General features: G+C 73.8%; 50 protein-coding genes (2 of these 50 cut by a window edge). 11 read left to right on the top strand and 39 right to left on the bottom strand.

The features are described from left to right. The 8 genes from HGA03_RS14525 to infC form a co-directional block, all read right to left on the bottom strand. Positions 1 to 2,054: the start of an ExeM/NucH family extracellular endonuclease gene (locus tag HGA03_RS14525; RefSeq protein ID WP_168631003.1), read on the bottom strand. 2,107 nt of this gene lie to the left of the window's left edge; the window shows 2,054 of its 4,161 coding nt (coding positions 1-2,054); it begins with the start codon at positions 2,052 to 2,054; its stop codon lies off the left edge, out of view. 684 nt (positions 2,055 to 2,738) lie between these two features. After that, positions 2,739 to 5,285: a phenylalanine--tRNA ligase subunit beta gene (pheT, locus tag HGA03_RS14520; protein WP_168631002.1), complete on the bottom strand. Its 2,547-nt coding sequence runs from the start codon at positions 5,283 to 5,285 to the stop codon at positions 2,739 to 2,741. Further along, positions 5,285 to 6,349 (bottom strand): phenylalanine--tRNA ligase subunit alpha, encoded by a 1,065-nt coding sequence (gene pheS / locus HGA03_RS14515; RefSeq protein WP_168631001.1) that lies wholly within the window; start codon positions 6,347 to 6,349, stop codon positions 5,285 to 5,287. Before pheS ends, pheT begins: the two co-directional genes overlap by 1 nt. 169 nt (positions 6,350 to 6,518) lie before the next feature. After that, positions 6,519 to 7,118, bottom strand: coding sequence for an RNA 2',3'-cyclic phosphodiesterase (thpR, locus tag HGA03_RS14510; RefSeq protein WP_168631000.1), 600 nt, complete (start codon positions 7,116 to 7,118; stop codon positions 6,519 to 6,521). A gap of 43 nt (positions 7,119 to 7,161) precedes the next feature. Beyond that, entirely contained in the window at positions 7,162 to 8,052 is an 891-nt protein-coding gene (locus tag HGA03_RS14505) for a TrmH family RNA methyltransferase (RefSeq protein WP_239073760.1), read from the bottom strand. 89 nt (positions 8,053 to 8,141) lie between these two features. Continuing rightward, positions 8,142 to 8,528 carry a 50S ribosomal protein L20 gene (gene rplT / locus HGA03_RS14500; protein WP_168630999.1) on the bottom strand — a complete coding sequence of 129 codons (387 nt, stop codon included), beginning with the start codon at positions 8,526 to 8,528 and terminating at the stop codon, positions 8,142 to 8,144. Between the two features lie 58 nt (positions 8,529 to 8,586). Next, entirely contained in the window at positions 8,587 to 8,781 is a 195-nt protein-coding gene (gene rpmI, locus HGA03_RS14495; protein WP_168630998.1) for a 50S ribosomal protein L35, read from the bottom strand. Positions 8,782 to 8,879: 98 nt separating this feature from the next. Then, positions 8,880 to 9,935 (bottom strand): translation initiation factor IF-3, encoded by a 1,056-nt coding sequence (gene infC, locus HGA03_RS14490; RefSeq protein WP_373307725.1) that lies wholly within the window; start codon positions 9,933 to 9,935, stop codon positions 8,880 to 8,882. 292 nt (positions 9,936 to 10,227) lie between these two features. On the opposite strand from infC, the gene HGA03_RS14485 reads away from it, so the two are divergent. From HGA03_RS14485 to HGA03_RS14475, 3 genes are all read left to right on the top strand, one after another. Then, positions 10,228 to 10,695 carry a Fur family transcriptional regulator gene (locus HGA03_RS14485; RefSeq protein ID WP_168630997.1) on the top strand — a complete coding sequence of 156 codons (468 nt, stop codon included), beginning with the start codon at positions 10,228 to 10,230 and terminating at the stop codon, positions 10,693 to 10,695. Between the two features lie 179 nt (positions 10,696 to 10,874). Next, positions 10,875 to 12,371 (top strand): catalase, encoded by a 1,497-nt coding sequence (locus HGA03_RS14480; protein WP_168630996.1) that lies wholly within the window; start codon positions 10,875 to 10,877, stop codon positions 12,369 to 12,371. A gap of 96 nt (positions 12,372 to 12,467) precedes the next feature. After that, entirely contained in the window at positions 12,468 to 12,824 is a 357-nt protein-coding gene (locus HGA03_RS14475) for a DUF1844 domain-containing protein (protein ID WP_168630995.1), read from the top strand. Here HGA03_RS14475 and HGA03_RS14470 read toward each other — a convergent pair. Further along, positions 12,817 to 14,052: an MFS transporter gene (locus tag HGA03_RS14470; protein ID WP_239073762.1), complete on the bottom strand. Its 1,236-nt coding sequence runs from the start codon at positions 14,050 to 14,052 to the stop codon at positions 12,817 to 12,819. The genes HGA03_RS14475 and HGA03_RS14470 overlap by 8 nt on opposite strands. Positions 14,053 to 14,092: 40 nt before the next feature. Between HGA03_RS14470 and HGA03_RS14465 the strand changes: the two genes are divergently transcribed. The 3 genes from HGA03_RS14465 (at position 14,093) to HGA03_RS19105 (ending at position 16,048) form a co-directional block, all read left to right on the top strand. Further along, entirely contained in the window at positions 14,093 to 14,695 is a 603-nt protein-coding gene (locus HGA03_RS14465) for a hypothetical protein (protein ID WP_239073764.1), read from the top strand. Continuing rightward, positions 14,692 to 15,429 (top strand): S1C family serine protease, encoded by a 738-nt coding sequence (locus HGA03_RS14460; RefSeq protein WP_168630993.1) that lies wholly within the window; start codon positions 14,692 to 14,694, stop codon positions 15,427 to 15,429. The genes HGA03_RS14465 and HGA03_RS14460 overlap by 4 nt, the downstream gene beginning before the upstream one ends. A gap of 64 nt (positions 15,430 to 15,493) precedes the next feature. Beyond that, positions 15,494 to 16,048 (top strand): hypothetical protein, encoded by a 555-nt coding sequence (locus HGA03_RS19105; protein WP_168630992.1) that lies wholly within the window; start codon positions 15,494 to 15,496, stop codon positions 16,046 to 16,048. A 9-nt stretch (positions 16,049 to 16,057) separates the two neighbouring features. Here the strand turns inward: HGA03_RS19105 and HGA03_RS14450 are convergent, their stop codons facing one another. The 6 genes from HGA03_RS14450 to HGA03_RS14425 all read right to left on the bottom strand — a co-directional run bounded on the left by HGA03_RS14450 (position 16,058) and on the right by HGA03_RS14425 (position 20,644). Further along, complete coding sequence (locus HGA03_RS14450) at positions 16,058 to 16,876, bottom strand: SseB family protein (RefSeq protein WP_168630991.1); 819 nt, start codon at positions 16,874 to 16,876, stop codon at positions 16,058 to 16,060. Beyond that, positions 16,873 to 17,616 carry a bifunctional 1-(5-phosphoribosyl)-5-((5-phosphoribosylamino)methylideneamino)imidazole-4-carboxamide isomerase/phosphoribosylanthranilate isomerase PriA gene (priA, locus tag HGA03_RS14445; protein ID WP_168630990.1) on the bottom strand — a complete coding sequence of 248 codons (744 nt, stop codon included), beginning with the start codon at positions 17,614 to 17,616 and terminating at the stop codon, positions 16,873 to 16,875. The genes HGA03_RS14450 and priA overlap by 4 nt, the downstream gene beginning before the upstream one ends. A gap of 41 nt (positions 17,617 to 17,657) precedes the next feature. Next, on the bottom strand, positions 17,658 to 18,302 hold the full coding sequence (gene hisH, locus HGA03_RS14440; RefSeq protein ID WP_168630989.1) for an imidazole glycerol phosphate synthase subunit HisH: 645 nt from the start codon (positions 18,300 to 18,302) through the stop codon (positions 17,658 to 17,660). A 109-nt stretch (positions 18,303 to 18,411) separates the two neighbouring features. Then, positions 18,412 to 18,912, bottom strand: a complete 501-nt coding sequence (locus tag HGA03_RS14435) for a hypothetical protein (RefSeq protein WP_168630988.1) — start codon at positions 18,910 to 18,912, stop codon at positions 18,412 to 18,414. Further along, entirely contained in the window at positions 18,909 to 19,511 is a 603-nt protein-coding gene (hisB, locus tag HGA03_RS14430) for an imidazoleglycerol-phosphate dehydratase HisB (RefSeq protein ID WP_203767734.1), read from the bottom strand. The genes HGA03_RS14435 and hisB overlap by 4 nt, the downstream gene beginning before the upstream one ends. Then, positions 19,508 to 20,644, bottom strand: a complete 1,137-nt coding sequence (locus HGA03_RS14425; protein ID WP_168630986.1) for a histidinol-phosphate transaminase — start codon at positions 20,642 to 20,644, stop codon at positions 19,508 to 19,510. The genes hisB and HGA03_RS14425 overlap by 4 nt, the downstream gene beginning before the upstream one ends. Positions 20,645 to 20,795: 151 nt before the next feature. Here HGA03_RS14425 and HGA03_RS14420 point away from each other — a divergent pair, with 151 nt between their 5' ends. Then, positions 20,796 to 22,958, top strand: coding sequence for a RecQ family ATP-dependent DNA helicase (locus HGA03_RS14420; protein ID WP_168630985.1), 2,163 nt, complete (start codon positions 20,796 to 20,798; stop codon positions 22,956 to 22,958). 261 nt (positions 22,959 to 23,219) lie between these two features. On the opposite strand, the gene hisD is transcribed toward HGA03_RS14420, so the two are convergent. Further along, positions 23,220 to 24,533 carry a histidinol dehydrogenase gene (gene hisD, locus HGA03_RS14415; protein WP_168630984.1) on the bottom strand — a complete coding sequence of 438 codons (1,314 nt, stop codon included), beginning with the start codon at positions 24,531 to 24,533 and terminating at the stop codon, positions 23,220 to 23,222. A gap of 67 nt (positions 24,534 to 24,600) precedes the next feature. On the opposite strand from hisD, the gene HGA03_RS14410 reads away from it, so the two are divergent. Beyond that, complete coding sequence (locus tag HGA03_RS14410) at positions 24,601 to 24,828, top strand: RNA-binding S4 domain-containing protein (RefSeq protein ID WP_168630983.1); 228 nt, start codon at positions 24,601 to 24,603, stop codon at positions 24,826 to 24,828. A gap of 847 nt (positions 24,829 to 25,675) precedes the next feature. Here the strand turns inward: HGA03_RS14410 and dnaE are convergent. The 20 genes from dnaE to mraZ form a co-directional block, all read right to left on the bottom strand. Beyond that, positions 25,676 to 29,245, bottom strand: coding sequence for a DNA polymerase III subunit alpha (dnaE, locus tag HGA03_RS14405; RefSeq protein ID WP_168630982.1), 3,570 nt, complete (start codon positions 29,243 to 29,245; stop codon positions 25,676 to 25,678). Positions 29,246 to 29,295: 50 nt separating this feature from the next. After that, positions 29,296 to 30,231 carry an RluA family pseudouridine synthase gene (locus HGA03_RS14400; RefSeq protein WP_168630981.1) on the bottom strand — a complete coding sequence of 312 codons (936 nt, stop codon included), beginning with the start codon at positions 30,229 to 30,231 and terminating at the stop codon, positions 29,296 to 29,298. Beyond that, positions 30,224 to 30,925, bottom strand: coding sequence for a signal peptidase II (lspA, locus tag HGA03_RS14395; protein WP_168630980.1), 702 nt, complete (start codon positions 30,923 to 30,925; stop codon positions 30,224 to 30,226). Before lspA ends, HGA03_RS14400 begins: the two co-directional genes overlap by 8 nt. A 31-nt stretch (positions 30,926 to 30,956) precedes the next feature. Further along, a complete protein-coding gene (locus HGA03_RS14390) occupies positions 30,957 to 31,409 on the bottom strand; it encodes a TraR/DksA family transcriptional regulator (RefSeq protein ID WP_168630979.1) in 453 nt (150 codons plus the stop codon). Between the two features lie 115 nt (positions 31,410 to 31,524). Beyond that, a complete protein-coding gene (locus HGA03_RS14385; protein ID WP_168630978.1) occupies positions 31,525 to 32,196 on the bottom strand; it encodes a DivIVA domain-containing protein in 672 nt (223 codons plus the stop codon). A gap of 151 nt (positions 32,197 to 32,347) precedes the next feature. Beyond that, positions 32,348 to 32,644 (bottom strand): YggT family protein, encoded by a 297-nt coding sequence (locus HGA03_RS14380; protein WP_168630977.1) that lies wholly within the window; start codon positions 32,642 to 32,644, stop codon positions 32,348 to 32,350. Positions 32,645 to 32,647: 3 nt separating this feature from the next. Next, positions 32,648 to 33,127, bottom strand: coding sequence for a cell division protein SepF (locus HGA03_RS14375; RefSeq protein WP_168630976.1), 480 nt, complete (start codon positions 33,125 to 33,127; stop codon positions 32,648 to 32,650). A gap of 107 nt (positions 33,128 to 33,234) precedes the next feature. Further along, positions 33,235 to 33,978: a peptidoglycan editing factor PgeF gene (gene pgeF, locus HGA03_RS14370; protein WP_239073541.1), complete on the bottom strand. Its 744-nt coding sequence runs from the start codon at positions 33,976 to 33,978 to the stop codon at positions 33,235 to 33,237. After that, on the bottom strand, positions 33,975 to 35,219 hold the full coding sequence (ftsZ, locus tag HGA03_RS14365) for a cell division protein FtsZ (RefSeq protein WP_168630975.1): 1,245 nt from the start codon (positions 35,217 to 35,219) through the stop codon (positions 33,975 to 33,977). Before ftsZ ends, pgeF begins: the two co-directional genes overlap by 4 nt. Before the next feature lie 164 nt (positions 35,220 to 35,383). Then, positions 35,384 to 36,778 carry a cell division protein FtsQ/DivIB gene (locus HGA03_RS14360; protein WP_203767369.1) on the bottom strand — a complete coding sequence of 465 codons (1,395 nt, stop codon included), beginning with the start codon at positions 36,776 to 36,778 and terminating at the stop codon, positions 35,384 to 35,386. A 4-nt stretch (positions 36,779 to 36,782) separates the two neighbouring features. Then, positions 36,783 to 39,692, bottom strand: coding sequence for a UDP-N-acetylmuramate--L-alanine ligase (gene murC, locus HGA03_RS19635; protein ID WP_308439754.1), 2,910 nt, complete (start codon positions 39,690 to 39,692; stop codon positions 36,783 to 36,785). Continuing rightward, a complete protein-coding gene (gene ftsW / locus HGA03_RS14350) occupies positions 39,689 to 40,960 on the bottom strand; it encodes a putative lipid II flippase FtsW (protein ID WP_168630974.1) in 1,272 nt (423 codons plus the stop codon). The genes murC and ftsW overlap by 4 nt, the downstream gene beginning before the upstream one ends. Positions 40,961 to 40,971: 11 nt before the next feature. Further along, complete coding sequence (gene murD, locus HGA03_RS14345; RefSeq protein ID WP_210732531.1) at positions 40,972 to 42,393, bottom strand: UDP-N-acetylmuramoyl-L-alanine--D-glutamate ligase; 1,422 nt, start codon at positions 42,391 to 42,393, stop codon at positions 40,972 to 40,974. Further along, on the bottom strand, positions 42,390 to 43,466 hold the full coding sequence (mraY, locus tag HGA03_RS14340) for a phospho-N-acetylmuramoyl-pentapeptide-transferase (RefSeq protein ID WP_168630972.1): 1,077 nt from the start codon (positions 43,464 to 43,466) through the stop codon (positions 42,390 to 42,392). Before mraY ends, murD begins: the two co-directional genes overlap by 4 nt. Next, positions 43,463 to 44,890, bottom strand: coding sequence for a UDP-N-acetylmuramoyl-tripeptide--D-alanyl-D-alanine ligase (locus tag HGA03_RS14335; RefSeq protein ID WP_168630971.1), 1,428 nt, complete (start codon positions 44,888 to 44,890; stop codon positions 43,463 to 43,465). Before HGA03_RS14335 ends, mraY begins: the two co-directional genes overlap by 4 nt. After that, entirely contained in the window at positions 44,887 to 46,452 is a 1,566-nt protein-coding gene (locus HGA03_RS14330) for a UDP-N-acetylmuramoyl-L-alanyl-D-glutamate--2,6-diaminopimelate ligase (protein ID WP_168630970.1), read from the bottom strand. Before HGA03_RS14330 ends, HGA03_RS14335 begins: the two co-directional genes overlap by 4 nt. Before the next feature lie 53 nt (positions 46,453 to 46,505). Continuing rightward, a complete protein-coding gene (locus HGA03_RS14325) occupies positions 46,506 to 48,338 on the bottom strand; it encodes a peptidoglycan D,D-transpeptidase FtsI family protein (RefSeq protein WP_239073542.1) in 1,833 nt (610 codons plus the stop codon). Beyond that, positions 48,335 to 48,730: a cell division protein FtsL gene (ftsL, locus tag HGA03_RS14320; RefSeq protein WP_168630969.1), complete on the bottom strand. Its 396-nt coding sequence runs from the start codon at positions 48,728 to 48,730 to the stop codon at positions 48,335 to 48,337. Before ftsL ends, HGA03_RS14325 begins: the two co-directional genes overlap by 4 nt. Then, positions 48,727 to 49,725 carry a 16S rRNA (cytosine(1402)-N(4))-methyltransferase RsmH gene (gene rsmH / locus HGA03_RS14315; protein WP_168630968.1) on the bottom strand — a complete coding sequence of 333 codons (999 nt, stop codon included), beginning with the start codon at positions 49,723 to 49,725 and terminating at the stop codon, positions 48,727 to 48,729. The genes ftsL and rsmH overlap by 4 nt, the downstream gene beginning before the upstream one ends. A 185-nt stretch (positions 49,726 to 49,910) precedes the next feature. Then, positions 49,911 to 50,369 (bottom strand): division/cell wall cluster transcriptional repressor MraZ, encoded by a 459-nt coding sequence (mraZ, locus tag HGA03_RS14310; protein ID WP_168631023.1) that lies wholly within the window; start codon positions 50,367 to 50,369, stop codon positions 49,911 to 49,913. 400 nt (positions 50,370 to 50,769) lie between these two features. Here mraZ and HGA03_RS14305 point away from each other — a divergent pair, with 400 nt between their 5' ends. Genes HGA03_RS14305 through HGA03_RS14295 form a run of 3 tightly spaced genes read left to right on the top strand, consistent with a single transcriptional unit; the run spans position 50,770 to position 55,264 of the window. Then, positions 50,770 to 51,789, top strand: a complete 1,020-nt coding sequence (locus HGA03_RS14305; protein ID WP_168630967.1) for an AAA family ATPase — start codon at positions 50,770 to 50,772, stop codon at positions 51,787 to 51,789. Beyond that, positions 51,789 to 52,964, top strand: a complete 1,176-nt coding sequence (locus HGA03_RS14300; RefSeq protein WP_168630966.1) for a DUF58 domain-containing protein — start codon at positions 51,789 to 51,791, stop codon at positions 52,962 to 52,964. Before HGA03_RS14305 ends, HGA03_RS14300 begins: the two co-directional genes overlap by 1 nt. Beyond that, positions 52,961 to 55,264 carry a transglutaminase TgpA family protein gene (locus HGA03_RS14295; protein WP_168630965.1) on the top strand — a complete coding sequence of 768 codons (2,304 nt, stop codon included), beginning with the start codon at positions 52,961 to 52,963 and terminating at the stop codon, positions 55,262 to 55,264. The genes HGA03_RS14300 and HGA03_RS14295 overlap by 4 nt, the downstream gene beginning before the upstream one ends. 81 nt (positions 55,265 to 55,345) lie before the next feature. Here HGA03_RS14295 and HGA03_RS14290 read toward each other — a convergent pair whose 3' ends face one another. The 3 genes from HGA03_RS14290 to HGA03_RS14280 form a co-directional block, all read right to left on the bottom strand. Further along, positions 55,346 to 55,735, bottom strand: coding sequence for a DUF3040 domain-containing protein (locus HGA03_RS14290; protein WP_168630964.1), 390 nt, complete (start codon positions 55,733 to 55,735; stop codon positions 55,346 to 55,348). A 78-nt stretch (positions 55,736 to 55,813) separates the two neighbouring features. Then, positions 55,814 to 57,265, bottom strand: a complete 1,452-nt coding sequence (locus tag HGA03_RS14285) for a DNA polymerase IV (RefSeq protein WP_168630963.1) — start codon at positions 57,263 to 57,265, stop codon at positions 55,814 to 55,816. A gap of 3 nt (positions 57,266 to 57,268) precedes the next feature. After that, positions 57,269 to 57,671: the 3' portion of an SAV_6107 family HEPN domain-containing protein gene (locus HGA03_RS14280; protein WP_168630962.1), read on the bottom strand. The gene runs 53 nt beyond the window's last position; 403 of the gene's 456 nt are visible here — the last part of the coding sequence; its start codon lies off the right edge, out of view — the gene reads right to left on this strand; it ends in the stop codon at positions 57,269 to 57,271.

The following is a 57,671-nucleotide window of genomic DNA, read 5'->3' as shown; positions in this document are numbered from 1 at the left end:
AGGAACACCGGGTTCTCCGCCGCCGCGCGCTCGGACTCCACCGTTCCGGCGAAGGCGACGGTGTTGGCGTCGATCCGGCCGTGGAAGTCGTTGATGTTCAGCAGGGTCAGGTCCACCGGTCCGGTCGGCCCGGTCTCCCCCGCGGACAGCCCGACGATCACCGGGTCGTGGTCCGAGGACCGGTAGGCGTCCGGGGCGTAGAACAGCGTGCCGTGGTAGTTGTACCGGCTGTACTCCAGGGCGATGGACTCACCGGAGTTGATGTTCCAGATGTCCGCCCCGGTGGCCCGGTCCAGCGCCGCCTGGTTCAGCAGCACGTGGTCCAGCGAACCGGACAGGCCGGAGAACGAGTAGCTGTACTCCCCCTCGGCCAGCGTGCTGCCCGCGTCGGTGTAGCCCGCGTCGTACAGCACCTGCAGCGGGTCCTCGGCGGTGTAGGAGTTGAAGTCGCCGACCAGTGCGACCGCCTCGGCGTCGCCCTGCACGGACGGGATCCAGTCCCGCAGCGCCTGTGCCTGGCGGACCCGGGACTCGGTGGACGCCCCCTGGCCGTCACCGGTGTCGGCGTCGCCCGGCCACGGACCGGCGGAGCCCTTGGACTTGAAGTGGTTCACCGCGACGAACAGCTGCTCGCCGCCGCCGGCCGGGGCGAACACCTGACCGATCGGCTCGCGGGCGTTGCCGAAGGCCTGGTCGTCGCCGGACTGGTCGCCCAGCGCCCGGGACTCGCCGACCGTCTCGACCGCGGCGGTGCGGTAGATCAGCGCGTTGGTGATCACGTCCTGCGTGCTCGGGTCGGGCAACTCGGCGGAGCGCGGCACGAACGCCCAGGTCTGCTCGCCGGTGGCGGCGTTCAGCGCGTCGACCAGGGTGCTCACCGCGTGGTCGTCGGCGGAGTTCTCGATCTCCATCAGGCCCACGATGTCCGCGTCCAGGGCGTTGATCGCCGCGACGATCTTGTCTTGCTGGCGCTGCAGGTCCTCGGCGTCCCAGGCACCGCGCGGGGCGCAGCCGTCCTTGACCGTCACGCCGTTGCCGGCCCGGTCGGTGTAGGCGACGCAGCCCGCGGTGGTGGCGCCCAGGGTGGTGAAGTAGTTCAGCACGTTGAACGACGCCACCGACAGGTCACCGCCCACCGGGTCCGGGGCGTCGGTGCGGGTGTTGCCGAAGCGCACGTCCGCGGCACCGGCGGAGGTCGGGTTGAGCTTCCACAGGCTGTTGCGGAAGTCGACGATCACCGGGGAGTCCACCACCACCGGCGCACCGACCCGGACCGGCTCGGTCAGCGACACGTAGGGCGGCGTCAGGGCCTGGTTCGCCGCGGACAGGAAGTTGGTGGTCGCACCGTCGTCCAGGGTGACCTGACGGGCGGCGTTGTCGGCGACGACCGCGGCGGCCTCGGCGGACCCCGGCACCGCGACCTCGGTGGGCTGGATCAGCGGCGTGGTGCCGGTGGCCAGGCCGACCTCGCCGTACTGGTTGGTGCTGTAGGTGTTGCTCACCGTGAGGTCGCCGGTGGGCAGGTAGAGCATCGACTCCAGCGTCTCCCGGGTGGCGTCGTCGGCCGGCCACGGAGCGCTAATCGGGGTGACCGGCGCGGCGGTCGTGGCGTCGAGCTGTTCGACCCCGGCGGCGGCGTTCACCGTGAGCTCGGTCAGCCCCTGGTACTCCGAGACGGCGCCGGTGACCCGGACGTAGTCGCCGATCTCCACACTCGACACCGTGTTCGGCGAGTACACGAACACCGCATCCGAGGCGGTGCGGCCGGACAGCTCGCCGCCGGTGCCGGGGGTCTGGATCACGTAGCCGCGGAAGCCACCGGTCGGGTAGGCGGCGGTCACCAGGCCGGAGGTGGTCACGGTCTGGCCGTTGAGCGGGGAGGTGTCGCCGGTGCCCTGCACCTGGGCGATGGTCGCCGTGTCGGCGGTGGTGGTGGCCAGCGGGACGGTCACGGCGGCGGCGCTGCCGACCGGGATCATCACCAGGGCCGAGAGGGCGGCGAGGGCCGCCCCGGTTCTGCGGTTGCGCGCCGCTGCTCTCACCGAGATCTCCATTCGTCGGTCACAGGGCCGTGTCACGGAGGTCACACAGCCGCCGACCAGTATTGGCGGAATGTCCGATTCGGCCAACTATCGGTGGGTAACGACCTGGTGAACACCTCCCAGGAGTCGCCGGACGCGGCAGGAATCCGCGGAAGTCGCCCCGGCCCGGCGGGTTCGGATGGGTCCGCAGGTGAGACAAGTCGTCTCATTCCGCCCCCGGACGGCGCGTCCGGGCCCTCTCGGCCCCGCGCCCCGGCCGCCCACCTCGGGCCCGCGCCCCGGCCGAGTTCGTCACCGCCGCCGCCAGATCGGCACCCCGGCCACCGCACTCGGCGCGGGACTCCCGCACTCGGCGCCCGACCACCGCGCTGCTGCCGGACCCCGCACTGCCGCCCGACTCCGGACTGCCGCCCGACCCCGGAATACCGCCGGACCCCGCACCCCGGGAGCGCCGTCCCTCCCGACCTCGGGCCCGCGGCCCCGCCGAGTTCGTTACCGCCGTCGCCACGTCGGCACCCCGGCCACCGCACTCGGCGCGGGACTCCCGCATTCGGCACAGGCCCTCGAACAGGCGCGCACTCCCGCACGGGCCCCGACCCCCCGCACTCGGCGCCGCACCCCACTCGCGCGCGGCGGGGCCGGGTGCGCGAACGGGGGCCACACCCCTAGGTGCGACCCCCGTTCGGGTGACGAGCGCTACGCCCGGAGCGTGGCACCGAACCGGCGACCGGCCTCGGCCACCACCGCCTCGCGCACCCCGGCGGTCTCCTCCGCGGTCAGCGTGCGGTCGGCCGCGCGCAGCCGAAGCGCGAAGGCGAGCGACCGCTTGCCCTCGCCCAGCTGCTCACCGGTGTACACGTCGAACAGCCGGGCGCTCTCCAGCACCGGGCCGGCCGGGGAGGCGTCCGCACCGGTCCGCACCGCGTCCAGCACCTCGGCCACCGGCACGGTCGCGTCCACCACCAGGGCGACATCCTCCTTGGCCGCCGGGTAGGTCGACACCTCCACCGCGACCACCGGGGCGGTCGGGGCGGCGGCCAGCAGCAGGTCCAGGTCCAGCTCGAAGGCCACCGGGCGCCCCGGCAGGCCCAGCTGCCCGGCCACCTTCGGGTGCAGCTCGCCGGCCCAGCCCACGACGGCACCCTGCGCGGTCTCCACCCGGACGCACCGGCCGGGGTGGAACGGTGCCCGCTCCCGGTCCGCGACCAGGCGCACCGGCACCCCGAGCACCCCGGCGATGTCCTGCACCGCCTCGACCGCGTCCGAGGGGTCGGCCAGCCGGACATCGGGCTCCCGCCAGCCCAGGGCGACCCCGGCCACCCGGCGCGGCTGGTGCGGCACCGCGGCATCCATCGCCTCCAGCACCTCGGCGGCCGGCCGCTCACCCAGCGGCGGCACCGGTGCGGGCGGCAGACCGGGCTCCGGCAGCGTGACCGCGCCGACCTCGTAGATCGCCAGGCCGTCGGTCGCCGACGATCCGCGGGCGACATTGCGCCGGGCGGTGTCCAGCAGGGTGACCAGCAGCGAGGTGCGCAGGTACGGCTGCTCCTCGGACAGCGGGTTCGCCAGTCGCAGCAGCGTGCGCCGCTCGTCGTCGGCCGCCAGGCCCAGGGCGTCGAGCTGGGCGGTGCCGACGAACGGGTAGGACAGCGTCTCCACCCAGCCCCGGCCGGCCAGCAGCGCGGAGACCGCACGGCGACGGAGCTGGTCGTCGGTCAGGCCGGCACCCGCCGGGGCGGTGGGCACGATCGACGGGATCCGGTCGTAACCGTGCAGCCGGGCGACCTCCTCCACCAGGTCCACCGGCTCGGTCAGGTCGGGCCGCCAGCTCGGGACGGTCACCGCGACACTGGCCTCGGCCCCGGTGCCGGCGATCTCCCCCACCGTGCAGCCGATCTGCCGCAGCAGCCCGGTCACGGTGGCGGCGTCCAGCTCCAGGCCGATCAACCGGGCCGGCAGAGCGAGCGGCAGGTGCAGCACCGGCGACGGCAGCGGGTGACCGACATCGGTGCGGGCCTGGTCTGCGACCCCGCCACCGTGCTCGACCAGCAGCTCGACCACCCGGTCGACCGCCACCGGCGCCAACTGCGGATCGACGCCGCGCTCGAACCGCTTGGCGGCCTCCGAGGACAGCTTGTGCCGCCGTGAGGTCCGGGCCACCGACACCGGGTCGAAGTGCGCCCCCTCGATCAGCAGGTCGGTGGTCGACCCGGAGACCTCGCTGTCGGCGCCGCCCATCACGCCGGCCAGCCCGAGCACCCGGGCGCCGTCGGTGATCAGCAGGTCCTCGGCGTCCAGCGCGCGGTCCTGGCCGTCCAGGGTGGTCAGCCGCTCGCCGGCCCGGGCACGCCGGACCACGATCGGACCGTCCAGGGTGGCCAGGTCGTAGGCGTGCAGCGGCTGGCCCAGGTCGAGCATCACGTAGTTGGTCACGTCGACCGCCAGGCCGATCGGCCGCATCCCGGCCTCGGTGAGCCGGCGCTGCATCCAGGTCGGCGACGGCTGGTCCGCCGCCACGCCCCGCACCACCCGGGCGACGAACCGGTCCGCCCCGGGCACGCCGTGGATCGGGGCGTCGTCCCGCAGCTCCACCGGGTACCCGCCCTCGGACGGCAGCTCCGCCACCGGGACCAGGCCCGGGTCGGTGAACCGGGCACCGGTGGCGTGCGAGTACTCCCGGGCCACCCCGCGCATCGCGAAGCAGTACCCCCGGTCCGGGGTCACGTTGATCTCCAGGACCTCCTCGCCCAGCCCGAGCAGCTCGCGCGCGTCGGTCCCCGGGGCAGCGTCGATCCCGATCCGGGACAGCACGATGATGCCGTCGTGGTCCTCGCCGAGGCCGAGCTCGCGGGCCGAGCAGATCATCCCGTCCGAGATGTGGCCGTAGGTCTTGCGGGAGGCGATCGGGAACGGTCCGGGCAGCACCGCACCCGGCAGCGCGACCACCACCCGGTCGCCGACGTCGAAGTTCTGCGCGCCGCAGACGATGCCGCGCGGGCCGCCGTCCACCCCGTGCTCCGGGCCGACGTCGACCTGGCACCAGTTGATCGTCTTGCCGTTCTTCTGCGGCTCGGGCACCCGAGAGACCACCTCGCCGACCACCAGCGGGCCGGTGACCTGGGCGGGGTGGATCGTCTCCTCCTCCAGGCCGACCCGGACCAGATCGGCCGCCAGGGTCTCCGCGGTGATGCCCGCGGGCAGCTCGACGTGCTCGCCGAGCCAGGTCAGGGGAATGCGAGGCATCAGATCACCGCCCGGAACTGGGTGGAGAAGCGCACGTCGCCCTCCACCATGTCGTGCATGTCCGCGATCGAGTGCCGGAACATGAGCGTGCGCTCGATGCCCATCCCGAAGGCGAAACCGGAGTAGACGTCGGGGTCGATCCCCGCGGCGCGCAGCACATTCGGGTGGACCATGCCGCAGCCGCCCCACTCGATCCAGCCGGGGCCACCCTTCTTCTGCGGGAACCACAGGTCCATCTCGGCACTGGGCTCGGTGAACGGGAAGAAGGACGGGCGCAGCCGGGTCCGGGCCTCCGGGCCGAAGATCGCCTGCGCGAAGTGGTCCAGGGTGCCCTTGAGGTGCGCCATGGTCAGGCCCTTGTCGACCGCCAGGCCCTCGACCTGGTGGAAGACCGGGGTGTGCGTGGCGTCCAGCTCGTCGGTGCGGTAGACCCGGCCCGGGCAGACCACGTACACCGGCACCCCGCGCTCCAGCAGGCTGCGGGCCTGCACCGGCGAGGTGTGCGTGCGCAGCACCAGGTGCGGGTCCTGGCCGGCCTGGTCGCCGACCCCCTGCACGAAGAAGGTGTCCTGCATCTGCCGTGCCGGGTGGTCCGGGCCGAAGTTCAGCGCGTCGAAGTTGAACCACTCCGCCTCGACCTCGGGCCCCTCGGCGACCTCCCACCCCATCGCCACGAACACGTCCGCGATCCGCTCCTGCAGGCTGGACAGCGGGTGCCGGGCACCGGCGGGGTGCCGGTCGACGGGGCCGGTCAGGTCGACGGTCTCGGCGACCAGGATCCGGGCGTCGCGCTCGGCCTCGAGCTCGGCGGTCCGGGCGGCGAGCGCCTGGTTCACCCGGCCGCGGGCTTGGCCGAGGGTCTTGCCGGCGGTGGCCTTGTCGGCGGGCGCCAACCCACCGATCGCCCGGTTCGCCAGCGCGAGCGGGCTGCGCTCACCGGTGTGCGCGGTGCGCACGGCCTTGAGGGCATCGAGGTCGTCGGCGGCGGCCACGGCGGCCAGCGCGTCAGCGACGGCGGAGTCGACGCCGGCGGCATCGAGCGGGGACAGAGGTGTCTCGGACATCCGGACCTTCCATACGGGGTCGCGGCGACGCCAGAACACTGCTGACGTGCCGGTGGACGAGTCTAGTCGCGCCCGCTCCCCGGTCCGTGGACTGTCCGTGCGTCAGCCGTGGATCCCGGGAACGGGCCCGGGAAATCGGCGCGCGACGGTCGTCATGCCGGTCATCCTGTCACAGCGGCCACTGCGCACACACCGAATACAGCGGACCACCGGCCCGGCCCGCGCCCGGCTCCGACCGGGCCAGCACCAGGGAACCCACCGGCCACACCGGCCCGCGGTACACCGACAGCGCATGCACCAGCTCGTCGGCCGGACCGGGCTCGTGCCGCCCACGCCGGCTCCGGCCGTGCTCCTCGCGCACCCGGCCGAGAGTGACGTGCGGCCGGGACCGCACCCGGTGATCGCCGGCGATGCCGACCGACTCCCCCGCCGCCCGGGTGGCCGCCACCAGCCGGTGCACGGACTCCAGGTCGCCGCCGACCCCGGCCCAGAGCGTGCGGTGCGCGAACACCCCGGCCCCGCGCAGTTCCAGGTCGAAGGGTGGCTCGCTCACCCGGCCGAGTTCCTCGGCCAGCGCGGCGGCCTGTCCCTCCCCGACGTCGCCATAGAACGCCAGGGTCAGGTGCCAGCACTCGGCGGCGATCCAGCGGATGCCGGACGGGCCCAGGCCGGGTGAGGTCTCGGGGTCGACCCCGACGCTGGTGCGCAGGGCGTGGGCCAGGTGGGCCCGGACGTCGGGGGTGGGCCAGAGGGCGGCGAAGAGGCGCATGAGGGGCGGCTGGGGGTCGGGGACGAGGGACGGGATCGGGCGGCTACCGGTGGGCGCGGGAGCTGGCGTAGAGGCAGACGGCGGCGGCGGTGGCCAGGTTCAGCGACTCGGCATGGCCCCGCAGCGGCACCCGGACCACCGCGTCGGCGGCGTCCCGGTCCTCGGCGGGCAGGCCCCACGCCTCGTTGCCGAACAGCCAGGTGGTCGGGCGGCGCAGATCGACCCGGCCGGGCTCACCCCGCACCGCGGCATCCTGCAGGTCGTCCAGATCGTGCGTCCCCGCGCCGTCCGCGGCGAGCACCTGCGACCCGGCGGCCCGCAATGCCGCGACCGCGTCCGGCACGGACAGTCCGTGCACCACCGGCAGGTGGAACAGCGACCCGGCGGTGGACCGGACCACCTTGGGGTTGGTCACCTCGACCGCGTCGCCGGCGACCACCACGGCGTCCGCCCCGGCGGCGTCGGCGACCCGGATCACGGTGCCGAGGTTGCCCGGGTCCCGCACCCGCGCGAGCAGGGCGATCAGCCGCGGGCCGGTGGCGAGCACGGCGGGCAGGGCGTCGGCGTCCAGCGGGCCGACCGTGCCGCCGTTGCCGGCCCGGGCGGCGTCCGGCGGGGTGGCGACCGCGAGCACGCCCTGCGCGTCCGGGGACATCGCCGCCAGCACCTCGGGGGTGCCCAGGTGCCGGAACAGTCCGGCCGCGTCCTGCACGATCTCCGGGTACCGGGCGGCCGCGTCGGGGGTGAGATAGACATCCCGCACCCGCTCCGGCGACCAGCGCACCAGTTCCCGGACGGCCTGCGGCCCCTCCACCAGGTACTGCCCTGCCCGGCGCCGGGTCGCGCGCTGCGCCAGGCCGCGCACGGTCCGCACCCGGTCGGCCTGCGGGTTGGTCAGCGTGGGCACGGTCGGGTCGAAGTCGGTGCGGGACACCGCCCCATCATCCCGTACCACCGCCCGGACACACGACGACCCCCGCCGGACCGGGGTCCGACAGGGGTCGTGGCGTGCGGAGTGCCTGCTCAGGCAGCGGCGCGCGGCGCGTTCACGTCCGCGGGCAGCGCCTTCTTGGCGACCTCGACCAGCGCGTTGAACGCCGGGGCGTCGTTGACGGCCAGGTCGGCCAGGACGCGACGGTCCACCTCGACACCGGCGAGCTTGAGGCCCTGGATCAGGCGGTTGTAGGTCAGACCCTGCTCGCGGGACGCAGCGTTGATCCGCTGAATCCACAGCTTGCGGAAGTCGCCCTTGCGGACCTTGCGGTCGCGGTAGGCGTACACCAGGGAGTGGGTGACCTGCTCCTTGGCCTTGCGGTACAGGCGGGACCGCTGACCGCGGTAGCCGCTGGCGCGCTCCAGGGTCGACCGGCGCTTCTTCTGGGCGTTGACTGCCCGCTTCACGCGTGCCACGTGATGCTCCTTGCTTGTCTAGGGCTCGGGTGTGCCGCGACCGTGAGGCCGCACGGCATCAGCGACCGAGCAGCTTCTTGATCTTGGGGGCGTCAGCCGCGGAAACGACCTGGTCCTGGGCGAGGCGGCGGGTGCGCCGGCTCGACTTGTGCTCGAGGTAGTGGCGAGCGTTGGTCTGCTCGCGCATGAGCTTGCCGCTACCCGTCACCCGGAAGCGCTTCTTGGCACCGGAGTGCGTCTTGTTCTTCGGCATGGCTGCCGCTCTCTCCTTGTCTCGTGTCCCGCACCCGGAGGCGTGGAACGCGGCCTGACGGGTCCGGTGGGAACCGCAGGGTGTGCTGGTGGTCCGGCTCAGCTCGTGGCCGACCGGCCGCGGGGGGCCGGACGGGCCGCGGGCTTGGGCGCGGGCCGCGGGGTGGGCTTCGGGGCGCCGCCCTCCGCGTCGGCCGGGGCCGGTGCGGTGGGGGTCGCCGCGGGCTTGGCAGCGGCCGGCTTGGCGGTCGCAGCGGGCTTCGCAGCAGCGGCAGGCTTCGCCGCGGCGGCGGGCTTCGCGGCGGTGCCGGGCCGGGCAGCGGCCGGCTTCGCGGCGGCAGCCGGCGTGGCAGCAGCGGGCTTCGCCGTCGCGGCGGGCCGGGCGGCGGCCGGGGTCGCCGCAGCGGCGGGCGCCGGAGCAGCAGCCGGGGCCTCGGCCGGAGCAGCAGCCTCGGACGGCGCAGCAGCCGGAGCGGACTCGGTGATCTCCTCCACCCCACTGGCGTCGAAGTCGACCTGCTCCGCCGGGCCGTCAGACTCGCTGCGCCGCGCACGACGCTGCTCGTTCTTCTGCTCCGACTTCTTCTTGACCGGCCCGAGGACCATGGTCATGTTGCGGCCGTCCTGCTTCGGCATGCTCTCGACGAAGCCCAGCTCGGCCACGTCGTCCGCCAGGCGCTGCAGCAGGCGCACACCCATCTCCGGGCGCGACTGCTCGCGACCGCGGAACATGATCATGACCTTGACCTTGTCGCCGGCCTTGAGGAACCGCTCGACGTGGCCCTTCTTGGTGCCGTAGTCGTGCGGGTCGATCTTGAGCCGGAAGCGGATCTCCTTGAGAACCGTGTTGCTCTGATTGCGCCGGGCTTCACGGGCCTTCATGTCGGCCTCGTACTTGAACTTCCCGTAGTCCATGATCTTGCAGACCGGGGGACGGGCGGTCGGCGCGACCTCGACCAGGTCGAGATCGGCGTCCTGAGCCAGGCGCAGTGCGTCCTCCACGCGGACGATGCCGACCTGCTCGCCGTTCGGGCCGACCAGGCGGACCTCGGCGACGCGGATCCGATCGTTGATGCGGGGCTCGCTGATGTGGTGCTCCTCGGTGTCTCGACGGTGTGACCACCAGGAACGGGAAAGGCCCCCGAACCTGAGCACAGGCGGGGGCCGACACGGTCGCGGCCGCGCACGGATGCGCAGCTCGCACGGACACGCCGGAGGCGGCCCGCTGACCGAGACCTGGACTCTGCTGCGGCACGAGGCCGGCGGTCGAGACTCAGGTGGGAGGGACTCCACTTGTGCACCCGGGCCGCACGCGAGGCACGACCCAGGCCAGTCGGGAAGAACTCTACCAGACCGGCCACCGGGGACGACCCGCGCGCCGATCGGATCTGACACGCCGTCAGATGCCTACTTGAACAGTTCCAGAAAACGTGTCAGGGTTTCCGGCATGGAGCTCGACCAGCACGTCCACGCCCACGCCGGACCCACCGACCCGGGCGAACTGCTGCGCGAGCACGGGCTGCGGGTGACCGCTCCCCGGGTGGCGGTGCTGGCTGCGGTGGGCGACCTGCCGCACGCCGATGCCGACACCATCCTCAAGCAGGCCCGGACCGCACTGCCCACGGTGTCGGTCCAGGCGGTGTACGACGTGCTGCACGCCCTCACCGCCGCCGGGATCCTGCGCCGGATCGAGCCCGCCGGGCACCCCGCCCGGTACGAACGCCGGGTCGGCGACAACCACCATCACGTGGTGTGCCGGTCCTGCGGCGTGGTCGGCGACGTCGACTGCGCAGTGGGTGAGGCCCCCTGCCTGACCCCGAGCTCGACCTCCGGCTTCCGGATCGACACCGCCGAGGTGACGTACTGGGGCCTGTGCCCGCAGTGCGCCGCCGCTCCGGTGCCGGCCACGACCTGACGCCCGCCCACGACCCCGGGGACCCGCCCCCGGTCAGCCGCTGCGGTACCCGCGCCCTCCCCGCGCGGGCCTGATTCCCCTGTGCCGATCGGGCAACCCGCCCGAACGGTGCCCCGGCCTGCCCGGAACCGGCCCGCCCCGGCCGGAGACGGCGACCACGACTGGAAGGAACCTCTCCCATGACGCAGGAGAACCCGACGACCACGAACACCTTCGGTGCTCCGGTCGCCTCCGACGCCCACTCCCTCACCACCGGGCCCGACGGCGTCACGGCGCTGCACGACCACTACCTGGTGGAGAAGCTGGCGCAGTTCAACCGCGAGCGGGTCCCGGAGCGCGTGGTGCACGCCAAGGGCACCGGCGCCTTCGGCGAGTTCGTGGTGACCGAGGACGTCTCGGCCTACACCCGGGCCGCCGTCTTCCAGCCCGGCGCGACCACCGAGATGCTGCTGCGGTTCTCCACCGTGGCCGGTGAGCAGGGCAGCCCGGACACCTGGCGCGACGTGCACGGCTTCGCGCTGAAGTTCTACACCTCCGAGGGCAACCTCGACATCGTCGGCAACAACACCCCGGTGTTCTTCATCCGCGACGGGATGAAGTTCCCCGACTTCATCCACTCCCAGAAGCGACTGCCCGGCTCCGGCCTGCGCGACGCCGACATGCAGTGGGACTTCTGGACCCTGTCGCCGGAGTCCGCGCACCAGGTGACCTACCTGATGGGCGACCGCGGCCTGCCGACCACCACCCGGCACCTGAACGGCTACGGCTCGCACACCTACCAGTGGATCAACGCCGCCGGTGAGCGGTTCTGGGTGAAGTACCACTTCATCTCCCGCCAGGGCCTGGAGTCCTTCACCCCGGAGGAGGCCGAGCGGGTCGCCGGTGCGGACGCCGACTACCAGCGCCGGGACCTGTACGAGGCGATCGAGCGCGGCGAGTTCCCGACCTGGGACGTCTACGTGCAGGTGATGCCCTACGACGACGCGAAGACCTACCGGTTCAACCCCTTCGACCTGACCAAGGTCTGGCCCAAGGGCGACTACCCGCGGATCAAGGTCGGCCAATTCACGCTGAACCGGAACCCGCGCAACTTCTTCGCCGAGATCGAGCAGGCCGCCTTCTCCCCGGCGACCCTGGTGCCCGGCACCGCGATCTCCCCGGACAAGATGCTGATGGCCCGGGTGTTCTCCTACCCGGACGCGCAGCGCTACCGGGTGGGCACCAACTACGCCCAGATCCCGGTGAACGCCCCCAAGTGCCCGGTGCACTCCTACACCGCCGACGGTGCCCAGCGGCACGACTTCAACGCCCCGGAGGTGCCGGTGTACGCGCCGAACAGCTTCGGCGGGCCGGTGGCCTCGGCCGTCGCCGCCGGTGAGGGCTCCTGGGAGTCGGACGGCGAGCTGGTCCGTGCCGCCGCCACCCTGCACGCCGAGGACGACGACTTCGGCCAGGCCGGCACCCTGTACCGGGAGGTCTTCGACGAGGGCGCCAAGGCCCGGTTCCAGGAGACCCTGGTCGGCCAGTACCGCGCGCTGACCGTGGAGCGGGTCAAGGAGCGGTTCCTCTGGTACTGGACCCAGGTCGACGCCACCCTCGGCGCCACCCTGCTGGAGCTGATCGCCGCCGGTGACTCCGGCGCCCCGATCGACCAGCCGAGCGACACCGACGTCTGAGACGTCCAGCCGACGGCCGCCCGTTCCCAGCCGGGAGCGGGCGGCCGTCGCCGTTCCACGTTTGGTTCTGCCGCCCCGCCGGGTGAGGATCAGCCCATGACCGAGACCCCGGATGCCACCGCCGCCGTCCGTGACATCGCCGATGTCGCCGCCGTCGAGGTGATCACCACCGCCGCCGTGCACCTGATGAGCGCCGCCGCCGTGAAGTGCGGCCTGTCCCCCGACACCGAGGACGCCACCGGTGCCGAGCTGATGGACCTGGATGAGGCCCGCAAGCTGATCACCGCGCTGGCCGCCCTGGTCACCGCCTCCGCGCCGGACATCGGCAACCAGCACGCCCGCTCACTGCGGGACGGCCTGCGCTCGCTCCAGCTCGCCTTCCGCGAGGCCTCGCCGTTCCCGGACGCCTCGGGTGAGGGCCCGGGCGAGAAGTTCACCGGCGCGGTCAGCTGACCGTTCCGCGGCGCAGCCGCAGCACCCGCATCGCCAGCAGTCCGATCCCGGCCAGCACCACCCCCGCCCCGGCCGCGAAGCCGAACCCGGCCTGTGCGCCGAGGGCGTCGATCACCGCACCGCACACCGGTGCGCCGATCGCCCCGCCGAGGGTGTTCGCGGTGCCGCTCCAGCCCATCACCTCGCCGCGCCGGTGCTCGGGCACCATCCGGACCAGCGAGGCGTTGATCGACGACAGCGCCGCCGCACAGGGCAGTCCGGAGATCACGATCGCTACCGCGAGCTGGGTGGGTGTCTGCGCGAAGGCGGCCGGCAGGGTGAACAGCCCGAACAGCCCGACCAGGGTCAGCGGGTGCAGGTCCAGCGGGCTCGCGCCGTAGACCAGCCCGCCCACCGCCGATCCCAGACACCACAGCGCCACCACCCAGCCGACCGAACCGGGCCGGCCCCAGTCCTCCAGTGCCGCCACGATGCTGACGTCGGTCCCGTTCAGCAGCACCGCCACCGACGAGGCCGAGGCCAGCACGATCAGCAGCCCGGGGCTCAGCCAGGTCCGCCCGGTCACCGCCGGCTCCGCCGTGACCACCGGGGCACCGGCCTGCGCCACCGTGGTCGGGCCGCCGTGCCGGGCATCGCGCTGCACCGAGGTGGTCGGCGGGTTCGCCCAGAACAGCGCCACCCCGGCCAGCACCGTGCTCGCCCCGACGACGGTCAGCGCCACCGCCGTGGACAGCGACGTGGCCAGGAACGCCGCCAGCACCGGTCCGACCATGAACGTGACCTCGGTGCACACCGAGTCGAAGGCGAAGGCGGTGCGCTGCTGCTCGGCCGGCACCAGCACCGACAACGACTGCCGCACCACGGAGAACACCGGCACCAGGAACGCCCCCGCCACCGCCGCGGCGACGATCAGCCAGACATAGTCCAGCCGGGGCGCCACCAGCCAGATCACCGAGGACACCAGCACCGAGGGGATCAGCGCCCGGCGCAGCCCGATCCGGTCCACCCGGCGGCCCCGCCACGGCGCGCCGATCGCCATCCCCACCGTCATCGCCGCCGCGACCACCCCGGCCTGCGCATAGCCCCGATCCAGGGTCAGCACCACGTGCAGGGTGAGCGTCACCCCGGTCATGGCGTGCGGGATCCGGGCGACGAAGGCGATCAGGGTCAGGGGCAGGACACCGGGCAGCCGCAGCACGCGGCCGTAGGAACCGAGGGACACGAGCACCCATTCTCCCTGCTCCACGGCGCCCCGTAGGCTTGCGTAGGTGACCACCGCCGGAGCCGAGGACCCGCTGGGTCCCCTCGCATCCCTCGACGACCACCAATCCCCCGCGCCCGCGGCCCGTCCGCAGCGCCGGTTGCGGATCATCGCCGTGGTGCTCGCCGTGCTGCTGGTGGCCGTCTCGGCGCTGGCGGTGTTCTTCTGGCTCCGCAGCGACCGGTGGGCCGCCTACGCCGACCAGGTCGAGACCGATGCCGGCACGATCGGCGAGGAACTCGCCCAGCTCCGCACCGCGCACGAGGGCACCGTGGCCGAGCTCGCCACCGTCCAGGAGCAGCTGGACGCCTCGCAGCAGCGGGTGACCGAGCTGGCCGCGGAGAAGGCCGAGGTCGGCGACGACCGGGAGGCCCAGCGCCAGCTCGTCGACTACCAGCAGCGGGTCTCCGCGGCGGCCGGGTCGGTGGCCACGTCGCTGACCGAGTGCATCAACCGGCAGCAGGAACTGGTCGGCTACCTCGACAACGCCGCCGCCTACGACCCGGAACAGCTACAGACCTTCCGCACCCAGGTCGACGAGCTGTGCGCCGCCGCCTCCGCCGCCAATGACGCCCTGCAGCGCGAACTGACCGGGGGCGTCACCGAATGAGCCGGTCCCACCGGGTACGCGCGGCCGTGGCCCTCGCGGCATGCTGTGCGCTGCTGGCCGGCTGCTCCTCGTTCACCATGCCCGGCGACCCGCCCACCGACCTGGTGCCGTCCAGCCTGCCCCAACCGGTCCCGTCCTCCACCGGCAACCTGTCCCCCGACGGCTTCGACGCCGCACAGCGGATGTCGGTCCGGGTCCGGAACGTCGGCTGCGGATCGGTCAGCACCGGCTCGGGCTTCGCGATCGACGAGCACACCCTGATCACCAACCGGCACGTGATCGCCGACTCCGCGGAACTGCAGCTCAGCACCTACGACGGGCGCGACCTGGCGGTGTCCACCTCCGCCTCCGCCCCGGTGGCCGACCTGGCGCTGGTCCGCACCGACGATGCCCTGCCGTCCGCCACCCGGCTCGGCGACGCGGACCCGCAGCCCGGCGACCCGATCACGGTGGTCGGCTACCCCGAGGGTGGGGCACTGACCGTGACCAGCGGCAAGGTGATCGGCAGCACCCCCGACCCGCTGCACAGCAACCTGGGCGAGGTGCTGCTCACCGACGCACCGGTGGAACCCGGCTCCTCCGGCTCGGCGGTGCTGGACAGCACCGGCGTCGTGGTCGGCGTGGTCTACGCCAAGAACGACAGCGGGCAGAGCTTCGTGGTGCCGGTCAGCACGCTGCGCAGCATCCTCGCGGACGAGTCGGCCCTGGTGCCGAGCGCCACCTGCTCCGGGTAAGCCCTTCCTCCACCGCACGGTCCGTGCGACGGTGGTCGTCCGGATCCCGCACCAGGAGGCAGCCATGAGCCACGACCACCCCGTCGATCCCTCGATCGACGACCTCACCGCGCTCACCGACGCGGCCAGCGACACCTTCTCCGTCCGCCGGGTGTTCGGTGAGGCGTACCAGCAGGACGGCGCCCTGGTGATCCCGGTCGCCCTGGTCACCGGCGCCCATGCCCGGGCCGCCGCGGGTGGCCGGGGACGGCTCAGCGACGGCCGGCGCGGACCGCAGCACGACCCGGAGCCGGACACCACCCCGGAGGACGGCGCCGACCCGCAGGACGGACCGGCCCCGGCGGACGGCCCGCGACCCGGCCCCTGGGGGCACCACCGGCACCCGCACGGACACCCCCGCGGCGGCCGGGCCAACGGGATGGGCCGGGCCGGGGCCGGGGCGTTTGGCACCCAGATCCGCCCGCTCGGGGTCTACGTCGTGCGCGACGGCGACGTCAGCTGGCAGCCGGCGATGGACCTGAACCGGGTGATCCTCGGCGGGCAGATCGTCGGTGCCCTGGTCGGGACCGCACTGGCGGTGACGCTGCCGATCGTGTCGCTGCTGCGCCGCCGGAGCTGATCCGCGGCCTCAGCGCAGCCGGACCTGGACCGAGTCCACCCGGCGGGTCACCGACTCGCTGCCGGCCAGCGCGGCGCCGACCGCCCGCACCAGGGTGTCCACGGTGCCGCGGTCCAGGCCTGGCACCAGGTGCAGCTCCACGCTCAGCTCGGCCCGGTCGCCCGGCGCCACCACCACCTCGCGGACGGCCGGCGGCGCGGCGGCCGGTGCGGGCGTGCGCTCGCGCTGCCACCAGTGCCGGCGCGGTGCGGTCGCCTGCTCGGACTCCGCCGACTCCCCCACCGCCAGCACGGCGGTGATCGCCTCGCGGACCGCGTCCCGGACCTCCGGGACCACCGTGCGGTCCGCCCCGGTGCCGACGACCGCGGGGGCCCAGTCGGTCTGCTGCGCGAGCGCCCACACCGCGGGCCGGGGCACCAGCACCGTGACCGGGCCGCCGGGGTCGAGCACCAGCAACTCCCAGCCCTCCTCGACCGCCGACAGCGCGGCCCGGGCGATCTCGCTCGGCACCGGCCGGGCGTCGGCGCGCCAGGCGGTCATCGCCGCCACCGAGCTGAACACCGGCAGCGCGGTCCGGCCGTCCGGCGCCTGCAACGCCACGATCCCGGCCGACGCCTCCCGGTCCACCGTGTGCCCGTGCACGACCTCGGTCGCCTCCGCCTCGGCCAGCACCGGCACCAGCACCCGGGTCCCGGCCAGCGCGGCCACCACCTCCGGCACCCCGGCCCGCCCCTCGGCGTGGTCGGCGAGCACCGCGGCCAGCCCCGGGTCGGCCGAGCCGTCGTCCCCGGCGAAGGCCGAGGTCGGCGGCAGCTCCCTGCCGGTCACGGGCGACCCGCGACGTCCAGCGCCTCCGGCAGGGTGAACGCCCCGGCGTACAGCGCCTTGCCGACGATCGCACCCTCCACGCCCTCGGCCACCAGCTCGCGCAGCACCCGCAGGTCCTCCAGCGAGGAGATCCCGCCGGAGGCGACCACCGGGGCATCGGTCCGGCGACACACCTCGCGCAGCAGGTCCACATTGGGGCCGCGCAGGGTGCCGTCCTTGGTCACGTCGGTCACCACGTACCGCGCACACCCCGCCTGGTCCAGCCGGGCCAGCACCTCCCAGAGGTCGCCGCCCTCCCGGGTCCAGCCGCGCGCCGCCAGCGTGGTGCCGCGCACGTCCAGGCCCACCGCGATGGCGTCGCCGTGCCGGGCGATGGCGTCGGCGGTCCACTCCGGGTCCTCCAGCGCGGCGGTGCCCAGGTTCACCCGGGCGGCGCCGGTGCCCAGCGCACGTTCCAGGGAGGCGTCGTCCCGGATGCCGCCGGACAGCTCCACCCGCACCCCCCGGCCGGTCAGGTCCGCGGTCACCTCGGCGAGCAGCGGTGCGTTCGACCCGCGGCCGAAGGCGGCGTCCAGGTCCACCAGGTGGATCCACTCCGCACCGCCGGCCTGCCAGTCGAGCGCGGCCGACAGCGGGTCGCCGTAGGAGGTCTCCGACCCGGCCTCGCCCTGGACCAGGCGCACGGCCTGCCCGTCGGCGACGTCCACGGCGGGCAGGAGCTGCAGGCGGTCGGTGGTCATGGGTCTCCTCGTGACGGTGCGGGGTGGGGTCGGGCGGCGGGTCAGCGCAGGCTCTGCACCCAGTTGCGCAGCAGCGCGGCGCCGGCGTCGCCGGACTTCTCCGGGTGGAACTGGGTGGCGGCCAGCGGCCCGTTCTCGACCGCGGCGACGAAGCGCCCGCCGTGATCGGCCCAGGTCACCAGCGGCGGGGTGAAACGGCTCGGGTCCGCGGTCTCGTCCAGGGGGAAGCTCCGCGCGGCGTAGGAGTGCACGAAGTAGAACCGCTCGTCCTCGACCCCGGCGAACAACCGGCTGCCCTCGGGGGCCTCCACGGTGGCCCAACCCATGTGCGGCACCACGTCGGCCTCCAGGCGGTCGACCAGCCCCGGCCACTCGCCGAGACCGTCGGTCAGGGTGCCGTGCTCGTCGCCCTGCGCGAACATCACCTGCATCCCGACGCAGATGCCCAGCACCGGGCGGCCACCGGCCAGCCGGCGGTCGACGATCTGGTCGCCGCGCACCTCGCGCAGCCCGGCCATCACCGCGGCGAACGCCCCCACGCCGGGCACCACCAGGCCGTCGGCCTCGGCGGCGCGATGGGGGTCGTTGGTCAGCTCGACCTCGGCGCCGACCCGTTCCAGGGCGCGCACGGCGGACCGGACGTTTCCGAATCCGTAGTCCAGGACGACGACATCAGGTTGTGGCACGTCCCCAGGCTAACCGGCCCGGGTCCCGCGGTGGCCGGTGTCCCGAGGGGCGGGCGGTGACACCGGACACGGTCCGGTCGGTGACGCCTGTCCTGGCGCGGGCCGGTCGCTACTTCTTCCGCCGACCTGCGGACAGCGCGCGCATCGCGCTCCACCGGGACATGCCGACGCTGGTGACCGTCCCGGGCACCTCCGCCGGGGTCCGGGTGCCCAGCAGCAGGTCCTCCAGCTCCGACGGCGCACCGGACAGCACCAGCCCGGCGGCCAGGTCGTCCTCGTGCTCACCACCGCTCCACCGGCTCGCGGCGATCCGCCCACCGCGCCGGTCGAGCAACAGCACCGGGGCCATCGGCAGGATCCGGGACAGGGCAGCGGCCGCCGCGGTGCCGGCCGCAGCGTTCGGCGCGGCCCGCAGCACCGCGAGCGCCCCGACCGGTGACGGCACCGCGTCCACATCGATCCCCGCCAGCGAGCAGGCGGCGGCCAGCGGCTTGGCCTCGGCGACCTGGGTCACCAGCAGCGTGATCGTGGGCTCATCCGGCGCGGAGGCCTCCGCCAGCCCGGACAGGTCGTCCGGGATCTCGATGCCGAGGTCGTCGTCGTCGCTCACAGCGCGCCCTTCGTGCTCGGGATGCCGTCCACCCGGGGGTCGACGGCCACCGCGGCGCGCAGGGCCCGGGCCAGCGCCTTGAACTGGGCCTCGACGATGTGGTGCGGGTCGCGGCCGGCCAGCACCCGCACGTGCACGGTGAAGGCGGCGTGGTGGGCGATCGACTCCAGCACGTGCCGGGTCAGCGAGCCGGTGAAGTGGCCGCCGATCAGGTGATACTCCTGCCCGGCCGGTTCGCCGGAGTGCACCAGGTACGGGCGGCCGGACACGTCCACCACCGCCTGGGCCAGTGCCTCGTCCAGCGGCACCGTGGCGTCGCCGTACCGGGAGATGCCGCGCTTGTCGCCGAGCGCCTCGCGCAGTGCCTCGCCCAGGCAGATCGCCACGTCCTCGACGGTGTGGTGCGCGTCGATCTCGGTGTCGCCGGTGGCCCGGACGGTCAGGTCGATCAGGGAGTGCTTGCCCAGCGCGGTGAGCATGTGGTCGTAGAACGGGACGGTGGTGCTGATGTCCGTGCGGCCGGTGCCGTCCAGGTCCACCTCCACCACGACGCTGGACTCGCTGGTCGTCCGCTCGATCCGTGCGGTCCGTGCGCTCACTGCCCCACCACCTCGCTCAGTGCGGCCTTGAACGCCGCGGTCTCCTGCGGGGTGCCGACCGACACCCGCAGCCATCCCTCGGGCCCGACCTCACGGATCAGCACCCCCCGGTCCAGCAGTCCCTGCCAGACCGCGTGCCGGTCCGGGAACGTCCCGAACAGCACGAAGTTCGCGTCCGAGTCCGCCACCCGGTGTCCCTGCGCGCGCAGCCAGTCCACCAGGGCGTCCCGCTCGGCCCGCAGCGAACCGACCTGGGCCATCAGCTCCGCCGAGTGCCGCAGCGCCGCCCGGGCGGTCGCCTGGGTCACCGCGGACAGGTGGTACGGCAGCCGGACGATCCGCAGCACGTCCACCAGCTCGCGGGAGCCGGCCAAGTATCCGATCCGGGCGCCGGCCAGGCCGAAAGCCTTCGACATGGTGCGGCTGACCGCCAGGTGCGGGTACTCCGCCAGCAGGGTCAGCGCGGAGGGCACGCCGTCGCGCCGGAACTCGCCGTAGGCCTCGTCGACCACCACCACGCAGCCGCCCGGCACCTCGGCCGCGGCATCGAGCACCTCGCGCACCGTGTCTAGAGCCAGCGCGGTGCCGGTCGGGTTGTTCGGGCTGGTCAGCAGCACCACCGACGGCGCCTCCCGGGCAAGCAGCCCGCGGGCCTCGGCCGGGTCGATGTCGAAGTCCTCGGTCCGCCGGCCCGCGATCCAGCGGGTGTGGGTGTCCCGGGCGTACTCGGGGTACATCGAGTAGGTCGGCGCGAAGGACACCGCGGTGCGGCCCGGGCCACCGAAGCCCTGCAGCAGGTGCAGCATCACCTCGTTCGACCCGTTCGCGGCCCAGATCTGCTCCGCGGGCAGCCGGACACCGGACTCAACCGCGAGGTAGTCCGCGAGGTCGGCGCGCAGGTCCAGGAACTCGCGGTCCGGGTAGCGGTTCAGGCCGTGTGCCGCCCCGGCGACCGCGTCGGCGATCTCCCGCACCACCTCCGGCGAGGGCGGATACGGGTTCTCGTTCACGTTCAGCAGCACCGGCACGTCGAGCTGCGGAGCGCCGTAGGGCGCCTCACCGGCCAGTTCGGGGCGCACCGGCAGCGCCGCACTGCGGGGTGCGGCGGTCGTGGGGTCGGGTGAAACGGTCACGGGCCGATGGTATCCACGCCGAGGGCCGGGCCCCGGAGTTGTCCACAGGCACGGCGCGAACCCGGCGTTCGGCTGTCCACATCGGATGACTCGGCGCGGTGGTCCCCAGCCCGGCCCCGGCTGTCGGGAGCTGCGCCTAGGCTGCCCGGCCATGAGCACCACACCCGATCCCACCGTCGCCGAGGACCTGCGCGCCGAGGCCGAGGCCGTGCTGCGCCGCCTGGTCGGCCGCCCGGATGCCCGGCTGCGCGACGACCAGTGGCGGGCGATCGAGGCGCTGGTGCGCGACCACCGGCGAGCCCTGGTCGTCCAGCGCACCGGGTGGGGCAAGTCGGCGGTGTACTTCGTGGCGACCGCCCTGCTGCGGGCCCGGGGCGCGGGACCCACGGTGCTGGTGTCGCCGCTGCTGGCCCTGATGCGCAACCAGGTCGCCTCCGCCGCCGGTGCCGGGGTGCGGGCGGCGACGCTCAACTCCGCCAACGTCACCGAGTGGGACGAGGTGCACGCCGCGGTCGCCGCCGGGCAGATCGACGTGCTGCTGGTCAGCCCGGAGCGGCTGAACAACCCGGCGTTCCGGGACGAGGTGCTGCCCGCCCTGGCCGCCGACGCCGGGCTAGTGGTGGTCGACGAGGCACACTGCATCTCCGACTGGGGGCACGACTTCCGGCCCGACTACCGGCGGCTGCGCACCCTGCTGGCCGACCTGCCCGCCGGGATCCCGGTGCTCGCCACCACCGCCACCGCGAACGGGCGGGTCACCGCGGACATCGCCGAGCAGCTCGGCACCGGGCGAGACCAGGACGTGCTGGTGCTGCGCGGACCGCTCGACCGGTCCAGCCTCGACCTGTCGGTGGTCCGGCTGCCCGACACCGCCGCACAGCTGGCCTGGCTGACCGCCAATCTGCCCGCGCTGGACGGTTCCGGGATCGTCTACTGCCTCACCATCGCCGCCGCAGGCCAGGTCACCGAGCACCTGCGCTCCGCCGGTCTGGACGTGCGGGTCTACACCGGGCAAACCGACCCGGCCGAGCGCGAGGAGGCCGAGGCGGACCTGCTGGCGAACCGGGTCAAGGCCCTGGTCGCCACGTCCGCGCTCGGGATGGGCTTCGACAAACCCGATCTTGGGTTCGTCGTGCACGTGGGCGCCCCCTCCTCCCCGATCAGCTACTACCAGCAGGTCGGCCGGGCCGGTCGCGCCGCCGAGGCCGCCGGTGGCCGGGCCGCCGCGGTGCTGCTGCCCGGCCGGGAGGACCGCGCGATCTGGGACTGGTTCGCCGGAACCGCCTTCCCGCCGGAGGCCGACGTGCGGGCCGCCCTGGACGCGCTCGCTGAGCACGGCACCCTGTCCACCACCGCGCTGGAACCCCGGGTCAGTCTGCGCCGCGGTCGCCTGGAACAGATGCTCAAGGTGCTGGACGTGGACGGTGCGGTGCGCCGGGTCCGCGGCGGGTGGGAGGCCACCGGCCGGCCGTGGAGCTACGACGGCGAGCGGTACGCCCGGGTGACCGCCACCCGCAAGGCCGAACAGCAGTCGATGCTGGACTACATCGCCACCGACGGTTGCCGGATGGCCCATCTGCGTCGAGCGTTGGACGACCCCGACCTGGCCGCCGGCTCCGACTGGCGGTGCGGCCGGTGTGACACCTGCACCGGCCGGTCGCCCGGACACGCACCGGACGCCGACCAGGTCGCCGCCGCCCGGGAGCAGCTCGCCACCGCCGGGGTGGTGGTGGACCCGCGACGACAGTGGCCCTCCGGCATGGCCACCCTCGGCATCGAGCTGTCCGGCCGGATCGCCGCCGAGGAGCGCGCCGAACCCGGCCGGGCGGTGGCGCGGATGGACTCGGTCGGCTGGGGCGGGCTGCTGCGCGATCTGTTCGCGCCGGAGGCCCCGGCACCCGACGGGCTGCCGCAGGCGCTGCGCGGGCCGGTGCTCGCCACCCTGGACGCCTGGGAGTGGTCGGCGCCGCCGGAGGGAGTGGTGCTGATCGAGTCCGAGCGGCAGACCGCGCTGGTCCGGCACCTGGCCGAGGGGGTGGCCCGGCACCTCGGCGTCCCGGTGGTCGGCTCCGTGCGCCCGGCGCCGGGGACGGTCGCCGGGCGGCACGACGTGAACTCCGCGCACCGGCTCGCCGGGGTGGTCCGGCGCCTGGAGCTCGACCTGTCCCCGGCGGCCGCGGCAGGGCTGCCCGGACGACGGGTGCTGCTGGTGGACGACCGGGTGGACAGCGGGTGGACGCTGACCGTCGCGGCCCGCCTGCTGCGCCGCGCGGGCGCCGCGGAGGTGATGCCCTTCGTGCTCGGCGTGGGCTGAGCCGTTTTCGGGGGTGAGCCACGCTGCGGGCGCAGGTGAGCCGGCCGTGGCGCGGGCTCACCTGCCCTGGCGTGGAGCGAGTGCCGGCGCGGCGTGAGCTGAGCCGTATTCGAGGGTGAGCCACACTGCGGGCGCGGGTGAGCCGGCCGCGGCTCGGGCTCACCTGCCCTGGCGTGGAGCGAGCGCCGGCGCGGCGTGAGCGAGCCGTTCCGGCGTGGTCTGGCCCGTGCTCGGCATGGGACACACCGCGCGGAGCACCGCTCAGAACCGCGCGGTGACCGCCTCGCCGTGCGCGGGCAGCCCCTCGGCCTCCGCCAGGGCGACGATCTTGCCGGACACCTCACGCAGCGCGTCCGCGTCGTACTCGATCACCTGCACTGCCCGCACGAACGAGTGCACGCCCAGACCGGAGCTGAAGTGCGCACAGCCGCCGGTGGGCAGCACGTGGTTCGACCCGGCGATGTAGTCGCCCAGGGACACCGGCGAGTACGGGCCGACGAAGATCGCCCCGGCGCTGGTCACCCGCTCGGCCACCTCGGCGGCGTGCACGGTCTGGATCTCCAGGTGCTCCGCGCCGTAGGCGTTGACCACGTCCAGCCCGGCCTCCAGGTCGTCGACCAGGACGATCGCCGACTGCCGGCCACCGAGCGCCTGCGCCACCCGCTGGGCGTGCCGGGTGACCTGCACTCGATCGACCAGCTTGGCCTGCACCGCCATCGCCAGCTCCACCGACGGCGTGACCAGCACCGACGCGGCCAGCGGGTCGTGCTCGGCCTGCGACACCAGATCGGCTGCCACGTGCACCGGGTCGGCGGTGCCGTCGGCCAGGATCGCGATCTCGGTCGGTCCGGCCTCGGCGTCGATCCCGACCACCCCGCGGACCAGGCGCTTGGCGGCGGCGACATAGACGTTGCCCGGGCCGGTGATCACGTCGACCGGCTCGCACAGCGTGCTGCCGTCCGACTCGGCCGCCCCGTAGGCAAGCAGGCCAATCGCCTGGGCACCCCCGGCGGCGTAGACCTCGTCCACCCCGAGCAGCGCGCAGGTCGCCAGCACCACCGGGTCCGGCAGCCCGCCGTTGTCCTGCTGCGGCGGCGACGCCACGGCCAGTGCACCGACCCCGGCCTCCTGGGCGGCGACCACGTTCATGATCACCGACGACGGGTACACCGCCAGGCCTCCAGGCACGTACAGGCCGACCCGGCGCACCGGGATCCAGCGCTGACGCACCTGCGCGCCCGGCGCCACCTGCACAGTGAAGTCGGCCGGGCGCTGCGCCGCGTGCACGGTGCGCACCCGGCGGATCGTCTCCTCCAGGGCGGCACGCACCTGCGGGTCCAGCACGTCCACCGCGGCGGCGATCGCCTCTGCCGGCACCCGCAGGTGCTCCGGGCGCACCCCGTCGAAGCGCTCGGCCAGGTCCCGCAGCGCGTCGGCGCCCCGATGGCGCACGTCGGCCAGGATGGGCGCCACCGACTCGGTGGCAGCCTCCACATCCACCTCGGGGCGGGGCAGCTCCTCGAGGAGCTCACGACGGGTCAGGGTGCGACCGCGCAGGTCGATCCGGGAGATCACCCGTCCGAGTCTAGGCGCTCGGGGGGTGCCACGGCCCGGGACGTCCACCCACCGGCGGCCTGGCAGGATGGGTGCCGTGGACACCGTGCCGATCTCCGACGACGTCATCCGCCTGGGCCAGTTCCTCAAGCTGGCGAACCTGGCCGACTCCGGCGCCGACGCCCGCCTGCTGATCGAGAACGGCGACGTCCGGGTCAACGGCGAGGTCGAGGAGCGCCGCGGTCGGCAACTGCACCGGGGCGACACGGTCGAGGTCGACTCCCCCGCCGGCTCCCTCGCCGCCCGCGTCGGCTGACCAGCCCGCGGGCTGACCGCCCCGGGGGCTGACCGCCCCGCGTGCCGACCGCCCTCGTCCACCCGTCGCCCGCGGAACCAGCGAGCACGGTCCCACCGCGCCGGCATCCGATGGCGACCCAGCCGAACCGCGCCCCGAGGTCGTGACACCCGCGTCGAGTGCGGTCCCGCGGCTGACGAACTCACCGCCGATGCACCGAACTCGGCGACGGCACGCCGCCACCGCGTCGGCACCCCTCTGACTCCCGCGCCGATCGCGGCGACTGAGACCGTCGGTGCCGCGAGGTCGTGACACCCGCGCCGAGTGCGGTCCCACGGTTCACGAACTCACCGCCGATGCACCGAACTCGGCGACGGCACGCCGCCACCCCGTCGGCACCCCTCTGACTCCCGCGCCGATCGCGGCGACTGAGACCGTCGGTGCCGCGAGGTCGTGACACCCGCGCCGAGTGCGGTCCCACGGTTCACGAACTCACCGCCGATGCACCGAACTCGGCGATGTGACGCCGACACCCAGGCAGGTCACCTCCGGTCGTCCGTCGCCGCCGACGTCGGCTGAGACCGTCGGTCCCGCGAGGTCGTGACACCCGCGCCGAATGCGGTCCCGCCGGTGACGAGCTCACCGCCGATGCGCCGAACTCGGCGACGGCACGCCGCCACCCCGTCGGCACCCCTCTGACTCCCGCGCCGCTCGCGGCGGCCGAGACCGTCGGCGCCGCGAGGTCGTGACTCCCGCGCCGAGTGCGGTCCCGCGGGTCACGAACTCACCGCCGATGTACCGAACTCGGCGCCGGGACACGCCGGCGCGCCGGCCCGGGGCGCGGCAGCGCCGGGCCACGCGCCGCCGGTCAGCCGACGGGGGCGGCGACGCTGGAGGCCAAGCAGCTGGGTCCGAGCAGTGCCTTGAGGTCGCCGTACAGCGCGGGCGACCGCTCCACCCGCAGCCCGGGGTCGAGCCGCACGACGGTGGCGCGGCCGGGCCGGGTCAGCCGCAGGTGCACCTCGCTGACGCCGGGGTGGGTGTGCAGCACCTCACGCAGCCGGTCGACCACCGGGACGGTGGCCCGCGACTCGGGCAGGGTGACCACGACCGGGGCGTCGGCGACCGCGGAGACGTCCGGCAGGGACACCTCCATCGCCTGCAACTGCATGGTGTCGTCGCGGCGGCGGACCCGGCCGCGGACCACGATCACGGCGTCCTCGGCCAGCACGGTGGAGTAGGCCAGGTAGGTCTCGCCGAAGAACATGATCTCCACCGAGCCGGCCATGTCCTCCAGGGTGACCGCGGCCCACGGGTTGCCCTGCTTGGACATCTTGCGCTGCAGCGAGGTGATCAGCCCGGCGACCAGGACGGTGGACCCGTCGGGGCGGTCCTCGTCGGCCATCAGGGTGGCGATCGGGACGTCGGCGGCGGCGCTGAGCACGTGTTCCAGGCCGGACAGCGGGTGGTCGGAGACGTAGAGGCCGAGCATCTCCCGCTCGAAGGCGAGCCGCTGCTTCTTGTCCCAGTCCGGCACCTCGGGCACCTGGACGGCGAAGCTCGGGCCCTCGTCGGCGCCACCGAGGTCGGCGAACAGGTCGAACTGACCTTCGGCCTCCTTGCGCTTGACGCCGATCACCGAGTCGACGGCCTGCTCGTGCACCAGCAGCAGGGCGCGCCGGGCGTGGCCGAGGGAGTCGAAGGCGCCGGACTTGATCAGCGACTCGATGGTCCGCTTGTTGCAGACCACCGCGGGGACCTTGTCCAGGAAGTCGGTGAAGGAGGTGAAGTCACCCTTCTCCTGCCGGGCCTTGACGATCTCGGCCACCACGTTCGCGCCGACGTTGCGGACCGCGGTCAGGCCGAACCGGATGTCGGCGCCGACGGCGGTGAACAGCGCATCGGAGGAGTTGACGTCCGGCGGGAGCACCGTGATGCCCATCCGGCGGCACTCGTTCAGGTAGAGCGCCGACTTGTCCTTGTCGTCGCGCACGCTGGTGAGCAGGCCGGCCATGTACTCGGTCGGGTAGTTCGCCTTGAGGAAGGCGGTCCAGTACGCGACCACGCCGTAGCCCGCGGAGTGTGCCTTGTTGAAGGCGTATCCGGCGAACGGCACCAGGGTGTCCCACACCGCCTGGATCGCGGGGTCGGAGTAGCCCCGCTCGCGCATCCCGGCCTGGAACGGGATGAACTCCTTCTCCAGGATCTCCTTCTTCTTCTTGCCCATCGCGCGGCGGAGCAGGTCCGCCTGGCCGAGGGAGTACCCGGCGAGCACCTGGGCGGCCTTCTGCACCTGCTCCTGGTACACGATCAGGCCGTAGGTGCCGTCCAGCACGTCCGCGAGCGGCTCGGCCAGCTCGGGGTGGATCGGGGTGATCTCCTGCAGGCCGGTCTTGCGCAGGGCGTAGTTGGTGTGCGAGTTCATGCCCATCGGCCCGGGCCGGTACAGGGCGATGACCGCGGAGATGTCCTCGAAGTTGTCCGGGCGCATCTGGCGCAGCAGGGCACGCATCGGCCCACCGTCGAGCTGGAACACGCCCAGAGTGTTGCCGGAGCCGAGCAGCTGGTAGGTCGCCGGGTCGTCGAGCGGGATGTCCTCCAGCTCGATCGGGTCCTTGCCGTTGGCGACGATGTTGCGCAGCGCGTCGTCCAGGATGGTCAGGTTGCGCAGCCCGAGGAAGTCCATCTTGATCAGGCCGAGGCCCTCGGACGTCGGGTAGTCGAACTGGGTGATGATCGCGCCGTCCTGCGGGCGCTTCATGATCGGGATGATGTCCAGCAGCGGCTCGCTGGACATGATCACCCCGGCGGCGTGCACGCCCCACTGGCGCTTGAGGTTCTCCAGGCCGCGGGCGGTCTCCAGCACGCGCTGGGCCTCCGGGTCGGCCTGCACCACCTGGCGGAACTCCTCCGCCTCGGGGTAGCGCGGGTCGTCCGGGTTGTAGATGCCGGACAGGGTGATGTCCTTACCCATCACGGCCGGCGGCATCGCCTTGGTGAGCTTCTCCCCCATCGCGAACGGCAGGCCGAGCACCCGCGAGGAGTCCTTGAGTGCCTGCTTGGCCTTGATGGTGCCGTAGGTGACGATCTGGGCCACCCGGTCGTCGCCGTACTTCTCGGTGACGTACCGGATGACCTCGCCGCGCCGGCGCTCGTCGAAGTCCACGTCGACATCCGGCCAGGACACGCGCTCGGGGTTGAGGAACCGCTCGAAGATCAGGCCGTGCCGCAGCGGGTCGAGCTCGGTGATGCCCATCGCGTAGGACGCCATCGACCCGGCCGCCGACCCACGGCCCGGCCCCACCCGGATGCCCTGGTTCTTGGCCCACTCGATGAAGTCGGCGACCACCAGGAAGTACCCGGAGAAGCCGAGCTGGACGATGACGCCGGTCTCGTAGTCGGCCTGCCGGCGGACGTCATCCGGGATGCCGTCCGGGTAGCGCTTGTGCAGCCCGCGCTCGACCTCCTTGATGAACCAGGAGTTCTCGTCCTCGCCGTCCGGCACCGGGAAGCGCGGCATGTAGTTGGCGTCGGTCGGGAACTCGACCTCGCACCGCTCGGCGATCAGCAGGGTGTTGTCGCAGGCCTCGGGCAGCTCGGACCAGGTCCGGCGCATCTCCTCGGCGGTCTTGACGTAGTAGCCGTCGCCGCTGAACGCGAACCGGGAGCCGCCGTTGTCGTAGGTGGGCTCGTCCAGGGTGGAGCCGGACTGCACCGCCAGCAGCACCTCGTGCGCGTGGGCGTCGTCCTTCTTGGTGTAGTGCAGGTCGTTGGTGGCGACCAGGGGGGCGCCGATCTGCTCGGCGATGTTCAGCAGGCCCTTGATGGTCCGGCGCTCGATCTCCAGGCCGTGGTCCATCAGCTCGATGTAGAAGTTGTCCTTGCCGAAGATGTCCTGCAGTTCCCCGGCGGCCCGGAGCGCCTCGGCGTCGTGCCCCAGCCGCAGCCGGGTCTGGATCTCGCTGGACGGGCAGCCGGAGGTGGCGATCAGGCCCTCGGAGTAGCGGGAGATCAGTTCCCGGTCCATCCGCGGCCACTTGCCCATCTGCCCCTCGATCGAGGCCAGCGAGCCGAGCCGGAACAGGTTGTGCATGCCCTCGGTGCTCCGGGACAGCAGCGTCATGTGGGTGTACGCACCACGGGCCGAGACGTCGTCGGAGGCCTGGTGCGCCTCGCCCCAGCGCACCCGGTTCTGGTCGAAGCGGCTGGTGCCCGGGGTGACGTACGCCTCGACGCCGATGATCGGCTTGATGCCGCGCTTGCGGGCCTGGGCGTAGAAGTCGTAGGCGCCGAACAGGTAGCCGTGATCGGTGATCGCCATCGCGTTCTGCCCGACCCGCTGCGCCTCGTCCAGCAGCTCGCCGATCCGCGCGGCGCCGTCCAGCATCGAGTACTCGGTGTGGACGTGCAGATGAACGAAGCCACTCTCCGATGCCATGCCGACCATCCTAGGTGCCGCCTCGGACACCCCGGCACAGCCCCGCCGGGTCAGCGGTAGGCGTCCCGCAGACTGTCCAGGGCGGCGGCCAGATCGGCCGGGTACTCGCTGGTCAGCTCCAGGTACTGCCCGGTCCCCGGGTGCTCGAAGCCGAGCCGCATCGCGTGCAGCCACTGCCGGCTCAGCCCGACCTTCGCCGCCAGCACCGGGTCGGCGCCGTAGGTCAGGTCGCCGACCAGCGGGTGCCGCAGCGCGGAGAAGTGCACCCGGATCTGGTGGGTGCGGCCGGTCTCCAGGTGCACCTCGCAGAGCGAGGCGGCCGGCAGCATCTCCAGCACCTCGTAGTGGGTGACCGAGGGCTTGCCGTCCGCGACCACGGCGAACTTCCAGTCGTTGCCCGGGTGCCGGCCGATCGGGGCGTCGATGGTGCCGGTGGTCGGCTCCGGATGGCCCTGGGCGAGCGCGTGGTAGACCTTGTCCACCGTCCGCTCCTTGAACGCCCGCTTGAGCGCGGTGTAGGCGTGTTCGGACTTGGCGACCACCATCAGGCCCGAGGTGCCGACGTCCAGTCGGTGCACCACGCCCTGGCGCTCGGCGGCGCCGCTGGTGGCGATCCGGTAGCCCCGGGCGGCGAGCACCCCGACCACGGTCGGACCGGTCCAGCCCGGCGACGGGTGCGCAGCGACCCCGACCGGCTTGTTCACCACCACCAGGTCGGCGTCGTCGTGCACCACCCGCAGCTCGGGCACGTCCTCGGCGACCACCACCGGGCCCGCGGGTTCCGGGTCGGGCAGCTCGACCTCCAGCCAGCCGTCCGGGGTCAGCCGCGCCGACTTGCCGACCTCGACCCCGTCCACCCGGACCCGGCCGGCCTCGGCGAGTTCGGCGGCACGGGTGCGGGACAGGCCGAGCATCCGGGACAGCGCGGCGTCCACCCGTTCACCGGCCAGCGCGTCCGGGACCGGCAGGCTGCGCAGGTCAGCCATCGCGGCGGTCGTCCCGGGCCTGGTCGGCGGCGCTGTGGTCGGCGGTGCTGTGGTCGGTGCCGGTGTGGTCGGTGGCGCTGAGGTCGTCCGTGGTCGGCCCGTCGGTCCCGCCGTCCACAGCGTGGTCGGCATCGGCACGACCGGCAGCGTGGGCCGCCTCGCCCGAGCTCTCCCGGGTCCCGTCCAGCCGCACCCCGCGGAACGACAGGATCATCAGCAACCCGGCCGCCGCCACGATCGCGATGTCCGCGACGTTCCCGACGAACAGGTTCCCGTAGGCGATGAAGTCGATCACGTGCCCGCGCCCGACCCCGGGCTCGCGGACCAGCCGGTCGATCAGGTTGCCCAGTGCCCCACCCAGCAACAGCCCGAGCGCGATCGCCCAGCCGGTGCTGCCGAGCCGCCGGGCCACCCGCACGATCACCACGATCACCACCAGGGCGATCAGGGTGAGCAGCCAGGTGGTGCCGGTCGCCAGGCCCAGGGCGGCGCCGGGGTTGAACAGCAACTGGATGCCGAGCAGGTCGCCCAGCACCGGGTGCCGTACCCCCTCGTCCAGCGCGGCCAGCGCCCAGGCCTTGGTGACCTGGTCGACGATCAGGACGCCGACCGCCAGCGCGATCAGCCAGATCAGCCGGGGCCGGCGGGCGGACACGGGAGCCGGGGTGGGCGCGGGCAGCGGGTTCGTCGACATCGGGCAGGAGTCTACGCAGCGCGCAGCCGGCTCAGCGCCGCTCCTCGCGCTGCTTGCAGGCCACGCACAGCACGGCGCGCGGGAACGCCTGCACCCGGGCCTTGCCGATCGCCTCGTGACAGGAGTCGCAGCGGGCGAAGGTGCCGGCCGAGATCCGCTCCAGCGCGCGGCTGGTCTGGCGCAGCATGTCCCGGGTGTTGTTCACCAGGGTCAGCTCGTGCTCGCGCTCGAGGGCGGAGGAACCGCTGTCGGCCTGGTCGTCGCCCGCGCCGTCGCCGGAGTTGCGCAGCAGCTCGTTCAGTTCCTCGTCCGCACTGGCCAGCTCGGCGGTCAGGCGGTCCAGCTCGGCCAGCAGGTCGTCGGCGATGGCCTGGACCTCGGCCGGGCTCCACGACTCCTCCCCCGCGCGCACCGGGAAACGCTCGGCGGCGTCGGACAGGTCCGGGATCGTGGGGCGTGCGTCAAGGGATTCGTTCAGGGCCACGGGCGATGTCCTGTTCTCTCGAGAGTCCGCGAAGCGTATGTGCCTGACCCACGACGCACAACACACCACGCCCGGCGTCCGGACGTGGTGTGTTGTGAGGTGACGTGGGTGTCGATCAGATGTTGGTCGACGGGGTGGCGCCCTGACCCCGGGGCGGCACCCCCGATCCGCGGTTGTCCAGGTCGCCGAGCAGGTTCTCGAGGTAGCTCTTGAGCCGGGTGCGGTAGTCGCGCTCGAACACCCGCAGCTCGTCGATCTTGCGGTCGAGCATCGACCGCTCCTCCTCGAGCTGGGCCAGCGTGCGGGCCGAGGTCTCCTCCGCCTCGCGGACGATCCGCGCGGCCTGGGACTTGGCCTCGGTGACCAGGCGGTCACCCTCCTCCTGACCGGAGCGCACGTAGTCGTCGTGCAGCTTCTGGGCCAGCGCCAGCATGCCGGTGGCGGACTCCGGCTCGCTCTGCCGCTGCGGCTGGACCGGTGCGGTCGCCTGCACCGGCGCGGGGGCCGGGGTCGGCACGATCGGCGCGGGGGCCGGCTTCTCGGGCTCGGGCTCCGGCTTGGGCGCGGCCGCCGGGGCAGCCTGGGCGCCGGCGCGGCTCAGCTCGGCGATGCGACGCTCGGCGGCGGCGAGCTTGCCCTTGAGGTCGTCGTTCTCGGCCTGGGTCTCCCGCAGGGTGTTGACGACCTCGTCCAGGAAGTCGTCGACCTCGTCCTGGTCGTAGCCCTCACGGAACTTGGTTGCCTGGAACTTCTTGTTCAGGACGTCGTCTGCAGTCAGCAGTGCCATCGTCGTCACCTTCTGTCGAACTGGGTCGAGCCGGTGGTAGTCCGCCGACCACCTCGGATCACCGTATCGGACAATCACATATCCGCACGTCCCCGCCGGGACCCGACGTCGAGGCGGGGGCAATGCGTGCCGGGCACCGAGTGCCCGGTCCTTACAAACCTGCCGCCAGGAATCCCAGCATCGACAGCAGGAACCAACAACCCAGCACCAGCACCATGAACCCGAGATCGAGCCGGATCGACCCCAGCGACAGCGGCGGGATGATCCGTCGGAGCCAGCGCAGCGGCGGGTCGGTGACGGTGTAGACCGCCTCCGCGACCACCAGCGCGGCGCCTCGGGGGCGCCAGTCCCGGGCGAAGACCTGGACCCAGTCCAGGATCAGCCGGGCGAACAGCACCAGGATGAACAGCAGGACAGCAACCTGGAGCACCCCGAGAACGACGCGCACGTGTCAGCTCTGGTTGAAGAAGCTGCCGCGCGAGGTCTCGCCCGGCCGCTCGACGCCACCGGAGATCTCGACGCTGGACGGCGACAGCAGGAAGACCTTGTTGGTCACCCGCTCGATCGCGCCGTGCAGGCCGAAGATCAGACCCGCGGCGAAGTCGACCAGGCGCTTGGCGTCCGAGTCGTCCATGTCCGAGAGGTTCATGATCACGGGGGTGCCGGCGCGGAACGCCTCACCGATCTTGCGGGCGTCGTTGTACGAGCGCGGGTGAATGGTGGTGATCCGCCGGATCTCCCCCTCGCCCGCACGGGTATCGGCCACCGGGCGCGACGGAGCCGGCTGCGGGCGCAGCGGGGTCACCTCGGCCTCGTAGTCGTCCACCATCGGTGCCTCCGGCTCGTCGTACTCGTCGACGTACTGCTCGTGCTCGCCACGGTCGTCGGCAAGTCCGAGGTACAGCATGGTCTTGCGCAGCGCTCCGGCCATCGCGGTCACTCCATCCTGCGGAAACTGACATGTCCTGCACGGTCACGCTAGCAACGCGACACGCGGGCCCCGGTCACGACACGCCCGGACCGCCCGCGGCAATGCGTTCAGACCAGGGCGATCACACCGGCGGAGCGGCCGGTGGTGACCCCCGCCCGCTGGGCTCTCCGGTGCGAGAAGAAGCGGTCGTCGACCGCCGTGTCCAGCCCGGTGTCCAGCACCTCGCGCAGCCCGGCAGCCGTGAGCACGCTGCGCACCCCGGCGGGCAGGTCCAGGCCGGGGGTGCCGTCCACGGTGGTGCACGCGGTGGCCGGCAGCACCGCGGCCGCCTCGTCCCGCATGGCGGCGGGCACCTCGTAGTGCGGGCCGCGGATGCACGGGCCGATCGCCGCCCGCATCCGGGCCGGGTCGGCGCCGTGCGCGGTCAGGGCGGCCACGGCCTCCTGCACCACTCCGGCGAGCAGTCCGCGGCGGCCGGCGTGCACGGCGGCGGCGACCCGGGCGTCCGGGTCGGCGATCAGCACCGGCACGCAGTCGGCGACCAGCACCGCCGCGCCGAGGCCGGGCCGCAGCACCGCCACGGCATCGCAGTCGTCCGTCCCGGCGTCCGGACCGTCGACCAGCCGGACCACGGTGCCGTGCACCTGGTGACCCCAGCTGAGCGGGACGCCGGCCCAGTCCTGGACCCGGGCACGGTTGGCGGCGACCCGGTCCGGATCGTCGCCGACCGCCTGGCCGAGGTTGAGTTCGTCCCAGGGCGCGGGGCTCACCCCGCCGGCCCGGGTGGTGAAGCAGGCGCGGATGCCGGGGCCGAGGTCGACCCCGATCACCGCGCCGTCGCTCAGCGTCACTTGAGGAAGTCGGGCACGTCCAGCTCGTCGTCCCGGCGGCGCTGGATCTCCTCCTCGTAGATCCGCGGCGGGACCTCGAGCTGGGAGGTGCGCTCGGCGGCCTGCTCCGCGGACAGGAACGCGGGCACGCCCTCGCCCTCGGCGTCCGGGTCGACCGGCTGCGGGTGCACCGCGGCGTGCGCACCGGTGGTCGGCGGCACGGCGGGGGCCGGGGCGGGCGGGATGCTCGCGGGCTGGGCCGGTGCGCTGGCCCGGCCGACCTGACCGAGTGCCCGGTCGTCGCGCTTGGTCGGCGCCCCACCGTCGAAGCCGGCCGCGATCACGGTCACCCGGACCTCGTCGCCCAGCGCGTCGTCGATCACGGCACCGAAGATGATGTTCGCCTCCGGGTGCGCGGCCTCCTGCACCAGGCGGGCGGCCTCGTTGATCTCGAACAGGCCGAGGTCGGAGCCACCCTGGATGGACAGCAGCACGCCGTGGGCGCCGTCGATGCTGGCCTCCAGCAGCGGGGAGCTGATCGCCAGTTCGGAGGCCTGCACCGCACGATCCTCGCCGCGGGCCGATCCGATCCCCATCAGCGCGGAGCCCGCACCCTGCATCACGGACTTCACGTCGGCGAAGTCCAGGTTGATCAGGCCGGGGGTGGTGATCAGGTCGGTGATGCCCTGCACACCGGAGAGCAGCACCTGGTCGGCGGAGCGGAACGCGTCCAGCACCGAGACCGAGCGGTCGGCGATGGACAGCAGCCGGTCGTTCGGGATCACGATCAGGGTGTCGACCTCGGCCCGGAGCGCCTCGATGCCGGCGTCGGCCTGCACCGAGCGGCGACGGCCCTCGAACTGGAACGGCCGGGTGACCACACCGATGGTCAGCGCGCCGAGCGAGCGGGCGATCCGGGCGACGACCGGGGCGCCACCGGTGCCGGTGCCACCGCCCTCACCGGCGGTGACGAAGACCATGTCGGCGCCGCGCAGGACGTCCTCGATCTCCTCCGCGTGGTCCTCGGCGGCCTTCTTGCCCACCTCGGGGTCGGCGCCGGCGCCCAGACCGCGGGTCAGCTCGCGGCCCACGTCCAGCTTCACGTCGGCGTCCGACATCAGCAGGGCCTGCGCATCGGTGTTCACCGCGATGAACTCGACGCCCTTGAGCCCGACCTCGATCATGCGGTTCACGGCGTTGACGCCACCGCCGCCGATGCCGACGACCTTGATGACCGCCAGGTAGTTCTGCGGAGCTGCCACGGTGGGTGCCTCTCGTCTTCGTCTTCGCGTGTCGGACGAACCTTCACCCTCAACTAGAGGGTTAGAGTTATGTCATTTCTGTCTAGACGTGAAGGTATGTTCCACGTCCCGGGCGATCAATCTGCCACGCCGCGCGTGTCGGATCACACCGGTGTGATTCGCCCCTATCCCACGACGGGCATAGTCGGGGCGGAGACGTCGTAGCGACTGGCCCCGGCGGTCTCCGGCGCCGCCCGCAGCGCCGACAGCACCGCGGCCTTCAACGGCGAGTCCTGGTCGCTGCCCCACTCCACCGCCGCCCCGTCGCGCAGGGTGAAGTTCACCGAGTCCTGGGTGGTCGCCGACACCTCGCCGACCTGGGCCAGCAGATCCTCCGGCAGTTGCTCCAGCACACCGAGCACCGCGGAGAGCACCCGCTCCTCCCCCACCGGCACCTCGACCACCGGCAGTCCCTCCGGTGCGGCATCCGCGCGACCGACCTGGACCCCCTCCTCGTCCACCAGTGCGAAGCCCGACCCGGTCGGGGTGCCCTCCGCGGAGCGGACCACCTCCGAGTCCTCCGGCACCGCCGCCACCGGTTCGCGCGCGACCAGCGCGACGCTCAGCCCGTGCGGCCACTCCCGGGTGACCGTGACATCCCGCACACCCGGCACCTCCAGCAGCTCCGACCGCAGCGCCGAGGTGTCCAGCCGGGGCAGCGGCAAGCCGTCCCGGGCGTCCACCACCGCCTGCACCTGGTCCATCGCCACCACCGAGTCCGCGCCGGTCACCTGCACCTGGTCCGCGCGCAGCGCCAGCACCGGGGAGAAGAACAGCAGCCAGGCCAGTCCGGCCACCGCCAGCACGGCGGCGACCACGATCAGGATCCGGCGCTGGGTCAGTCGGCGGTGCGCCCGGGCCCGCTCGGCGAACCGGGCCGCCGACCCCTGGGCCACCACGCCGCCGGCGGGGGTGCGGGGCGCACCGCGTCCGGGGGCGGCGACCGTGCCGGTGGTGCGGCGCGGCGACCGGGCGGGAGCGACGGCGGCGGGGGTGGGCGCGGTGGCCGCGGGAGCTCGGGTCCCCGGGGCGGTTCCGGTGGCCGAGGACGTGGTCCCCGAGGCGGAGCCGGCCGCGGTGCGGCGGCTGCCCGGGACGGTGCGGGTCGAGCCCGAAGCCGGGGCGGTGCTCCGGGCCGCCGCGGGCGCGGTCGTCCGTGCCGCGGAGGGTGCGGTGGGGCGTCGCCGCCCGGTGGCAGTGCCATCGCCCCCGCGCCCGGTGCCGGGAACCTCGGTGCTGGCCCTGCGCCCGGTGGTCCCGGCCGCCGTCGTCGCACGCCCCCGACCCTGGCCCGGCGTTCCCCCGGTGCGCCCAGCCGCCGGGTTCACCCCGGTGCGCGCGGCGGCCACCGGGGCGGTGGCGTCCTCCGACCCGAGGAACACGTCCTGTTCCCCGTCCGGGGCGATCCGCTCGGGCGCACCACCACCGCCGGCCCGGGGCGGCGCGGGTCGCGGGGCCGCCGGGCGGCGGGGCGACGCGGCACGGCCGGGCTGCGGCGGACGGGGACGCTGCGGACTCATCCGGTCAGTCCTGCTCCGGGGTGGGCGCCTCCGCCAGCTCGGCCAGGATCACGGCGCCGAGCGCGGTGACGTCCCCGGCGCCGACGGTCAGCACCAGGTCGCCGGGCAGTGCGGCGGCGGCGACCGCCCGGGCCGCGTCCTCCCGGCCGGGCACGAAGCGCATCCGGTCCGGGTCCGGTGCCAGCGTGACGATGGTGTCGCCGGTCACCTCGGGGTCGGGGTCCTCGCGGGCAGCGTAGACGTCGGTCACCACGGCGAGGTCGGCCAGGCCCAGGGCCGCGGCGAACTCGTCGGCGAACGCCCGGGTCCGGGAGAACAGGTGCGGCTGGAACAGCACCAGCACCCGGCCGGTCCCGGCCACCGCGCGCGCGGTGCGCAGCAGGGCGGCGACCTCGGTCGGGTGGTGGGCGTAGTCGTCGACCACCCGGATGTCCCGGACCGTGCCGCGGTCCTCGAACCGGCGCCCGGTGCCCTGGAACTCGGCCAGGCCACGCACCGTGTCCACCACATCCGCACCGGCGGCCCAGGCGGCCAGGTAGGCGGCGGCGGCATCGGCGGCGTTGTGGTCGCCGGGCACCCGCAGTTCCAGCGTGGCGCCGGGCAGGCCGTCCAGGGAGGAGGTGAGCGGGGTGCGCCAGCCGCCGGGTGTCTCGACCGTGTCGCCGAGCCGCAGATCCGGCTCACCGGTCCGGCCGTAGGTCAGCACCCGCACGCCACGGCCGGCCAGCTCGTCGCCGACCCGGGCCAGCAGGCGCTGCACCCCCGGGTCGTCGGTGCAGGCGACCAGCGCCCCGCCCGGCCGGATCCGGTCGGTGAAATCGGCGAAGGCCTGCTCGAAGGCGTCGACGGTGCCGTAGTGGTCCAGGTGGTCCGGCTCGATGTTGGTGATCACCGCGACCGCGGGCCGGTAGTTCAGGAAGGAGCCGTCCGACTCGTCGGCCTCGGCGACGAAGGACTGTCCGGCGCCGGTGCGGTGTCCGGGCAGCGGGCCCACCTCGGTGCGCAGCGTGCCGCCGATCGCGTAGCTGGGGTCGAGCACCGGGTCCTGGCGGCCGACCGCGGTCAGCGCCGCCGCCACCATCGCGGAGGTGGTGGTCTTCCCGTGCGCCCCGGCGACCACCACGGCGATCCGGTCGTCCATCAGGGCGGCCAGCGCCTCGGACCGGTGCAGCACCGGCAGGCCGAGCTCGCGGGCCCGGGCCAGCTCCGGGTTGGTCGCCCGGATCGCGCTGGAGATCACCACGGTGTCCGCGCCGTCCAGATGCGCCGCCTCGTGCCCGATCAGGACGGTGATCCCGGCGGCCCGCAGACCGGCGACCGCGGGGCCCTCCTGGGCGTCGGAGCCCTGGACGGTCAGGCCGCGCTCGGCGAGCAGGCCGGCCACGGCGGACATCCCGGCCCCGCCGATCCCGATCAGGTGCACGGTGCCGAAGGTGGTGGGGTCGGCGGGGTCGATCCGGCCGGCCGGGGTCACAGGCGCAACCGGCTCGACGGCGGCGGCATCCTCATCCGCCGGCAGGTCCTCATCGGCGGCCTGCTCGGACCGGTCGGGGAGCGGCGCGGCAGCGTCCTCGTCCGGCACCGCCTCCGGGTCCGGCGCGTCCTGCTCGGCGGCGAGCCGGTCCGCGTCCTCCTGCTCGGCGGCGGCGAGCCGGTCCGCCGCCTCCTGCTCGGCCGCGGCGATCCGCTCGGCGCCCACGGCCAGCGCGTCCTCGACCAGGTCCGCCACCCGCTGGGCGGCATCCGGCACCCCGATGGTCGCGGCGGCGGCACCCATCTGCTCGCGCTGGGCCGCAGACTGCGGCTTGAGCAGCGGCACCAGGTGCTCGGCGAACCAGTCCGGGGTCAGGTCGTCGTCGGCGACCAGCAGGCCACCGCCGGCGGCCACCACCGGCTGGGCGTTCAGCTTCTGTTCGCCGTTGCCGACCGGCAGCGGGACGTACACCGCCGGGATGCCGAGCGCGGCCAGCTCGGAGACGGTGCCCGCCCCCGCCCGGCACAGCACCAGGTCGGCGATCGCCAGCGCCTGCTCCATCTCCCCCAGGTACTCCCGGACGTGATAGCGCTCGGCGCCCGGCACACCCCGGACCGCCGAGCGCACCGCGTCGCCCTTGCCCGCCCCGGTCAGGTGCAGCACCTCGGCACCGGTGGCCAGCACGGCGGCGGCCTGGGCGGCGACCGCGGTGTTGATCGACAGCGCGCCGAGCGAACCGCCGGTGACCAGCAGCACCGGCCGGGTGGGGTCGATGCCGAGTTCGGCGGCGGCCCGGCGCCGGGTGCCGACCGGGTCGGCCTCCCGGTCGGCCAGCAGCCCGAGGATCTCCGGCCGCAGCGGCAGGCCGGTGACCACGGCGCGCGGCAGCCGGGTGCCGGGGAAGGTCACCGCCACCGACTCGGCCCAGCGCGCGCCCAGCCGGTTGGCCAGCCCCGCACGCGCGTTCTGCTCGTGGATCACCACCGGGATGCCCCGGTTGCGGGCCGCCAGGTACGCCGGGGTCGCCACATACCCGCCGAAGCCGACCACCGCCTGGGCGCCCACCTCATCGATGGCGGCACCGGCGGCGTCCACCGCGCCACGCAGCCGGCGGGGCAGCCGGAACCAGTCCGGGGTGGGGCGCCGGGGCAGCGGCACCTTGGGCACCGTGAACAGCTCGATCCCCCGCTCCGGCACCAGCCGGGACTCCAGGCCCTCCTCGGTGCCGAGCGCGGCCAGTCGCAGCTCCGGGTCCCGGGCCCGCAGCTCCTCGGCCACGGACAGCAGCGGGTTGACGTGCCCGGCGGTCCCCCCGCCCGCCAGCAGCACCGCCCGGGTGACCGGGGTCGCGTCGGCGGGGTGGTCGGGTGCGGTCACGGTGTCCTCCGGACGGTCAAGCGGCTGGTGCGGGGTGCGGGAGATCGGGTCGGTGCCGGTCACCGCCGGACGCGGCCGATCACGGCCAGCGAGCGGCGCAGCACATGCGGGCGGGCGGACAGGGCCTCGGCGGCGCCGGGCTCACCCCGGGCGAAGGAGATCACCACACCCAGTGCGGCCATCGTCATGATCAGCGCCGAGCCACCGGCGGAGACCAGCGGCAGCGGCACGCCGATCACCGGCACCAGGCCGACCACCACGCCCATGTTCACCAGCGCCTGCCCGATGATCCAGGCGGCGATCGCGCCGGTGGTGATCTGGGCGACCGGGTCGGGGTGCCGAGCGATCACCCGGAACATGCCGAGTGCCAGCAGGGCGAACAACAGCAGCACCAGCAGGGTGCCGATCAGGCCGAGTTCCTCGCCGATGATCGCGAAGATGAAGTCGTTGTGCGCCTCGGGCAGGTAGGACCACTTCTCCCGGGACTGCCCGAGTCCGAGGCCGAACCAGCCGCCGGTGGCCAGGGCCTGGGTGCCGTGCAGCGTCTGGTACCCGCCCGCGGCCAGGTCGGGGTCGCCGGAGAAGAAGTCGGAGATCCGCTGCATCCGGTTCTCGCTGGTGACCGCGAGGCCGATCACCGCGACCACCGCGCCGAGCCCGGCCACCCCGAACACCCGCATCGGCACCCCGGCCACGAACAGCGCACCGGCGACCAACATCAGCATCACCAGCGCGGTGCCCAGGTCGTGGCCCATCAGCACCACCCCGATGGCGACCAGTGCCACCGGCAGCGCGGGGATGATCGAGTGCTTCCAGTCCTGCAGCAGCGCACGCTTGCGGGCCAGCACCGCGCCGAGCCAGATCGCCAGCGCGAGCTTGACCGCCTCGGAAGGCTGGGCGGTGAACCCGCCGATCAGGATCCAGTTCCGGTTACCGCCCTGCCCGATGCCGAGCGGGGTGAACACCAGCAACTGCATCACGATCGCGCCGACCAGGATGAACCAGGCGAAGCGGTGGTAGAACCGCACCGGCAGCCGGGAGGCCAGCCACATCAGCGGCAGGCCGATCAGCGCGAACTGCGCCTGGCTGAAGAACACCGCGTAGGGCGAACCGCCGTCGGCCAGCGAGTCCACCGAGGAGGAGGACAGCACCATCACCAGGCCGAGCACCAGCAGCAGCACGCTGGCGCCGGTGAGCAGGTAGTAGCTGGTGACCGCGGAGTTCCACTGGCCCAGCCGGGACCGTTTCCCGGGTGCGCCGCCCTCGCCGCCGACACCGTCGTTGCCGGGCAGTGCCCTGGTGCGCGGCGTGGCGTCAGTGGTCTGTGCCATGGCCGCCCTCCTCACCGCGCCGGTTCGAGGGCGCGCACCTCGGCCGCGAAGGCCTCTCCCCGCTCGGCGTAGGAGGAGAACTGATCCATGGATGCGCACGCCGGCGCGAGCAGGACGGTGACGGCGGGCGCCGCGGCGGTGGCCGCCAGACGGCGGGCCTCCTGCACGGCGCGGGTCATCACGGTCCCAGTCTCGCCGGGATCGATCCGGACCACGGGAACTTCCGGGGCGTGTCGGGCGAGAGCCTGCGACAGCGGCTCGGCGTCGACCCCGATCAGCACCGCCGCGGCCAGCCGGTCACCGCGGCTGCGGACCAGGTCGTCGAACCGGGCACCCTTGGCCAGCCCGCCAGCGATCCAGACCACGCTGCCGGCCGGGAAGGCGGCGAGCGAGGCGGCGGCGGCGTGGGCGTTGGTGGCCTTGGAGTCGTCGACCCAGCGCACCCCGTCCAGCTCCGCGACGGTGTCGATCCGGTGCGCGCCCGGGCGGTAGGCACGCAGACCGTCCCGCACCGCGACCGGCTCGACGCCGTGCGCCAGCGCCAGGGCGGCGGCGGCCAGCGCGTTCTGCACCGTGTGCGGGGCCAGGGCCGACCCACCGGGCGCCAGGTGTGCCAGGTCGGCGAAGGTCGCCAGCTCCGCGGCGTGGGTGCGGCGCTCGGTGGCGAAGCCGCGGTCCACCAGCACGTCCTCGACCAGGCCGACCTGGCCCAGCCCCGGGGTGGACAGGGTGAAGCCCACCGCGATCGCCCCGTCGGCCACGTCGGCCTCCCGGACCAGCTCCTCGGTCGCACGGTCGGCGGCGTTGTACACGCAGGCCCGCTGCACCCCGGTGAAGATCCGGCCCTTGTCCGCGGCATAGGCGGCCATCGAGCCGTGCCAGTCCAGGTGGTCGGCGGCGAGGTTGAGCACCGCGGCGGCCTCGGCGGCCATCGAGTGGGTGTGGTGCAGCTGGAAGCTGGACAGCTCCACCGCCAGCACGTCCAGCTCCGGGTCGGTGGCGGCCAGCACCACCGGGGTGCCGACGTTGCCGACCGCGGCGGTGCGCTCCCCGGACGCGGTCAGGATGCTGGCCAGCATCTCCACCGTGGTGGTCTTGCCGTTGGTGCCGGTGACCGCCAGCCAGGGCGCGGGTCCGCCGCCACCGGCGCGATCCACCCGCAGCTGCCAGGCCAGCTCCACCTCGCTCCACACCGGCAGCCCGGCCGCACGGGCGGCGACCAGCAGCGGGTGGTGCGGAGCGATCCCCGGCGAGACCACCACCAGCTCGACCTCGGACAGCCGCTCGGCGGCCGCGGCCAGGGTCAGCTCGGCGTCCTCGGCCCGGTCGTCGGCGGTCAGCACGGTGAGCCCGCGGCCGGTCAGGACATCCCGGGCCGCACGACCGGAGACGCCGAGCCCGGCGACCAGGACCCGGGTGGCGTCGAGGGTCAACCCGCCACCCACTCGGCGTAGAAGATCCCCACGCCCAGGGAGACGAACAACCCGGCGATCAGCCAGAACCTGATCACGATCGTGACCTCGCCCCAGCCGGACAGCTCGAAGTGATGATGCAGCGGTGCCATCTTGAACACCCGCTTGCCGGTCAGCTTGAAGAAGCCGATCTGGATCACGTCCGAGATCACGATGATGACGAACAGGCCACCGAGGATCGCCGCCAGGATCTCGGTCCGGGTGACGATCGACATCCCGGCCAGCGCACCACCCAGGGCGAGCGAGCCGGTGTCGCCCATGAAGATCTTGGCCGGGCTGGCGTTCCACCACAGGAAGCCCAGGCAGGCGCCGGTGATCGCCGCGGCCACCACCGCCATGTCCAGCGGGTCACGGGTGGCGTAGCACCGGGCAGCCATGTCGGCGCCGCAGCGCTGGTTGAACTGCCAGACGCACACGATCACGTACGCGCCGAAGACGATCAGCGAAGCACCGGTGGCCAGGCCGTCCAGCCCATCGGTCAGGTTCACCGCATTCGACCAGGCGGTGATCAGGAAGTTCGCCCAGATCACGAACAGGATGGCCCCCACCGCCACCCCGGCGAACGCCAGGTCCAGGTGGGTGTCGCGGATGAACGAGATCTGGGTGGACGCCGGGGTCCGGTCCAGCGAGTCCGGGAACTGCAGCGCCAGCACCGCGAAGGTGATGCCCACCAGCCCCTGGCCGACGATCTTCCACCGGGCGCTCAGGCCCAGGGACCGCTGCCGGGAGATCTTGATGAAGTCGTCCAGGAAGCCGACCACGCCCAGGCCGGTCATCAGGAACAGCACCAGCAGGGCGGAGGCGCTCGGCGTACCACCGCGCACCAGCACTGCGACCAGCCAGCCCAGCAGGGTCGCCGCGATGATCACGACGCCACCCATGGTGGGGGTGCCGCGCTTGGTCAGGTGTGCGGTCGGACCGTCCTGCCGGATGAACTGGCCGTACTGCTTGGCGACCAGGAACCGGATGAACAGCGGCGTGCCGAACAGCGACACCAGCATGGCGACGCCACCGGCGACCATCACGGAGATCATGCCGAGGCCTCCCCGTCGGTCAGCAGGTCGCCGAGCCGCCACAGCCCGGAGCCGTTGGAGGACTTCACCAGCACCACGTCGCCGGGGCGCAGCTCGGCCGCCAGCAACTCGGCCGCCTGGTCCACGTCGTCCACGAACAGCACTTCCTCGCCCCAGGACCCCTCACGGACCGCACCGGCGGCGATCGGCCGGGCACCGTCGCCGACCACCACGGTCAGCCCGATGTTCAGCCGGACCACCTGGAGCCCGATCGCCTCGTGCTCGACCCGGGAGTCCGGACCGAGCTCCATCATCTCGCCCAGCACCGCCACCGAGCGCCGCTCCCGCCCGGCCAGCACGGCCAGGGCCTTGAGCGCGGCGCGCATCGAGTCGGGGTTGGCGTTGTAGGAGTCGTCGATCACCGTGATGCCGTCCGGCCGGTCGACCACGTGCATCCGGTGCGGGCTGAGCGCGTCCGCGGCGTTCAGCGCGGTGACCACCTCGGTCAGGGACAGTCCGGCGGTCAGGGCGGTGGCGGCGGCGGCCAGCGCGTTGTGGGCGTGGTGCTCGCCGACCAGCCGCAGGTGCACTTCGGCCCGCTCGCCGTCGCGCAGCTCCAGGGTGAACTCCGGACGCCCGGCCCGGTCCACCCGCAGGTCCAGCGCACGCACGTCGGCCGCGTCGGTGGTGCCGAAGGTCAGCACCTCCCCCGGCGCCTTGGCGGCCATCGCGGCGACCCGGGAGTCGTCGGCGTTCAGCACCGCCACCCCGGTGGGCAGCAGGCCGGAGACGATCTCGGACTTGGCCCGGGCAACCGCCTCGATCCCGCCGAAGCCGCCCAGGTGCGCGTGGCCGACCACCAGCACCACCGCGATGTCGGGCGGCGCGATCCGGGTCAGGTAGTCCAGGTGCCCGATGCCGCTGGCGCCCATCTCCAGCACCAGGAACCGGGTGGACTCGTCGGCGCGCAGCACGGTGAGCGGCAGGCCGATCTCGTTGTTGAACGACTTCTCCGGCGCGATGGTCGGGCCGGCGGTGGCGCAGATCTGGGCCAGCAGGTCCTTGGTGGTGGTCTTGCCCACCGACCCGGTGATGCCGATCACGGTCAGCGGCGTGCCACCGGGCTCGGCGGCGGCCTCGCGCAGGGCGGCCAGCACCCCGCGGGCCAGCTCACCCAGGGCGACCTCGACGTCGTCGACGATCACCGCGGGCACGCCGGGCAGCTCGCGGGCGGCGAGCACCAGGTGGGCACCGCCGTCGGTCACCGCGCGGGCGGCGAAGTCGTGGCCGTCCACGTGCTCGCCGGGCAGGGCGACGAACAGCGACCCGGGCTGCACCTGGCGGGAGTCGGTGACCACCGGGCCGGTGACCATGGTGTGCGGCGCGACCTGGCTGAGCCGTCCGCCGGTGGCGTCGGCCACCTGCTGTGCGGTCCAGGCGATCACGCGGTCGGCTCCGCTCCGAAGTCGTGCTCGAGCAGCACGTCGCGGTCGTTGTACCGGTGGAAGACGCCGGCGATCTCCTGGGTCGGCTCGTGGCCCTTGCCGGTGATGATGATGGTGTCCTGCTCCTCGGCCAGATCGAGTGCGTCGTGGATCGCCTGACGGCGGCTAGTGGCCTCGTGCACGTCCACCAGGGTGGGCCGCTGCTCGCGCACCCCGGACAGGATGGCGGCGCGGATCGCGGCCGGGTCCTCCGACCGCGGGTTCTCGTCCGTGACCACCAGCACGTCGGCCAGCCGGGCGGCGATCTGGCCCATGATCGGGCGCTTGCCCTGGTCCCGGTCGCCGTCGGAGCCGAAGACGATGATCAGCCGGCCCGGGGTGATCGGGCGGACCGCCTCCAGGGCGAGCACCAGGGCGTCCGGGGTGTGCGCATAGTCGACCAGCGCCAGCGGGCGGCCGGGAGCGCGCTCGATCACGCGCTCCATCCGGCCCGGGATCTCGTGCGCGTGCGCCACCGCGTCGATCGCCACGTCCAGGTCCACCCCGGCCCGGTGCGCGATCACCACGGCCAGCGCGGCATTCGACACGTTGACCAGGCCGGGCAGCGGGCTGGCCGCGGTGTGCCGGGTGCCGTCCGGGCCGCGCAGCACGAAGGAGGAGCCGACCCCGTCCAGGCCGATGTCCGCCTCCACCACCGCCCAGTCCGCGGTCTCGCCCTCCGGCGCGCCGACGTGGGTGGCGACGGTGTCCACCGGGATGGTGGCCTCGCCGGCCAGCCGCCGGCCCCACTCGTCGTCCACCACGACCACGCCGTGGCGGGCGTGCTCGGGGGTGAACAGCTGGGCCTTGGCGCGGTAGTAGCCCTCCATGTCGCCGTGGAAGTCCAGGTGGTCGCGCTGCAGGTTGGTGAACCCGGCCACCGACAGCACCAGGCCGTTCACCCGGCCCAGCGCCAGCGCGTGCGAGGAGACCTCCATCACCGAGGCCGCGAGTCCGAGTTCCAGGCCCCGGGCCAGCATCGACTGCACCACCGGCGCCTCGACCGTGGTGCGCGGGCTCTCGATCGCCTGGTCGCCGATCCGCAGCTCCACGGTGCCCATCAGCACGGTGTCACCCAGGGCGCGGCGCAGGGCGGCGTCGACGAAGTAGGTGGTGGTGGTCTTGCCGTTGGTGCCGGTGACCCCGACCGTGGTCAGGTGCTCGCCCGGGTGCTGGTGCAGCGCGGCGGCCAGGTGACCGGCCAGCGCCCGCGGGTCGTCGGCGATCAGCACCGGCACCCCCAGGTCGGCGACCAGCGTGGCCCCGGCCCGGTCGGTGACCACGGCGACCGCACCGGCCTGCACCGCGTCCTCGGCGAACCGTGCGCCGTGCACCTTGGCACCGGGCACCGCCACGAAGACGTCGCCGGGCTCGGTGTCCGCACTCGACACCGTGACCCCGGAGGCCGGCAGGTCGGACGGGAGCGGCGCACCCTCGACCGGCAGCCCGAAGGCCTCGGCGAGGTCGGCGACCCGGGGGCGGTGGGGCTGCTCAGGGCGCAGCCGACCCTGCGGGGACGTCATGGACACGAATCTACCGCGCGCGGCCGGAGAGCCCGACTCGGCCTGAGTGGCCCTCACCACTCGGTCGGGAACAGCTGCGCCGGCGTGCCGGACGGGGCGACGCCCAGCTCGGTCAGGGCGTAGCCGGCGATCTGGCTGAACACCGGGCCGGCCACGGTGCCGCCCCACTCGGAGGTGCGCGGGTTGTGCAGCACCACCGACACGGCGATCGCCGGGTCGTCGGCCGGGGCCACGCCGATGAAGGAGGACGTGATGCCCTGGTTGCCGTTCTCGTCCCAGTTCTGGGCGGTGCCGGTCTTGCCCGCCACCCGGTAGCCGGGGATCGCGGCGGTCGAACCGGTGCCCTCGTCCACCGCGCTCTCCATCATGGTGAGCACGGTCTGCGCGGTCTCCGGGGAGACCACCTGGGTCTGCTCGGCGGGTTCGGCCGCGGTGTAGGTGCCGTCCTGGTCGGTCCAGCCCTTCACCAGGTGCGGCTGGATCCGCACCCCGTCGTTGGCGATGGTGGCGAAGACCTCGGTGGCCTGCAGCGCGGTCACCGACAGGCCCTGGCCGAACAGCACCGCGTACTTGGTGCGGCCGTCCCAGTCGTCGGCGGCCTTCAGGCTGCCCGCGGACTCGTTCGGCAGCTCGATGCCGGTCTTCTGGCCGAAGCCGAACTTGTGCAGGTAGTCGTAGCGGGTCTGCTGCGGGATGTTCTCCCCGATCATCACCGTGCCGGTGTTCGAGGACTGCGCCAGGATCCCGGTGGTGGTCAGCTGCATCCCGGCGTGCTCGTGCGAGTCCTTGAAGGTCTGCCCGTTCGAGGTCGTGTACTGGTAGGGCACCGTGTACTGGCTGTACGGGTCGACGATGCCGCTCTCGATCGCGGCGGCCATCGTGATCACCTTGGCGGTGGACCCGGGCTCGAAGACGTTGGACACCGACTTGGAACCGCCGAGCAGGCTCTGGTCCGCCCCCGGGTCGTTCGGGTCGACGGTGGCGGACTCGGCCAGCACCAGGATCTCCCCGGTCTTGACGTTGATCACCACGATCGAGCCGGAGTCCGCACCGGTGGCGGCCACCTGCTGCTCGATCGCCTGCTGGGCCCGGTACTGCAGATCGGTGCTGATCGTCAGCTGCAGGTCCTTGCCGTCCTGGGCCTCGGTGGTCTCCTCGTAGCCGCCCGGGATCAGCTGACCGCCCCGGCCGCGCTCGTACCGGGTGTAGCCGTTGGTGCCGCTCAGCTCCTCGTTCATCAGCTGCTCGATGCTCTGCGCGCCGACGCCGTCCCGGTTCACCCAGCCGAGCACGTTGCCCGCGGTGTTGCCGTTCGGGTACACCCGCTCGGCGACCTGGTCGGCGTTGATGCCGTTGATCCGCAGGTCGCGCACCACCTGCCACACCTCGGGCAGCACGCCCTTGGCCACGTACTTGAAGCCCGCGTCGCCCTGCAGGGTCGCGCCGAGCTCCGCCTCCGGCAGATCGAGGATCGGGGCGAGCAGCGCGGCGGCACCGGCGGCGCCGGAGTACGTGACGCCGTCCTGCACGGTCGACCAGGTCGCCAGCTGCTTCTGGTTCACGTAGATGTCGTAGCGGTCCACCGAGGTGGCCAGCACCTCGCCGTTGGTGTCGGTGATCTGGCCGCGGCTGGCGATCAGCACGGAGGTGGACAACCGGTTCTGCAGCGCCTCGGCGGCGATCGCGTCCCCGGCGATGCCCTGGACGTAGATCAGCCGCCCGGCGAACACGGTGAGCAGGCCGGCGACCAGCACCACCAGCACCGTCCGGCGCCGGGCCAGGTTCGCCAGCCGGGGGCCGACCCGGTCCCGGATCGGGGCGTGCGGGCGCTGGGTCATGCCGCTGCGGGGTGCGCGGTTGCCGTTCCGGCCGGACGGGGCGGTCACTGGCCGGCTCCCCGGACGGTGCCGTCCGACAGTCGCAGCCAGCCGGTGGACCCGGCGGGCTCCATGCCCAGGGCGGCGGCCCGCTCGGCGAGCTCCTTCGGCGACCGGTTGGTGTCCAGCTGCGCGGCCAGGTCCTGCTCGGTGCGGGCCAGCTCGGCGAGCTCGATGTCCAGCTTGTGCTGCTCGTAGGCGCCGGCCGCGAGCCGGGTGTTCAGCAGCAGCGCGGACAGCAGCGCGGCGATCAGCACCGCCATGCACAGCATCACGAACGGCACGTGGGCGCGCGCCTGCGCCGGCGGGCGGACCAGCCGCAGCCGCGGGGTGCTGCGCGGCTCCGGCCGGGCGGACGGCCGCGGGAGGGCCCGGGCGCGGACGGCCTGCTCGGCGCTCATGCGGTTCTCCTCGATGCTGCTCGCAGGTGACGGGGGGTGGGCCGGAGCCGTTCGGCGGCCCGGAGCCGGACCGACTGTGATCGGGGGTTGCGGGCGATCTCGGCCTCGTCGGCCTCCTCGGCACCGCGGGTCAGCAGCCGCAGGTACGGGGCGTGGTCCTCGGGGACCACCGGCAGCCCGGGCGGCGCACTGGTGGTGGCACCGGCGGCCAGCGTCCGCTTCACCAGCCGGTCCTCCAGCGAGTGGTAGGACTCCACCGCGATCCGGCCACCGACCAGCAGCGCCTCCACCGCGGCGGGCACCGCCCGGCCGAGCACGGCCAGCTCGTCGTTGACCTCGATCCGCAGCGCCTGGAACGTGCGCTTGGCCGGGTTGCCACCCTTCTGCCGGGCGGCCGCCGGGATGCTGGCCCGGATCAGGTCCACCAGTTCCCCGGAGCGCTCGATCCGGGCGGTCTGCCGGGTCTGCACGATCCGGCGGGCGATCCGGCCGGCGAACCGCTCCTCGCCGTACTCGCGCAGGATCCGCACCAGGTCGGCCTCGTCGTACTCCGCCAGGACGTCGGCGGCGGTGCGGCCCCGGGTCGGGTCCATCCGCATGTCCAGCGGGGCGTCCTGGGCGTAGGCGAATCCGCGCTCGGCCTCGTCCAGCTGCAGCGAGGACACCCCGAGGTCCATCAGCACGCCGTGCACCCCCGGCAGGCCGAGCTCGTCCAGCACGTCCGGGATCTCGTCGTAGACCGCGTGCACCGGGGTGAACCGGTCGCCGAACCGGGCCAGCCGGGCCGAGGCCAGGTCCAGCGCCTGCGGGTCCCGGTCGATGCCGATCACCCGGACGGTGCCGATCGCGTCCAGCACGCCCGCGGTGTGGCCGCCCATGCCCAGCGTCGCGTCGATCATCACCGCGCCGGGCTCGGCCAGCGCCGGCCCGAGCAGGTCCAGGCAGCGCTGCAGGAGGACGGGCGTGTGCCGCTGGGCGGCGTCGCTCGTGCTCATGCGCTCCTCTTCCTGCTCGTGCTCGGCCGCCGGTTCGGCGGCGGACTGTGGTGGTCTTCCGGCCCCTCCAGCCGTCCGACCAGATCCCCCACCGGACCTCTGGCGCCGGGGAAGGGGCGTCAGAAGAACGGGGAGAGATCTCATCGGGCGGGTGCGCGGGACGGTGGTGGACGGTGGGCGGTGGCTCAGAAGGCGCCCCCGGGGAAGACCTCCTCGGCGGTCTCGGCGTAACCGGCCTCCTGGGCGGCCAGGTAGGTCTCCCAGGCCTGCAGGTCCCAGACCTCGACCCGGGTCCCGGCGCCGATCACGGCCACGTCCCGGTCGAGTCCGGCGTAGGCCCGCAGCATCGGCGGGATCGAGACCCGGCCCTGCTTGTCCGGCACCTCGTCGGAGGCCCCGGACAGGAACACCCGGAGGTAGTCGCGGGCCTGCTTGCTGGTCACCGGGGCCTGCCGGAGCTTGTCGTGCATCCGCGCGAACTCGTCGAGCGGCAGCAGGAACAGGCAGCGGTCCTGGCCCCGGGTCATCACCAGGCCCTGGGCGAGCTGGGGACGGAATTTCGCGGGGAGGATCAACCGTCCTTTCTCGTCCAGGCGGGGCGTGTGGGTACCGAGGAAGGGGACGCCGGTGCCGAGCCCGGCCATCGCCTGCTCCAGTCCCATGACGTCACCTCCCCGATGCGTCGGCGGGCACCCGTCGGCACCCGATGGCCCCACGGTACTCCACTTCGCTCCACCAGATCGGTAGCGGACGGGTGAATCTGCCGGGCGGAACCAGTGTCTGTGCAGGTCAGAGGCGGTGGAGTGAAGTGGAGCGAAATCGTGCCCAGCGAGTCGGACGCGGTCGCGATTCCCCACGACCGAGGCGAATCGATCCCGGCACGCCGTTCGCTGACCTGGGAGGACACCCGCAGCCCGGTCCGTCGGCGCCTGTCCGGGGAGGGAAGTGGGGAATCCGGGACGCCCGCTCCGAGCCGGGCCGGGTTCACCTCCCCGGACCCGCTTCCGCGCCCGTACGCTCTCCCCCAGACGAGAGGGGTACTTCATGCCGCACCCGCACCCGGACAGCACCACCGACCTGCTCGACACGGCCGCGCGGATGCGCACCGCGGTGGAGGGGGTCGTGACCGGGCGTCCCGATCTGGTCCGGATGACCGTGGCGGTGCTGCTCGCCGGGGGGCACCTGCTGCTGGAGGACGTGCCCGGCGTCGGCAAGACCACCCTGGCCAAGGCGGTCGCCCGCAGCATCGACTGCACGGTCGGCCGGGTGCAGTTCACCCCCGACCTGCTGCCCGGCGACCTGACCGGCGTGACCATCTACCGGTCCGCGACCCAGGAGTTCGAGTTCCGTCCCGGCCCGCTGTTCTCCCACGTGGTGATCGGCGACGAGATCAACCGCGCGTCGCCCAAGACCCAGTCCGCGCTGCTGGAGTCGATGCAGGAGGCGCAGGTCACGGTGGACGGCCGCACCCACCCGCTCCCCCGGCCGTTCCTGGTGATCGCCACCCAGAACCCGGTGGAAATGGAGGGCACCTACCCGCTGCCCGAGGCCCAGCGCGACCGGTTCATGGCCCGGCTCACCCTCGGCTACCCGGCCCGCGACGACGAGCTCGCCATGCTGGACGTCCAGGAGACCGCCGACCCGCTGGCCGAGCTCGACCCGGTCACCGACGCCGCCCAGGTCGCCGGGATGATCGAGACCACCCGGGCGCTGCACGCCGCACCGGCGGTCAAGCAGTACGTGGTCGACCTGGTCGCCGCCACCCGCGAGGACCCGGCGCTGCGGCTCGGCGCCTCGCCGCGGGCGTCGATCCAGTTGCTCCGCGCCGCCAAGGGCCTGGCCGCCGTCGACGGCCGGGCGTTCGTGCTGCCCGACGACATCCAGGAGTTGGCGGTCCCGGTGCTCGCCCACCGGCTGATCCCCTCCGCGGAGGCCCGGCTGGCCGGCCGCGGGCCGGTCGACGTCGTGCGCGACCTGGTCGCCCGGGTCCCGGTCCCCGCCGGAGTGACCACCCCGCCCGGTGAGCGGCCGGGCCGGATGTCGGTCCGGTCCGCCGCGAGCTGATGCGCCTGCGTCCGACCGGCCGCGGCATCGGCATGGTGCTGCTCGGCCTGGGCGTGATGGCGGTGGCGGTGGCGGTGGGGTCCCCCGACCTGCTGGTGCTGGGCGCGATCCCGGTGCTCGCCACCGTCGTCGGCATCGTCCTGGTGCTGGTCGAGGGAGCCCGGGGCCGGCGCCGGGGCCTCGAGGTGCGCCGCACCGTCCGGCCCGACCCGGTGTTCACCGGCCGGTCTGCCGAGGTCGAGGTCCGGGTCACCGGGCGGAACGCCGGTGCGCTGCAACTGCGCGAGCAGGCGGCCACCGAGCTGTCCGGCGGGCGCCCGCTGCGGGCCCGGGTGGTCCGCAGCCGGGACCAGGTCCAGCTGACCTACCAGGTCACCGCCGGTCGCCGCGGCCGCTGGGCGATGGGTCCGCTGACCGTCACCCGCACCGACCCGTTCGGGGTCGCCCGGATCCGCGGACCGCTGGGCGACGAGCAGAGCCTGAGCGCCTGGCCCGCGGTGACCGAACTGCCGGTGCCCCGCACCCTGGTGGTCGCCGAACCCGAGCGTGCGGTCACCGGGGCGCACTCCCCCGGGTCGGACGACGCGGCGCTGCGCGAGTACCAGGTCGGCGACGACCTGCGCCGGGTGCACTGGCCCTCGTCGGCCCGGCGCGGCGCTCTGCTGGTCCGCACCGACGAGCACGCCGGGGTCCGGGCGGCCTCGGTGCTGTTGGACCCGGCACCCGAGGGCGACGAGCTGGAGTGGAGCATCGCGATGGCGGCCTCGGCGGCCCTCGCCCTGCGCGCCGCCGGCCACCCCACCACCCTGCTGACCGACGGGCCCCGCCCGGGCACCGGGGACCGGACCGCCCTGCTGGACGCCACGGTGGACCTGGTCGGACAACCGGACCGGGACGCCGCCGACCGCGCGCTGCTGGCCCAGATCCGCACCGTCGAGTCCACCGACTCCGGCGTCGGCCTGGTGGTCGCGGTACTCGGGCCGCAACGACCCGCCCTGCGCGCCGCGCTCGCCGGACTGAGCACCGCCCGGCCGTGCTGGGCGATCGTTCGCGGCACCGGCGAGCAGGCCACCGACACCACCCGCGATCTGCTGCGCGCCGGCTGGCACACCGTGCAGACCGAGTCCGGCTCCGACCCCACCGCCACCTGGCTGGCCCTGGGGAGCGTGGCATGACGACCACCACCACCCCGGCCCCGGCGGTCCGCTCCCGATTGCGGCCCGGCACCGGTCGCGCGCTGGTGTCCAGCCTGGTGCTGGTGCTGGCGATGCTCACCGCGCTCGGCGCGTTCTCCGAGTTGGTCACCACCGCCGGGAGTTGGCGGCTGCACGTGCTGCTCGCCCTGGTCGCCACCGCCGCCGTGGTCGCCGGGACCCGGGCGGTCACCACCTCCGCCTGGCTGCCGTCACTGACCGGGCTGGTGCTCGCCGGGTATGCCGTGCTGGTCGGGTACGGCGGCGGTGCGCTGCCGTTGATCCCGGACGGCGGCTCGCCGGGACGGTTGTGGGCGCTGTCCCAGGAGGGGATCCGGGCGATCCAGGACGGCGTGGTGCCCCTGGACGTCGGCCGCCCGGTGGAACTGCTGATCCTGGCGGCGGTGCTGCTGCTGTTCCTGGCCGCGGACCTGCTCGCCATCGGCTGCCGGATGCCCGCGCTGTCCGGCCTGGCGCTGGCCACCCTCTGGGTGCCCGCCGCCGCACTCGGGTTCCCGGGCAGCACCTGGGCCCTGGTCGGCACCGGCGCGCTGTACCTGCTGCTGATCCTGCTCGGCCGGGACACCCCGGTCGCCCTCGGCCGTCCGGGCCGGATCCGCCCGGCCACCACCGGCCTGGTCGCCACCGCCGCGGTGGTCGCCCTCGCCGTGGCCGGGGTGCCCGCCCTGACCGCGCTGCCCATCTGGTCCTGGTCCGGGCCGCCGGTGGAGGGCACCGGGGCGATGGGCGCCGTCCGGCTGGCCGACGACCTCGACCTGCGGGACAGCCTCGGCCGCCAATCCGAACAGGTGGTGCTGCGCTACCAGGTCAGCGCGGTCGGCCAGAGCGACGACGACGCGCCCCGCGCGACCGCCGGCCTGGCCGGACCGCTGCGCTCGTTCACCCTGCGGGACTTCGACGGGCGCTCCTGGTCCCGGGAACCCGAGGGCGACCTCACCTCCTGGGACCGCGACACCCTGCTGGCCTCCGATCCCGCCCTGATCGGCGCCACACCGGACCCCACGCGCGGCACCCTGATCCGGCTCGACCTGGTGGTGGGCGCGCTGCGGGAGGAACGACTGCCGGTCACCGTCTTCCCGCGCACCGTCGGCATCGGTGACCCGTGGGTGTACGACGCGGCCCGGGACGAGGTGGTCGGTGGGCGCACCGACATCAGCCAGACCTACGACATGGTGGTCGAGGTCCCCGACCTCACCGCCGACCTGCTGCGCTCGGCCACCGGCGACCTGCCCGAGGAGGTCCAGCCCTACCTGACCGTGCCGGAGACCGAGCACGAGGACGAGCTGCGTGACCTCGCCGAGGAGCTCACCGCCGACGCCGACACCGCCTTCGATCGGGCACTGGCGCTACAGACCTGGTTCCGGGACACCAGCCGGTTCCGCTACGACACCACCGTCGCCGAGAGCGAGAGCGACGACGCGGTGTGGGACTTCCTGCAGAGCCGCCGGGGCTACTGCGTGCAGTACGCCACCTCGATGACCATGCTCGCCCGGATGCTCGGCATCCCCGCCCGGCTCGGCGTCGGCTTCCTGCCGGGCAGCCTGGCCTCCGACGGCGACTACCAGGTCACCGGCTCCGACGCGCACGCCTGGCCCGAGCTGTACTTCCCCGGCATCGGCTGGGTGCGCTTCGAACCGACCCCTGCGGTGCAGACCGGGGCCCCGCCGAGCTGGAGCAACCCCTCCACCGCCGCCACCCCGGCCGCCACCGCCGCCCCGAGCGCCGCCCAGCCGAGTGCCGCCGCCTCCGCCTCCGCCAGCGCCGCGGCCACCGCCGGACCGGACACCGGCCAGGCACGGGACGAGCAGGAGGGCACCCCCGGGCTCGGACTCGGCCTGATCGTCGCCCTGGGGCTGATCATCGCCGCCGGAGTCGCCGCGGGACTGGTGCTCGGTCGCCGCTCCGCCCCGCCCCTCACCCCGGAGCGCGCCTGGACCCGGCTGCGGACCGGGCTGCGGCGGTACCGGGTGTCCTGGTCGGACGCCCACACCCCCCGCCAGGCGGCCGACCAGATCCGCGCCCAGGTCGACCGGGCCCGAGGCCGGCCACTCGGCTCCGATGCGGACCGGGCACTCACCGCGCTGGTCGCCGCCCTGGAGGCCGAGCGCTACACCGCCGCCCCGGTCCCGGTCGCCGAGGACGTGCTGCGCGGGTGGGTGGACGCGGTGCTCGCCGACGTCCGCGGCACCCGCTCCGGGTCCCGCCGCCGGGCGACCCGGGCCGCGGCCGGGGACGGCCCTGGCCCAGGTGACAGAACCTGAGGCGCCGCCCGCGCTCCCCGGACGCACGAACGCCGTGCCGATCAGGTCGGCACGGCGTTCGTCGGTTCGTGGGGTGTGGGGTCAGCGCCCGCCGTCGTGGCGGCGGTCCCAGCGCTCTTCCATCCGGTCCATGAAGCCCTTCTTCGCGGGCTTGCGCGGGGCGGGACGCGGTGCGGTGCTGCCATCGGGCCGGACCACACCGGCGGGGCCGGACTTGCGCGGTTTGGTGAAAGCGACGGCCACCGCGGCGAACATCACCACGAAGCCGAGGACGCCCAGCCAGACCAGCGAGGCGGCGGCGCCGACCACCAGGAGCAGCAGGCCGAGGACGGCCCCGATTCCGCCCAGGATGTAGCGCAGAACCGGCTTCCGACCACTCGAGGTGAGCGTGGTCGCGAGCCGGGGATCATCAGACGTGAGCTGCCGCTCCATCTGCTCCAGTACACGTTGTTCGTACTCGGAGAGAGGCATATCCAACCCCCGTGCTCCGCCGTCGGGACTCTCGTCGCCTCAGGATAGATGGCGTTCCTGGAAGTCGGTAGTCGAGCGTCAGGCCTCGTCCACCCGCGGACCGCCGCCGGTGCTGAGCCGGTACCGTCGCGGCAGGTCGCGGGCCAGGCGTTCCGGGGCCAGACGGGGCTCGCCGGCCGGTCCGGCACCATCGGTGCGCGGGTTTGCGCGTTCGCCACCAGCGGAGTCCGGACCGGGATCGGCGACCGGATCCGCGGAGCGTGAGCTGACGTGCCGGGCCGCCACCGCCCCGCCGCCGGCGTTGCGGCCGACCGCCCGGGTGCCCGCGCCGATCGCCGCCCGGCCGAAGCGCTCGCGCACCTGGTCCATCACCAGCTCGGCCTGGCGCTGGGCCTCGCCCTGACCGGTGAGGGCCTCCTCCAGCGTCGGTTGCTGCACCACCTGGTCGACGGCCAGCAGCCCCTCGGCCCGGACGCCGATCAGCCGGACCGGCAACCCGCCGAGGTCCACCGCGGCCAGCAACTCCCGGGCCACCAGGTACATCTCCCGGCCGACGTCGGTGGGCTGCGCGAGGGTCCGTGAGCGGTTGAGGGTGCGGAAGTCGGAGGTGCGCACCTTGATCGCGACCGTCCGGGCCATCAGGTGCTGGGCCCGCAGCCGCCCGGCGCACCGGTCCGCCAGGTCCAGCAGTTTGCTCTCCACCTGGCGCAGGTCGTGCACGTCGACGTCGAACGTCTCCTCCGCGCCGACGCTCTTCTCCTCCCGGCTGGGGCTGACCGGTCGCGGGTCGCGGCCCCAGGCGAGGTCGTACAGGTGCGCCCCGGCGGTCTTGCCCACCGCCTGCTGCACGGTCCGGACATCGGAGTCGGCGAGTTCGGCGACCGTCCGGATCCCCCAGCGCTCCAGGTTGGCGGCGGTCCGCTCGCCGACGCCCCAGAGCGCCCCGACCGGCAGTGCGCGCAGGAAGTCGACGGTCGCCGCCCGCGGGATCAGCAGCACCCCGTCCGGCTTGGCGTGACCGGAGGCCAGCTTGGCGACGAACTTGTTCGCCGCGATGCCGACCGAGCAGGTGATGCCGTGATCGGCACGGACCCGCTCGCGGATCATCGCGGCGATCCGGGTCGGCGGACCCAACCGCCGCCGGGCGCCCGCGACGTCCAGGAACGCCTCGTCCACGCTCACCTGCTCGACCAGCGAGGTGACGTCGTGCAGCACCGACATCACCGCGTGCGAGACCTCGTAGTACGCCCGGTGATCGGGCGGGACGACGATCGCCTGCGGGCACATCCGCTTCGCCACCGCCATCGGCATCGCCGAGTTCACGCCGAAGGCCCGCGCCTCGTAGGTGGCAGCGAGCACCACGGAGCGCTCGGACCCACCCACGATCACCGGACGACCACGCAGGTGCGGGCGACGCGCCAGCTCGACCGAGGCGAAGAAGGCGTCCATGTCCACGTGCAGGATCGAGGCGCCCTCCTCCTCGTGCCCCCAGTCGCGGCGCAGCCCTTCGGCGCGTGGTCCCCGGCTCACGACTCAGCCCGCGCGGCGCACGCCGGCCGCCGGGGCCTCGGTCTGCTCGGCCCAGGCCTCCAGCTCCGCCCGGACCACGTCCAGGAAGTCCTCGGCGTGGCAGAGCACCTGCTCGGCCCGCTCGTCGGAGACCGCGTCGAACCGCCCGGCATCCACCGCGGCGCGCAGGGCGGCACCGCCGGCGAAGTACGCGGTCCACCGGCCGAGCTCCGGGGTCACCTGGTCCAGCAATTCCCAGACGGTCCGGGTCTGGCGACGGCGGGACAGCGGCTGCCGCTCCGCCAGCACGGCGGCACCGGCGCGCAGGGCGGCGAGGTGGGCGTGGGCGAACTTCTCCCACGGCTCGGAGGAGAACTGGGCGGCGACCAGCTCGGCATCCGCCCGGGACAGCAGCTCCGCGGTCCGC

This window comes from Cellulomonas denverensis, from assembly GCF_012396125.1.
Taxonomy (GTDB): Bacteria; Actinomycetota; Actinomycetes; order Actinomycetales; family Cellulomonadaceae; genus Cellulomonas; species Cellulomonas denverensis.
Note: the sequence above shows the minus strand (reverse complement) of the source record. Positions and strands in the feature narration are given on the sequence as shown.

Excerpts from the sequence above, each read along its gene's own strand:
- HGA03_RS19105 (WP_168630992.1), top strand. The coding sequence starts at position 15,494 with ATGAGCCACGACCACCCCGTCGATCCCTCGATCGACGACCTCACCGCG.
- dnaE (WP_168630982.1), bottom strand. The coding sequence starts at position 29,245 with ATGGCATCGGAGAGTGGCTTCGTTCATCTGCACGTCCACACCGAGTAC.
- HGA03_RS14375 (WP_168630976.1), bottom strand. The coding sequence starts at position 33,127 with ATGGCCGGAGCGCTGCGCAAGACCATGCTGTACCTCGGACTTGCCGAC.
- HGA03_RS14295 (WP_168630965.1), top strand. The coding sequence starts at position 52,961 with ATGACGACCACCACCACCCCGGCCCCGGCGGTCCGCTCCCGATTGCGG.
- HGA03_RS14330 (WP_168630970.1), bottom strand. The coding sequence starts at position 46,452 with ATGACGTCCCCGCAGGGTCGGCTGCGCCCTGAGCAGCCCCACCGCCCC.
- pheS (WP_168631001.1), bottom strand. The coding sequence starts at position 6,349 with ATGTCCGAGACACCTCTGTCCCCGCTCGATGCCGCCGGCGTCGACTCC.
- HGA03_RS14400 (WP_168630981.1), bottom strand. The coding sequence starts at position 30,231 with ATGGCTGACCTGCGCAGCCTGCCGGTCCCGGACGCGCTGGCCGGTGAA.
- lspA (WP_168630980.1), bottom strand. The coding sequence starts at position 30,925 with ATGTCGACGAACCCGCTGCCCGCGCCCACCCCGGCTCCCGTGTCCGCC.
- HGA03_RS14290 (WP_168630964.1), bottom strand. The coding sequence starts at position 55,735 with ATGCCTCTCTCCGAGTACGAACAACGTGTACTGGAGCAGATGGAGCGG.
- priA (WP_168630990.1), bottom strand. The coding sequence starts at position 17,616 with ATGACCACCGACCGCCTGCAGCTCCTGCCCGCCGTGGACGTCGCCGAC.
- mraY (WP_168630972.1), bottom strand. The coding sequence starts at position 43,466 with ATGATCTCCGTGATGGTCGCCGGTGGCGTCGCCATGCTGGTGTCGCTG.
- HGA03_RS14485 (WP_168630997.1), top strand. The coding sequence starts at position 10,228 with ATGGAGCTCGACCAGCACGTCCACGCCCACGCCGGACCCACCGACCCG.
- HGA03_RS14420 (WP_168630985.1), top strand. The coding sequence starts at position 20,796 with ATGAGCACCACACCCGATCCCACCGTCGCCGAGGACCTGCGCGCCGAG.
- HGA03_RS14460 (WP_168630993.1), top strand. The coding sequence starts at position 14,692 with ATGAGCCGGTCCCACCGGGTACGCGCGGCCGTGGCCCTCGCGGCATGC.
- HGA03_RS14305 (WP_168630967.1), top strand. The coding sequence starts at position 50,770 with ATGCCGCACCCGCACCCGGACAGCACCACCGACCTGCTCGACACGGCC.
- pheT (WP_168631002.1), bottom strand. The coding sequence starts at position 5,285 with ATGCCTCGCATTCCCCTGACCTGGCTCGGCGAGCACGTCGAGCTGCCC.
- HGA03_RS14410 (WP_168630983.1), top strand. The coding sequence starts at position 24,601 with ATGGGTGCCGTGGACACCGTGCCGATCTCCGACGACGTCATCCGCCTG.
- HGA03_RS14480 (WP_168630996.1), top strand. The coding sequence starts at position 10,875 with ATGACGCAGGAGAACCCGACGACCACGAACACCTTCGGTGCTCCGGTC.
- HGA03_RS14360 (WP_203767369.1), bottom strand. The coding sequence starts at position 36,778 with ATGAGTCCGCAGCGTCCCCGTCCGCCGCAGCCCGGCCGTGCCGCGTCG.
- HGA03_RS14475 (WP_168630995.1), top strand. The coding sequence starts at position 12,468 with ATGACCGAGACCCCGGATGCCACCGCCGCCGTCCGTGACATCGCCGAT.
- rpmI (WP_168630998.1), bottom strand. The coding sequence starts at position 8,781 with ATGCCGAAGAACAAGACGCACTCCGGTGCCAAGAAGCGCTTCCGGGTG.
- ftsW (WP_168630974.1), bottom strand. The coding sequence starts at position 40,960 with ATGGCACAGACCACTGACGCCACGCCGCGCACCAGGGCACTGCCCGGC.
- HGA03_RS14300 (WP_168630966.1), top strand. The coding sequence starts at position 51,789 with ATGCGCCTGCGTCCGACCGGCCGCGGCATCGGCATGGTGCTGCTCGGC.
- HGA03_RS14385 (WP_168630978.1), bottom strand. The coding sequence starts at position 32,196 with ATGGCACTGCTGACTGCAGACGACGTCCTGAACAAGAAGTTCCAGGCA.
- thpR (WP_168631000.1), bottom strand. The coding sequence starts at position 7,118 with ATGCGCCTCTTCGCCGCCCTCTGGCCCACCCCCGACGTCCGGGCCCAC.
- ftsL (WP_168630969.1), bottom strand. The coding sequence starts at position 48,730 with ATGAGCGCCGAGCAGGCCGTCCGCGCCCGGGCCCTCCCGCGGCCGTCC.
- mraZ (WP_168631023.1), bottom strand. The coding sequence starts at position 50,369 with ATGGCCGGGCTCGGCACCGGCGTCCCCTTCCTCGGTACCCACACGCCC.
- rsmH (WP_168630968.1), bottom strand. The coding sequence starts at position 49,725 with ATGAGCACGAGCGACGCCGCCCAGCGGCACACGCCCGTCCTCCTGCAG.